The 54,238-nt window shown below is 56.1% G+C and carries 61 protein-coding genes (2 of these 61 only partly in view); 29 read left to right on the top strand and 32 right to left on the bottom strand.

Annotated elements, in window-relative coordinates; genetic code table 11:
* From recG to Q1B27_RS01630, 3 genes are all read left to right on the top strand, one after another.
* Positions 1–590 carry the final stretch of an ATP-dependent DNA helicase RecG gene (recG, locus tag Q1B27_RS01620; protein ID WP_299842638.1) on the top strand. Its footprint begins 1,501 nt before the window's first position, so 590 of the gene's 2,091 nt are visible here — the last part of the coding sequence; its start codon lies off the left edge, out of view; the stop codon is at positions 588–590.
* A gap of 185 nt (positions 591–775) precedes the next feature.
* Entirely contained in the window at positions 776–898 is a 123-nt protein-coding gene (locus tag Q1B27_RS01625) for a hypothetical protein (RefSeq protein ID WP_299842641.1), read from the top strand.
* Between the two features lie 273 nt (positions 899–1,171).
* Positions 1,172–2,044, top strand: coding sequence for a cation diffusion facilitator family transporter (locus Q1B27_RS01630; protein WP_299842644.1), 873 nt, complete (start codon positions 1,172–1,174; stop codon positions 2,042–2,044).
* A gap of 6 nt (positions 2,045–2,050) precedes the next feature.
* Here Q1B27_RS01630 and Q1B27_RS01635 read toward each other — a convergent pair whose 3' ends face one another.
* Complete coding sequence (locus tag Q1B27_RS01635) at positions 2,051–2,242, bottom strand: hypothetical protein (protein WP_299842647.1); 192 nt, start codon at positions 2,240–2,242, stop codon at positions 2,051–2,053.
* 8 nt (positions 2,243–2,250) lie between these two features.
* Positions 2,251–2,706, bottom strand: coding sequence for an iron-sulfur cluster assembly scaffold protein (locus Q1B27_RS01640; RefSeq protein ID WP_299842650.1), 456 nt, complete (start codon positions 2,704–2,706; stop codon positions 2,251–2,253).
* Between the two features lie 67 nt (positions 2,707–2,773).
* Between Q1B27_RS01640 and hisI the strand changes: the two genes are divergently transcribed.
* Positions 2,774–3,136 carry a phosphoribosyl-AMP cyclohydrolase gene (gene hisI / locus Q1B27_RS01645; RefSeq protein ID WP_299842652.1) on the top strand — a complete coding sequence of 121 codons (363 nt, stop codon included), beginning with the start codon at positions 2,774–2,776 and terminating at the stop codon, positions 3,134–3,136.
* Positions 3,137–3,169: 33 nt separating this feature from the next.
* On the opposite strand, the gene gluQRS is transcribed toward hisI, so the two are convergent.
* From gluQRS to Q1B27_RS01665, 4 genes are all read right to left on the bottom strand, one after another.
* Positions 3,170–4,012, bottom strand: coding sequence for a tRNA glutamyl-Q(34) synthetase GluQRS (gene gluQRS / locus Q1B27_RS01650; protein WP_299842655.1), 843 nt, complete (start codon positions 4,010–4,012; stop codon positions 3,170–3,172).
* Entirely contained in the window at positions 4,009–4,623 is a 615-nt protein-coding gene (locus tag Q1B27_RS01655; RefSeq protein ID WP_299842658.1) for a methyltransferase domain-containing protein, read from the bottom strand. The genes gluQRS and Q1B27_RS01655 overlap by 4 nt, the downstream gene beginning before the upstream one ends.
* Positions 4,624–4,636: 13 nt before the next feature.
* Positions 4,637–6,001, bottom strand: a complete 1,365-nt coding sequence (trmFO, locus tag Q1B27_RS01660; protein WP_299842661.1) for a methylenetetrahydrofolate--tRNA-(uracil(54)-C(5))-methyltransferase (FADH(2)-oxidizing) TrmFO — start codon at positions 5,999–6,001, stop codon at positions 4,637–4,639.
* 476 nt (positions 6,002–6,477) lie between these two features.
* Complete coding sequence (locus Q1B27_RS01665) at positions 6,478–7,266, bottom strand: enoyl-CoA hydratase (RefSeq protein WP_299842664.1); 789 nt, start codon at positions 7,264–7,266, stop codon at positions 6,478–6,480.
* Between the two features lie 58 nt (positions 7,267–7,324).
* On the opposite strand from Q1B27_RS01665, the gene Q1B27_RS01670 reads away from it, so the two are divergent.
* Entirely contained in the window at positions 7,325–7,747 is a 423-nt protein-coding gene (locus Q1B27_RS01670) for a PaaI family thioesterase (RefSeq protein WP_299842667.1), read from the top strand.
* On the opposite strand, the gene Q1B27_RS01675 is transcribed toward Q1B27_RS01670, so the two are convergent.
* On the bottom strand, positions 7,728–8,285 hold the full coding sequence (locus Q1B27_RS01675) for a GNAT family N-acetyltransferase (protein ID WP_299842670.1): 558 nt from the start codon (positions 8,283–8,285) through the stop codon (positions 7,728–7,730). The genes Q1B27_RS01670 and Q1B27_RS01675 overlap by 20 nt on opposite strands.
* A gap of 93 nt (positions 8,286–8,378) precedes the next feature.
* Positions 8,379–8,609, bottom strand: coding sequence for a DUF1127 domain-containing protein (locus Q1B27_RS01680; protein ID WP_299842673.1), 231 nt, complete (start codon positions 8,607–8,609; stop codon positions 8,379–8,381).
* Positions 8,610–8,701: 92 nt separating this feature from the next.
* On the opposite strand from Q1B27_RS01680, the gene Q1B27_RS01685 reads away from it, so the two are divergent.
* The 4 genes from Q1B27_RS01685 to Q1B27_RS01700 all read left to right on the top strand — a co-directional run bounded on the left by Q1B27_RS01685 (position 8,702) and on the right by Q1B27_RS01700 (position 13,313).
* Positions 8,702–10,078, top strand: coding sequence for a PLP-dependent aminotransferase family protein (locus tag Q1B27_RS01685; protein WP_299842676.1), 1,377 nt, complete (start codon positions 8,702–8,704; stop codon positions 10,076–10,078).
* A 162-nt stretch (positions 10,079–10,240) separates the two neighbouring features.
* Positions 10,241–10,705: a 50S ribosomal protein L13 gene (rplM, locus tag Q1B27_RS01690; protein WP_299842679.1), complete on the top strand. Its 465-nt coding sequence runs from the start codon at positions 10,241–10,243 to the stop codon at positions 10,703–10,705.
* A complete protein-coding gene (rpsI, locus tag Q1B27_RS01695; RefSeq protein ID WP_299842682.1) occupies positions 10,705–11,199 on the top strand; it encodes a 30S ribosomal protein S9 in 495 nt (164 codons plus the stop codon). Before rplM ends, rpsI begins: the two co-directional genes overlap by 1 nt.
* Positions 11,200–11,321: 122 nt before the next feature.
* The gene (locus Q1B27_RS01700) at positions 11,322–13,313 is read left to right on the top strand and encodes an acyltransferase family protein (RefSeq protein WP_299842685.1); all 1,992 of its coding nucleotides are present in this window, start codon (positions 11,322–11,324) and stop codon (positions 13,311–13,313) included.
* A gap of 3 nt (positions 13,314–13,316) precedes the next feature.
* Here the strand turns inward: Q1B27_RS01700 and Q1B27_RS01705 are convergent, their stop codons facing one another.
* Genes Q1B27_RS01705 through metA form a run of 4 tightly spaced genes read right to left on the bottom strand, consistent with a single transcriptional unit; the run spans position 13,317 to position 16,773 of the window.
* Positions 13,317–13,934: a TetR/AcrR family transcriptional regulator gene (locus tag Q1B27_RS01705; RefSeq protein ID WP_299842688.1), complete on the bottom strand. Its 618-nt coding sequence runs from the start codon at positions 13,932–13,934 to the stop codon at positions 13,317–13,319.
* Complete coding sequence (gene ppk2 / locus Q1B27_RS01710; RefSeq protein ID WP_299842691.1) at positions 13,927–14,796, bottom strand: polyphosphate kinase 2; 870 nt, start codon at positions 14,794–14,796, stop codon at positions 13,927–13,929. Before ppk2 ends, Q1B27_RS01705 begins: the two co-directional genes overlap by 8 nt.
* A 51-nt stretch (positions 14,797–14,847) precedes the next feature.
* Entirely contained in the window at positions 14,848–15,825 is a 978-nt protein-coding gene (locus tag Q1B27_RS01715) for an alpha/beta hydrolase (RefSeq protein ID WP_299842694.1), read from the bottom strand.
* Positions 15,826–15,828: 3 nt separating this feature from the next.
* Positions 15,829–16,773 (bottom strand): homoserine O-succinyltransferase, encoded by a 945-nt coding sequence (gene metA, locus Q1B27_RS01720; RefSeq protein ID WP_299842697.1) that lies wholly within the window; start codon positions 16,771–16,773, stop codon positions 15,829–15,831.
* A 139-nt stretch (positions 16,774–16,912) separates the two neighbouring features.
* Here metA and Q1B27_RS01725 point away from each other — a divergent pair, with 139 nt between their 5' ends.
* Together Q1B27_RS01725 and Q1B27_RS01730 are read left to right on the top strand one after the other, a co-directional pair.
* Positions 16,913–17,968 (top strand): hypothetical protein, encoded by a 1,056-nt coding sequence (locus tag Q1B27_RS01725; RefSeq protein WP_299842700.1) that lies wholly within the window; start codon positions 16,913–16,915, stop codon positions 17,966–17,968.
* A gap of 24 nt (positions 17,969–17,992) precedes the next feature.
* Positions 17,993–18,379, top strand: a complete 387-nt coding sequence (locus Q1B27_RS01730; protein ID WP_299842703.1) for a hypothetical protein — start codon at positions 17,993–17,995, stop codon at positions 18,377–18,379.
* Between the two features lie 4 nt (positions 18,380–18,383).
* Here the strand turns inward: Q1B27_RS01730 and Q1B27_RS01735 are convergent, their stop codons facing one another.
* The 4 genes from Q1B27_RS01735 to guaA form a co-directional block, all read right to left on the bottom strand.
* Positions 18,384–19,241, bottom strand: coding sequence for an ATPase (locus Q1B27_RS01735; protein ID WP_299842706.1), 858 nt, complete (start codon positions 19,239–19,241; stop codon positions 18,384–18,386).
* Between the two features lie 121 nt (positions 19,242–19,362).
* A complete protein-coding gene (locus Q1B27_RS01740) occupies positions 19,363–20,433 on the bottom strand; it encodes an outer membrane protein transport protein (protein WP_299842709.1) in 1,071 nt (356 codons plus the stop codon).
* A gap of 143 nt (positions 20,434–20,576) precedes the next feature.
* A complete protein-coding gene (locus tag Q1B27_RS01745) occupies positions 20,577–21,458 on the bottom strand; it encodes a DMT family transporter (protein WP_299842712.1) in 882 nt (293 codons plus the stop codon).
* Positions 21,449–23,020: a glutamine-hydrolyzing GMP synthase gene (gene guaA, locus Q1B27_RS01750; protein ID WP_299842715.1), complete on the bottom strand. Its 1,572-nt coding sequence runs from the start codon at positions 23,018–23,020 to the stop codon at positions 21,449–21,451. The genes Q1B27_RS01745 and guaA overlap by 10 nt, the downstream gene beginning before the upstream one ends.
* Before the next feature lie 194 nt (positions 23,021–23,214).
* Between guaA and Q1B27_RS01755 the strand changes: the two genes are divergently transcribed.
* Positions 23,215–24,759 (top strand): trimethylamine methyltransferase family protein, encoded by a 1,545-nt coding sequence (locus Q1B27_RS01755; RefSeq protein ID WP_299842718.1) that lies wholly within the window; start codon positions 23,215–23,217, stop codon positions 24,757–24,759.
* Here Q1B27_RS01755 and Q1B27_RS01760 read toward each other — a convergent pair.
* Complete coding sequence (locus Q1B27_RS01760; protein ID WP_299842721.1) at positions 24,752–25,069, bottom strand: DUF6477 family protein; 318 nt, start codon at positions 25,067–25,069, stop codon at positions 24,752–24,754. The two genes, Q1B27_RS01755 and Q1B27_RS01760, sit on opposite strands and share 8 nt — an antisense overlap.
* A 498-nt stretch (positions 25,070–25,567) precedes the next feature.
* Between Q1B27_RS01760 and Q1B27_RS01765 the strand changes: the two genes are divergently transcribed.
* Positions 25,568–26,431 carry a DUF6456 domain-containing protein gene (locus Q1B27_RS01765; protein WP_367181317.1) on the top strand — a complete coding sequence of 288 codons (864 nt, stop codon included), beginning with the start codon at positions 25,568–25,570 and terminating at the stop codon, positions 26,429–26,431.
* Positions 26,432–26,449: 18 nt separating this feature from the next.
* On the opposite strand, the gene Q1B27_RS01770 is transcribed toward Q1B27_RS01765, so the two are convergent.
* Positions 26,450–27,175 (bottom strand): VIT1/CCC1 transporter family protein, encoded by a 726-nt coding sequence (locus Q1B27_RS01770; RefSeq protein WP_299842724.1) that lies wholly within the window; start codon positions 27,173–27,175, stop codon positions 26,450–26,452.
* Between the two features lie 290 nt (positions 27,176–27,465).
* On the opposite strand from Q1B27_RS01770, the gene lipA reads away from it, so the two are divergent.
* Entirely contained in the window at positions 27,466–28,413 is a 948-nt protein-coding gene (gene lipA / locus Q1B27_RS01775) for a lipoyl synthase (RefSeq protein WP_299842727.1), read from the top strand.
* Between the two features lie 138 nt (positions 28,414–28,551).
* Here the strand turns inward: lipA and Q1B27_RS01780 are convergent, their stop codons facing one another.
* Positions 28,552–29,121, bottom strand: a complete 570-nt coding sequence (locus Q1B27_RS01780; protein ID WP_299842730.1) for a DUF882 domain-containing protein — start codon at positions 29,119–29,121, stop codon at positions 28,552–28,554.
* A 373-nt stretch (positions 29,122–29,494) separates the two neighbouring features.
* On the opposite strand from Q1B27_RS01780, the gene Q1B27_RS01785 reads away from it, so the two are divergent.
* From Q1B27_RS01785 to Q1B27_RS01800, 4 genes are read left to right on the top strand one after another with little or no spacing between them, the layout of a single operon-like run.
* Entirely contained in the window at positions 29,495–31,060 is a 1,566-nt protein-coding gene (locus tag Q1B27_RS01785; RefSeq protein ID WP_299844827.1) for a L,D-transpeptidase family protein, read from the top strand.
* Positions 31,061–31,086: 26 nt separating this feature from the next.
* Complete coding sequence (gene lpxD / locus Q1B27_RS01790) at positions 31,087–32,178, top strand: UDP-3-O-(3-hydroxymyristoyl)glucosamine N-acyltransferase (RefSeq protein ID WP_299842732.1); 1,092 nt, start codon at positions 31,087–31,089, stop codon at positions 32,176–32,178.
* A gap of 33 nt (positions 32,179–32,211) precedes the next feature.
* On the top strand, positions 32,212–32,469 hold the full coding sequence (locus Q1B27_RS01795) for an acyl carrier protein (RefSeq protein ID WP_299842735.1): 258 nt from the start codon (positions 32,212–32,214) through the stop codon (positions 32,467–32,469).
* Complete coding sequence (locus Q1B27_RS01800) at positions 32,466–33,677, top strand: beta-ketoacyl synthase (protein WP_299842738.1); 1,212 nt, start codon at positions 32,466–32,468, stop codon at positions 33,675–33,677. Before Q1B27_RS01795 ends, Q1B27_RS01800 begins: the two co-directional genes overlap by 4 nt.
* Positions 33,678–33,769: 92 nt before the next feature.
* Here Q1B27_RS01800 and Q1B27_RS01805 read toward each other — a convergent pair whose 3' ends face one another.
* A complete protein-coding gene (locus Q1B27_RS01805) occupies positions 33,770–34,435 on the bottom strand; it encodes an invasion associated locus B family protein (RefSeq protein ID WP_299842741.1) in 666 nt (221 codons plus the stop codon).
* Between the two features lie 410 nt (positions 34,436–34,845).
* Here Q1B27_RS01805 and Q1B27_RS01810 point away from each other — a divergent pair, with 410 nt between their 5' ends.
* Positions 34,846–36,405 (top strand): helicase HerA-like domain-containing protein, encoded by a 1,560-nt coding sequence (locus tag Q1B27_RS01810; protein ID WP_299842743.1) that lies wholly within the window; start codon positions 34,846–34,848, stop codon positions 36,403–36,405.
* On the opposite strand, the gene Q1B27_RS01815 is transcribed toward Q1B27_RS01810, so the two are convergent.
* Positions 36,402–37,373, bottom strand: coding sequence for a phosphotransferase (locus tag Q1B27_RS01815; protein ID WP_299842746.1), 972 nt, complete (start codon positions 37,371–37,373; stop codon positions 36,402–36,404). The genes Q1B27_RS01810 and Q1B27_RS01815 overlap by 4 nt on opposite strands.
* A gap of 102 nt (positions 37,374–37,475) precedes the next feature.
* On the opposite strand from Q1B27_RS01815, the gene Q1B27_RS01820 reads away from it, so the two are divergent.
* The 3 genes from Q1B27_RS01820 to dxs are packed head-to-tail and all read left to right on the top strand — an operon-like array spanning position 37,476 to position 40,541.
* On the top strand, positions 37,476–37,718 hold the full coding sequence (locus tag Q1B27_RS01820; RefSeq protein WP_299842749.1) for an exodeoxyribonuclease VII small subunit: 243 nt from the start codon (positions 37,476–37,478) through the stop codon (positions 37,716–37,718).
* A gap of 6 nt (positions 37,719–37,724) precedes the next feature.
* Positions 37,725–38,591, top strand: coding sequence for a polyprenyl synthetase family protein (locus Q1B27_RS01825; protein ID WP_299842752.1), 867 nt, complete (start codon positions 37,725–37,727; stop codon positions 38,589–38,591).
* Positions 38,592–38,612: 21 nt separating this feature from the next.
* Complete coding sequence (dxs, locus tag Q1B27_RS01830) at positions 38,613–40,541, top strand: 1-deoxy-D-xylulose-5-phosphate synthase (RefSeq protein WP_299842755.1); 1,929 nt, start codon at positions 38,613–38,615, stop codon at positions 40,539–40,541.
* Between the two features lie 25 nt (positions 40,542–40,566).
* Here the strand turns inward: dxs and Q1B27_RS01835 are convergent, their stop codons facing one another.
* Positions 40,567–40,965, bottom strand: coding sequence for a hypothetical protein (locus Q1B27_RS01835; RefSeq protein WP_299842758.1), 399 nt, complete (start codon positions 40,963–40,965; stop codon positions 40,567–40,569).
* A gap of 144 nt (positions 40,966–41,109) precedes the next feature.
* On the opposite strand from Q1B27_RS01835, the gene Q1B27_RS01840 reads away from it, so the two are divergent.
* Positions 41,110–42,216 carry a PQQ-dependent sugar dehydrogenase gene (locus tag Q1B27_RS01840; protein ID WP_299842761.1) on the top strand — a complete coding sequence of 369 codons (1,107 nt, stop codon included), beginning with the start codon at positions 41,110–41,112 and terminating at the stop codon, positions 42,214–42,216.
* Between the two features lie 2 nt (positions 42,217–42,218).
* Here the strand turns inward: Q1B27_RS01840 and Q1B27_RS01845 are convergent, their stop codons facing one another.
* Complete coding sequence (locus Q1B27_RS01845; RefSeq protein WP_299842764.1) at positions 42,219–43,220, bottom strand: GlxA family transcriptional regulator; 1,002 nt, start codon at positions 43,218–43,220, stop codon at positions 42,219–42,221.
* 169 nt (positions 43,221–43,389) lie between these two features.
* On the opposite strand from Q1B27_RS01845, the gene Q1B27_RS01850 reads away from it, so the two are divergent.
* Positions 43,390–44,760 (top strand): class II 3-deoxy-7-phosphoheptulonate synthase, encoded by a 1,371-nt coding sequence (locus Q1B27_RS01850; protein WP_299842767.1) that lies wholly within the window; start codon positions 43,390–43,392, stop codon positions 44,758–44,760.
* Positions 44,761–44,800: 40 nt separating this feature from the next.
* Here the strand turns inward: Q1B27_RS01850 and Q1B27_RS01855 are convergent, their stop codons facing one another.
* Entirely contained in the window at positions 44,801–45,487 is a 687-nt protein-coding gene (locus Q1B27_RS01855; protein ID WP_299842770.1) for a PAS domain-containing protein, read from the bottom strand.
* A gap of 222 nt (positions 45,488–45,709) precedes the next feature.
* On the opposite strand from Q1B27_RS01855, the gene Q1B27_RS01860 reads away from it, so the two are divergent.
* From Q1B27_RS01860 to Q1B27_RS01870, 3 genes are read left to right on the top strand one after another with little or no spacing between them, the layout of a single operon-like run.
* Positions 45,710–46,588, top strand: coding sequence for a YicC/YloC family endoribonuclease (locus Q1B27_RS01860; RefSeq protein ID WP_299844830.1), 879 nt, complete (start codon positions 45,710–45,712; stop codon positions 46,586–46,588).
* A 9-nt stretch (positions 46,589–46,597) separates the two neighbouring features.
* Positions 46,598–47,239, top strand: coding sequence for a guanylate kinase (gmk, locus tag Q1B27_RS01865; protein ID WP_299842771.1), 642 nt, complete (start codon positions 46,598–46,600; stop codon positions 47,237–47,239).
* The gene (locus tag Q1B27_RS01870) at positions 47,236–47,763 is read left to right on the top strand and encodes a gamma carbonic anhydrase family protein (protein WP_299842774.1); all 528 of its coding nucleotides are present in this window, start codon (positions 47,236–47,238) and stop codon (positions 47,761–47,763) included. The genes gmk and Q1B27_RS01870 overlap by 4 nt, the downstream gene beginning before the upstream one ends.
* On the opposite strand, the gene Q1B27_RS01875 is transcribed toward Q1B27_RS01870, so the two are convergent.
* The 4 genes from Q1B27_RS01875 to hpt form a co-directional block, all read right to left on the bottom strand.
* On the bottom strand, positions 47,760–48,095 hold the full coding sequence (locus tag Q1B27_RS01875; protein ID WP_299842776.1) for a GMC oxidoreductase: 336 nt from the start codon (positions 48,093–48,095) through the stop codon (positions 47,760–47,762). The genes Q1B27_RS01870 and Q1B27_RS01875 overlap by 4 nt on opposite strands.
* A 70-nt stretch (positions 48,096–48,165) precedes the next feature.
* A complete protein-coding gene (locus Q1B27_RS01880; RefSeq protein WP_299842779.1) occupies positions 48,166–48,291 on the bottom strand; it encodes an NAD(P)-binding protein in 126 nt (41 codons plus the stop codon).
* Positions 48,279–48,458 carry a hypothetical protein gene (locus Q1B27_RS01885; protein ID WP_299842781.1) on the bottom strand — a complete coding sequence of 60 codons (180 nt, stop codon included), beginning with the start codon at positions 48,456–48,458 and terminating at the stop codon, positions 48,279–48,281. The genes Q1B27_RS01880 and Q1B27_RS01885 overlap by 13 nt, the downstream gene beginning before the upstream one ends.
* Positions 48,455–48,997 (bottom strand): hypoxanthine phosphoribosyltransferase, encoded by a 543-nt coding sequence (hpt, locus tag Q1B27_RS01890; RefSeq protein ID WP_299842783.1) that lies wholly within the window; start codon positions 48,995–48,997, stop codon positions 48,455–48,457. Before hpt ends, Q1B27_RS01885 begins: the two co-directional genes overlap by 4 nt.
* An 89-nt stretch (positions 48,998–49,086) precedes the next feature.
* On the opposite strand from hpt, the gene Q1B27_RS01895 reads away from it, so the two are divergent.
* Together Q1B27_RS01895 and Q1B27_RS01900 are read left to right on the top strand one after the other, a co-directional pair.
* Positions 49,087–49,548 (top strand): type II toxin-antitoxin system RatA family toxin, encoded by a 462-nt coding sequence (locus tag Q1B27_RS01895; RefSeq protein ID WP_299842786.1) that lies wholly within the window; start codon positions 49,087–49,089, stop codon positions 49,546–49,548.
* Positions 49,549–49,565: 17 nt separating this feature from the next.
* The gene (locus tag Q1B27_RS01900) at positions 49,566–50,855 is read left to right on the top strand and encodes an MmgE/PrpD family protein (RefSeq protein ID WP_367181318.1); all 1,290 of its coding nucleotides are present in this window, start codon (positions 49,566–49,568) and stop codon (positions 50,853–50,855) included.
* A 48-nt stretch (positions 50,856–50,903) separates the two neighbouring features.
* Here Q1B27_RS01900 and Q1B27_RS01905 read toward each other — a convergent pair whose 3' ends face one another.
* From Q1B27_RS01905 to Q1B27_RS01920, 4 genes are all read right to left on the bottom strand, one after another.
* Positions 50,904–52,082: an ammonium transporter gene (locus Q1B27_RS01905; protein WP_299842789.1), complete on the bottom strand. Its 1,179-nt coding sequence runs from the start codon at positions 52,080–52,082 to the stop codon at positions 50,904–50,906.
* Between the two features lie 161 nt (positions 52,083–52,243).
* Entirely contained in the window at positions 52,244–52,714 is a 471-nt protein-coding gene (locus Q1B27_RS01910) for a CinA family protein (RefSeq protein ID WP_299842792.1), read from the bottom strand.
* The gene (locus tag Q1B27_RS01915) at positions 52,711–53,211 is read right to left on the bottom strand and encodes a phosphatidylglycerophosphatase A (RefSeq protein ID WP_299842794.1); all 501 of its coding nucleotides are present in this window, start codon (positions 53,209–53,211) and stop codon (positions 52,711–52,713) included. The genes Q1B27_RS01910 and Q1B27_RS01915 overlap by 4 nt, the downstream gene beginning before the upstream one ends.
* Positions 53,208–54,238, bottom strand: partial view of a bifunctional 2-C-methyl-D-erythritol 4-phosphate cytidylyltransferase/2-C-methyl-D-erythritol 2,4-cyclodiphosphate synthase gene (locus Q1B27_RS01920; protein WP_299842797.1) — the 3' portion only. Its footprint extends 100 nt past the window's final position; only the last 1,031 of its 1,131 coding nucleotides appear in the window; its start codon lies beyond the right edge, outside the window — the gene reads right to left on this strand; the stop codon is at positions 53,208–53,210. The genes Q1B27_RS01915 and Q1B27_RS01920 overlap by 4 nt, the downstream gene beginning before the upstream one ends.

Raw genomic sequence — 54,238 nt, forward strand, 5'->3', positions numbered from 1 at the left:
GGTTCAAACGGCTGCGTGCGGCGCTTGGCGAGGGGGTTGTCGGGCTGGTCCACGGACAGATGCCGCCCGACCAGAAAGACGCGGCGATGAAGGCATTCCAATGCGGCGAAACCAACGTGTTGGTGGCCACCACGGTAATCGAGGTTGGGGTGGATGTGCCCAACGCGTCGATCATGGTGATTGAACGCGCCGAAAGTTTCGGGCTGGCACAGTTGCATCAGCTGCGCGGACGCGTTGGCCGGGGCGAGGCGCAATCGACCTGTCTGATGATGTATCAGGCACCGCTGAGCGAAGGGGGCGAGCGGCGGTTGACCACGATGCGCGATACTGAAGACGGGTTCAAAATCTCGGAGGTTGATCTGGAAATGCGCGGTGCGGGGGATTTGATCGGCACAGCACAATCCGGTCTGCCAAAATTCCGCGTGGCGGATATGGAGGCTCAGGCGGCGCTGATGGCAGTGGCGCAGACTGACGCGCGCAAACTATTGCATGATGATCCAGACCTGACGGGCGCGCGCGGGCAGGCGACCCGGGTGCTTTTGTGGCTGATGGAACAGGATCAGGCGATTCGGCTGATCGGTGTCGGCTGATCCGGCCAGTTACGACCGTTGGCCTGTTAACTTGAGGCTTCAGTGAGGCATTGATGTTCCATCGGTTTTTCAAGGGCTTATCCATTGAATTTACCATTTGTTCACCAATGTTCTTAAAAAGTTCTTTACAAACCATTTCCAAAATGAGAACAAAGAGGCAACAAGAAGACAAGTAGGAGCCCGCCATGATCCGCCAACTCAAGACCGCTGCCATCCGTTCCAGCAACACTCTGCTCGGTGATGCGATGGGGGCCGCGGCGTTGATGGTGATGCTGGTCGGCGCGCTCTACCTGCCTGGATTGACCTGATTAACAAGTTTCTGCCTGCGACGTTCCGTTCCTGACCAACCCGCCGCATCTACCTGTCCCCAACAACGATGCGATGCGACTGACAAACTGCCTGTCCTCATGTCCCCCGGGGCTTACCTCATCCCCCCGATGGTGTGTCAGGACCACCGGAACCCGCATTCCCTAGCCGCCGCCGTTCTTGCCGGAACGTGCGGCGGTTTTTTTGTTGCGACAGAGTTGAAGAGCCTCTGAAAAACCTTTCTTGTGAAGAGCAGGCCAGGGAGGTTTCGCGCGATGCATGATCACGATCATTCCGAAGCTGGGCATTCACATATCCCGAAGAACGAGCGTGCCATCGCGATTGCGGCGATACTGACGGGCACATTCATGTTTGCCGAAGTGGTCGGTGGGGTGATCTCGGGCTCATTGGCGCTGATCGCCGATGCCGGGCACATGCTGACGGATTTTGCCTCGCTCCTGTTGGCATGGTTTGCCTTTCGGTTGGCGCGACGGCCAGCGGACTGGAAACGGACCTATGGGTATGACCGGTTTTCCGTGCTGGCGGCCTTTGTGAACGGTTTGTCGCTGTTCGTGATTGCGGTCTGGATCATGTTTGAAGCGGTCGAGCGACTGACGGATCCGGTCGAGGTGTTGGGCGGGTTGATGCTGTGGGTCGCCCTTGGCGGGCTGTTGGTCAACATTTTGGCGTTTTGGGTGCTGACGCGTGCCGAAAGCGAGAACCTGAACGTGCGCGCCGCGGCATTGCATGTGGCGGGTGATCTGCTGGGATCGGTGGCGGCGATTGCAGCATCGCTGGTGATCATATTCACCGGCTGGACCCCGATCGACCCTATCCTATCGGTTTTTGTCGTGCTGATCATCCTGCGTTCCGCGTGGCAGGTGGTGCGCGAAAGTGGCCATATTCTGCTGGAAGGTGCGCCCAAATCCTTTGACCGGCGCGAGGTAACCGAGGTACTGACCCGCGACGTTCCCGGTGTTGCAGGCGTCGATCACATCCACGCCTGGCAGGTGACGCAGGAACGGCCCATGGTAACGATGGAGATTGTCGTGGTGGATGGGCACGCCCCTGCCAAGGTGAAGAATGCCGTCAAGGCGATGTTGCACGATCGGTTCGGGATCGACCACGCGACAGTTGAGGTGACCTGAGCGCCGTTAGTCCCGCTTGCCCGGGCGGTGTATCCAGACCGGAATGAGGAAGACGATACAGGCGATCAGAAAAGCCAGGCTGGCGATGACGCCGATGATGTCCCCGGCCTTCCATGTGCCCCAGAGGAAAAACAGGGCTGAGACGGTAAAAAGGATCCAGCCGGTGAAATTGAAGCTCCAGACGGTACGGGGTGACATGTCTTGGCTCAGGCGCAAGAGGATTTCTTGCCAATCTGCTCAAGCGCCTCGACCGAGGCTTCTAGCGTGAGCAGGATCGAGGCATGGCGATTTTTGTAATCCTTGGCGGGTTGCAGAACTTCGAGCCCGTCGAACGGCGCAACGGGCACCGGCCCATCGTTCTTGAGCATTTCCTTGAGCTGATCGCGGGCAGCGACGACCTGTGTACTGTCACAGCCGACAATATGAGCGCCCACCACGCTGGCGGCGGCCTGCCCCAAGGCACAGGCCTTGACCTCGGCAGCATAGTCGGTGATCCGGCCGGCATCTGCCTTGATGTCCACTGTTACGGTCGAACCACAAAGCGGGGCGCGGCGTTTGACCTCTGCATCGGGGTCCTCAAGCCGGCCATGACGCGGAATATCGGCGGCCAGCGCAAGGATGCGCGATGAGTAGAGCTTGATCAGGTCGGTTTCCGTGCTCATGGCTTTTCCTTTTGGTGCTGACCCCATAGATAGAGGCAGCAAGAAGCGTTGAAAAGGGTGTCTGAGCATGGCGTTTGATCCGGCGACATTGATCTATAACGAAGCGGGGCTGATCCCGGCAATCGCGCAGGATGCCGAAAGCGGTGACGTCCTGATGATGGCCTGGATGAATGAAAAGGCCATCATTCAAACGCTTGAAACCCGGCGCGTGACCTATTGGAGCCGGTCGCGTCAGGCGTTCTGGATCAAGGGTGAAACCAGCGGGCATGTGCAGGAACTGGTGGATTTTCGCGTGGATTGTGATCGCGATTGCCTGTTGCTGTCGATCCGCCAGACCGGACCTGCGTGCCACACCAACCGGCGCAGTTGCTTTTACACGGCTGTACGGGATGGCGCCGAAATTGAGATAATGGCGCCAGAGGCGGGCTGAGCCCCGTTTTGAGTATTTCTCCAAGAAGAAAAGCTATGTGAGGCCCACGAGGGCCCGGATATCCTGCGGCGTTGCGCCGTCATCGCGGAATTTGGCGATTGCGCGGGCGTCGTCGCGCTTGGCCAGACGCTTGCCCTGATCATCTCGGATCAGCCGGTGATGGTGATACACGGGCGTGGGCAGATCGAGCAGGCGTTGCAGCAACACTTGCAGGAAGGTAATTTGGTATAAGTCCTCGCCGCGCACGACATGGGTGATGCCTTGGGCTGCCTCGTCCACGACCGAGGCCAGAACGTAGGAAACGGTCTCGATTTCCTTGCGGCCCAGCACCGCATCGCCGATTTCAGTGATCAGGCGCTGCGGATCAAGCAGGTGGTGCCCGGCATGTTTCGATCCGGTTTCGGAGAAATATGCGCCGTTGAGATGCTGCACTGCACGGGCCATGTTCAGGCGTAGCGCGTCACCGGGCTGACGACTGGACATGTCGCGATGGCGGCAGGTGCTGGGGTAGGTATCGACCCCCATTGCAGCACCTTCCTGCGGGGCAGACAGGGCGTTGCGGATGTCGCTGCGGCTGCAGGAGCAGGGATAGATCAACCCGCGCGCGGCAAGCTGCACCAGCTTTTCATTGTAGAGATCCAAATGCTCGGATTGGCGCAGCACTGGCATTTCCCAATGAAGGCCGAGCCAGGAGAGGTCCTCATAAATCAGTGCCTCCCATTCAGGGCGGGCGCGGTCGATATCGGTGTCTTCGATCCTGAGCAGGAAACGGCCCATTTGGGCCTGCGCCATGTCATGCGCGAGCAATGCTGAATAAGCATGACCCAGATGAAGGGGGCCGGTTGGGGATGGTGCAAAGCGGGTAGTGAATGTCACGCTTTTTCAAGGATATAAACGTAGGATTTAATGTTCTGTTTTGGCAGATGCGGTCCGTATTTTCGGTGCTTGAGCCGCGCCGCGCCGCAATCGAGCCACTGGTTGAGCCGGGCGGGATACTGCGGGTCTGCTACGGCGTGATCATTGAGGCTGAAGGCCAGTACGCCACCGGGATTGAGCGCATTCATCAGTAAATCCAGCGTTGTCGCCGGTGCGGCGCCGGTTCCGATGACGCCGATGGCGGTAATCACCGGGTAGCTGCCCTGCGTGATGGGTGTTTCGTCGTCGATATCCATCTGCGTGAGGTTTCGATAAACGTCCTTGCCACGCGCCTGTTCCAGCATTTCGGCGTTTGGGTCCATTCCGTCAATCGTTTTGAAGCCTACGAGCCCAAGAGCGAGGCCAGACAGACCTGTGCCGCAGCCGAAATCCAGTATGGGGGCGGCGGGATCGTTCAGATATTTATCCAGGGCCTTGGCTACGCGTCCCGGTGTGGCATAGCCGTTATCAGCCACTTCTGCGTCATAGCTTGCGGCCCAGTCGTCATAAAGCGCCTGAGTGTCCTCAGGGGTCTCTAAGTTGTAGGCCTTGTCCAGAAATGTGTCTCCCATGACTGATAGAAGATCACACCGATTGTGTTTCGTCCAGTGCAGCCTGAGAGAGCCATTCGTTCCAGGCAGCTTTGGCACGGTCGGTATAGGCCTTGTAGCGATCTTTGCGGCCCCGACGCCCGCCCTTAAGCCCATCGACAGGGCGGAAGAGGCCGAAGTTGACGTTCATTGGTTGGAATGTCTTGGCCTCGGCCCCGCCAGTGATGTGGTGCACAAGTGCGCCCATTGCAGTGTCCTGTGGCGGGCCCTGCAACGGTCGACCCAGCATGTCTGCGGCAGCCAGGCGACCGGCCAGGAGGCCCATCGCAGCAGATTCGACATAACCTTCGACACCGGTAATCTGCCCCGCAAAGCGGATATGAGGACGCGAACGCAGGCACATCCGGTTGTCCAGCAACGTCGGTGAGTTCAGGAATGTGTTGCGATGGATGCCGCCCAAACGCGCGAATTGGGCATTCTCTAACCCGGGAATTGTTTTGAAAACATCAGTTTGTGCGCCGTACTTCATCTTGGTTTGAAAGCCTACGATGTTGTAGAGCGTCCCAAGCGCATTGTCCCGGCGTAATTGGACCACGGCCCAGGGTTTGACGTCGGGCTGATGCGGGTTGGTAAGGCCAACGGGCTTCATCGGGCCGTGGCGAAGAGTTTCGCGGCCCCGTTCGGCCATCACCTCGATCGGAAGGCACCCGTCAAAATACTTAGCCGTCTCGCCTTCGTGGAATTCAGTTTTGTCAGCGGCCAGGAGGGCGTCGATAAAGGTCTCGTACTGGTCGCGATCCATCGGGCAGTTGAGATAGGCGGCGCGTTCTTCCTCGGTCTCGCCCTTGTCATAGCGTGACTGCATCCAAGCGCGGCCCATGTCGATGCTGTCGTGATAGACGATAGGGGCGATGGCATCGAAAAAAGCCAGCGCGTCACTGCCAGTCTCGGTCGCGATGGCGCTGCCCAGACCTTCGGAAGTGAGGGGGCCAGTGGCGATGATCCAGTGGCCATCAGTTGGTAGCTGGGTGATTTCGCCATGTTCGACACTGACCAACGGATGTTTTTTGAGCGCGGCGGTGACCGATGCGGCAAAGGGATCGCGGTCGACGGCAAGTGCCCCACCGGCAGGCAAGCGGTGGCGGTCGGCCGTGGCCATGATGAGCCCGTTTGCGGCGCGCATTTCCCAATGCAGCAAGCCGACGGCGTTTTGTTCATCATCATCCGAGCGGAAGGAGTTGGAGCATACCATCTCGGCCAGGTCCCCGGTGCGATGAGCAAAGGTTTCGACCTTGGGGCGCATCTCATGGATGATCACGGGCACGCCCATATTCGCGGCCTGCCACGCGGCCTCGGACCCGGCCATGCCACCACCGATTATGTGAAGTGTCTCTGTCATGTGCTGCGATTTAGGGCATCAGCACAGGATTGGAAAGGGTGGCGTTGGTTGCGTTGGAGGGAGGTCGAGTGGGTCACCGGATTTGGAAAGCGGGCGGCCAGTGAGAGGCTGGCTTGGAGGGACCCTGAAATGCTGGTGACCCACACTCGAAGCGCATAAATGCGTATTCAGCCCCTGTTTAATCGCTGAATTGCGGCAGGAAAATGGCAAATGAGGAAATTATGTGGCGCGGAATGCGAAACAATTGAGATGTATTTGCAAGTCTTTGATTTTTCAACATTTCGTAGAGCTGACGTGGTTGCCGTGGGACCTTGACCGTAGAGAAAAGAGTTAATGATGAAAAAGCAACCACGCCAGTTCTACCCAGATCATGGCAAAAAAGTGGCGAAGCTGAAAAGTAAAAGGTTGGAAACTTTCTGTAAGAAAGCTGGAAACGATTCGACAAGGGTTTGTTTTTACGCCGGATTTAAGTTCATTCAGGGCTGATCCCATTCGGGCGGGCGCTTTTCGATGAAGGCATTAATGCCCTCGGTGGTGTCACGATCCAGCATGTTTTCAACCATGACTTGTCCGGTGTAGTCATAGGCTTGGTCTAGGGGCATTTCGATCTGGTTGTAAAACGCCTCTTTTCCGATTTTGACGGCGGTGCCGAGCTTCGCAGCGACCGTTTCGGCCAATGTGTTGGTGGCGCTTTCAAGCTCGTCTTGAGGAACAGCGCGATTGATCAGTCCCACAGAAAGCGCGCGATCCGTGTCGATGAATTCACCGGTGGTCAGCATTTCGAACGCCTGTTTGCGCGGTATGTTGCGCGAAAGTGCCACCATCGGTGTAGAGCAGAAAAGGCCGATATTAACGCCGTTGACCCCAAAGCGCGTGCCCTGCGCCGCCACGGCCATGTCGCAGGTGGCAACCAACTGGCATCCTGCGGCGGTGGCAATGCCGTGAGGTTGAGCGATGACCGGTTGGGGCAGGGCACGGATGGATAGCATGATCCGGGCGCAGCGGGAAAAGAGGTCGGCGAAATAGGCACGGCCGCCATCCTCGGATTGGCGGCCTTGGGTCATCTCCTTGAGGTCGTGACCGGCGCAAAACGCCTTGCCGCTGCCGGCGATGATCACGGCGCGGATGTGGGACTGTTCACGCAGGCGGTCGAACTCTTCTTGCAAGGCGGCAAGCATGGCATCGGAGAGTGCGTTCAGTTTTTCGGGCGCGTTGAGCGTAAGCCGGGCAACGGCGCCGGTATCTGTACGGTTGAGAATTGCCATCTTGTGTCTCCGGGTTGGTTGGGGTCATTGTTACTGCCGAATGCAGAGGGAGGGAAGCATGGCTTTGCAGATGAATGCAGAAGAGTTGATGGGTTTTCTGGATCGTGAATTCCCTCAGGTCACAGGTGAATTTACCATCGAAGATCTGGGCGAGATGCGAATCCGCACACGCATGAACGTGGGCGAGCGGCACTTGCGCCCTGGCGGCACCGTGTCGGGCCCGTCGATCTTTTCGTTGGCGGATGTGTCCGTCTATCTGGCGGTGCTGGCGATGATCGGGCCGGTGGGGTTGGCGGTAACAACCAATTGTTCGATTGATTTCATGCGCAAACCCGCAGCTGGTGCCGATCTGATCGCGGAGTGCCGGTTGCTGAAACTTGGCCGGGTGCTGGCGGTGGGCGAGGTGCTGATCTTTTCCGAAGGTATGGAAAAACCCGTGGCCCGCGCCAGCATGACCTATTCTATCCCGCCGCAGAGCTAGTGCTGGGGCAGGTGGCCCAGACCAGGCCGTGCCAGTTTTCGACATGTTGATCCGAGATTGTGAAATCGCGTGTCGGATCGCGGCGAAACCGTAGCCGGGCGATGACCGCCTGTGAGCTTGAATTGTCGGATTGCGTATAGGCCAGCACCTCAGTCAGCCCGCACTGATCGAACACGTGCGACAGAGCTGATCGGGCGGCCTCGGTCGCATATCCCTGTCCCCAGAACTGGGGCAGGAACCGCCAGCCGATGTCGCCATGCGCCCCCAGCGGATGATCGGCACCATTGGGATAGATGCCGACATATCCCAGAAATTCATCCGCTTTTGTGGACACGCGCCAGCGGATGAACCCGTGGCGTTCATATTGCAGACGGTAATCATCCAGTTTTTGTTGGCTGTCTGCGGTGCTTAGCGTGGTCTTGTAGTCCCGCATGGCCCGATCATCTGCGTGTAGCCGCGCGAAATCATCCAGGTCATCCCCGCGCCAGGACCGCAGGATCAGGCGGTCGGTTTCAATCCGTGTCTCCGGCATGGTCATGTCGGCCCCTTCTGTCCCTGCGCCGCTATGAGGGACCAAAAAAGGGCCGGAGACAAGCTCCGACCCTCAGGACATTCCGGCAATCAGGGATGGTTAGTGCCAGAATGGGCGACGGGCCTCCGTACAAGCCACGTCGCGTTCGATGCCGATGTCGCGCAGCATATGATCGTCCAGCCGCGCAAGCTGTTTTCGGGTGCGATAATTTATGTCCCACTGCGTGACAATCACTGCGAACTGGACCGCTGCACGTGCCAGCAGGGGCAGGGGGTAACCGCCTGTTGTTTTCAGGCTGTCGGGAAGTTTGATCGCGAGTGAATGTGTCATAGCAGTCTCCAATATTGTATTGACACAATGTAAGCTTATTCCGTATATATGAGATACAATTTATGTAATATGACGTCGAGAAAAAGATTGTAATGGATACAATGTGGCGGCCGGACCTGTCTAAGGCAGGTAAATCCAAGTATCAGGCGCTTGCGGACGCCTTGCGCAAGGCCATTGCCGCCGGGGTGTTGGAAAAGGGTGGCAAGCTGCCCCCTGTGCGCGAGTTGGCCTACCGCACCTCGGTTACGCCAGGAACTGTCGCACGCGCCTATTCTTTGTTGATTGACGAGGGTTTGCTTGAGGCGGGTGTTGGTCGGGGTACCTTTGTGGCTGACCGGCAAGTGGCCGCCCAAGAGCCGCGTGATTGGCCCGAAACCGTATCTTTCCGCAGTCCGTATTTGCCAGATGTAGGGCAATCGGAATTATTACGTGATGCGATGAGGAGTGTCGCTGATAAAGGCACCTCGCTGAGCATGATGCGCTATCCGAATAGCCGCGATGACAGGCTCTTGCGCGATACAATGCGGGGTCATCTGGTCGATCTGCCCGTCGGAAACTTCACAACTGATGACATTGTATTGGCACATGGGGCGCAGAATGCGATGCTGGCGGTCTTGCAAACCGTGCTTGAGGGCCCTGAGCCGGTGGTACTGGTCGAGCAGCATGCCTATGCCGGGTTTCGTCGCGCGGCAGAGCTGTGTCGGGCACGTGTCGTGGCCATTGAATGCGACGATGAGGGCCCGCGCCCCGATCTGCTGCAAGAAGCGGTGCGCCGCCACAGAGCGCAGATGTTTCTGACGTCGGCAGAGGTAAATAATCCGACGCTGAGGACCACCACACCGCAGCGGCGGCGCGAGATTGCGTCGGTCGCACGACGCTACGGCATGCATGTGCTGGATGATGATTGTTATAAGCTGACCCCGGCCAGTGGTGAAAGTTACAGGGCGCTTTTGCCCGATCTGGGCTGGTATGTCTCCTCGCTGTCGAAATCGCTGACGCCTTCGCTGCGCGTCGGATGGGCGATTGGCCCAAGGGAGCGGGCAAAAGATCTGGCGCGTACGGTTTCTTTCGGCAGTTTCGGGCTGGCGCGTCCTTTGACCGATATTACTCAGGCCGTGTTGAGTGACCCACGCTTGCCCGACGTATTGAACAAGACGCGTGAGGCGTTGGCCGCACGGGTGCGTCTGGCGGTCAATCATTTGGGGGGGCATGACGTGACATGGCATGAGGACGTACCGCTATTGTGGATTTCCCTGCCGGGTGGGTGGCGGGCTAGCCGCTTTGTGCGTGCAGCACAGGAGCAGGGTGTGTTGTTGAAATCATCCGAGGATTTCGTTTTGCGCGACAATCGCGCGCCGCATTCGGTGCGCATGGCGATCAACGCGCAGATTGCCACGGGTTGCTTTGAGCGGGCCGTCGACAAGATACGGGATTTGCTGGACAATCCGCAGGAAGATATCACTGTCTGAATATGGGGTATTATGATACCTATTTTTCAAGTATTTGTTTTTGAATGAAAAATTAGAATATGTGGTGCTTGACGTGAGAATTGCACCCTATATAACCCGCCCATCAATTCGGGGATAGGCAATCCGCCTGTGCCGGCACGTCAAACGATAGGGTTTCACCTTATGAAAACATTCTCTGCAACACCGGCAGATATCGACAAGAAATGGATCCTGATCGACGCCGAAGGCGTTGTTCTGGGCCGTCTGGCGTCGATTATCGCCATGCGCCTGCGCGGCAAGCACAAGGCGTCGTTCACACCGAACATGGACATGGGCGACAATGTCATCGTCATCAATGCCGACAAGGTCCAGCTGACCGGCAACAAACGTGAAAAGCCGAATTACTGGCACACCGGCCATCCGGGTGGCATCAAGTCTCGCACCACAGGCCAGATCCTGGAAGGCGCGCATCCTGAGCGCGTCGTCATGCAAGCGGTCAAACGCATGCTGCCGGGCAACCGCCTGGCGCGCCAGCAGATGACCAATCTGCGCGTCTACGCTGGTACCAAGCATCCGCATGAGGCGCAAAGCCCAGAAGTGCTGGATGTGAAATCCATGAATTCCAAGAATACGCGGGTAGCAATCTGATGGCTGAAGAAATCAAATCTCTCGAAGGTCTGGAAGCGGTTGCCGAAGGTGTCACCGCTGAGGCCGTAGTCGAAACTCTTGAACCGCGCGAGCCTGTTCGTGACGATCTGGGCCGGTCCTATGCAACGGGCAAACGGAAAGATGCGGTAGCTCGCGTCTGGATCAAGCCGGGCTCTGGCAAGGTCGAAGTCAACGGCAAGGCAATGAACGCCTATTTCGCACGTCCGGTTTTGCAGATGATCCTGCGTCAGCCGTTTTCGGTTGCCGGTGTCGAAGATCAGTTTGATGTGATGGCAACCGTCAAGGGTGGTGGTCTGAGTGGTCAGGCTGGCGCGGTCAAGCACGGCATTTCGAAAGCGTTACAGCTTTATGATCCGAGCTTGCGCGGTGCGCTCAAGGCGGCAGGCTTCCTGACCCGCGATAGTCGTGTCGTCGAGCGGAAGAAATACGGTAAGCGCAAGGCGCGCCGGAGCTTCCAGTTCTCGAAGCGTTAAGACGCTTCGTTGCGCAAGTGACAGTTAAAAGGCGCGGTGGTTTGTCCTCGGCGCCTTTTTTTCTTCTCTGGTTCAGCGGTGGTCGGGGGATCATCCGACCAGTTTTGATACTGAGATTTTAAATGAAGTACCGCCCAGAAATAGATGGTTTACGCTCGGTCGCTGTTTTGCCGGTCATACTGTTTCACGCCGGTTTTTCGTTTTTTAGCGGCGGTTATGTGGGTGTTGACGTCTTTTTTGTCATCAGCGGCTACCTGATCACTACGATCCTTATCAGCGAACGTGAGGCGGGCACCTATTCGCTGCTGGGCTTTTATGAACGCCGGGCAAGGCGGATCTTGCCTGCGCTGTTTTTCGTCCTGCTCTGCACGATACCCTTTGCCTGGCGCTGGATTCCACCAGATCCGTTCGAAGACTTTTCAAGAAGTCTCTCCTATGCAGCGATGTTCATTTCGAACATCCATTTTCTTGAGAAATCATCCTATTTTGACATCGGCGCTGAATTCCGCCCGCTATTGCACACCTGGAGTCTGGCGGTGGAAGAGCAGTATTATCTGCTGTTCCCGCTGGTTTTGTGGGCTTTGGGGGCTTTCGTGCGGCGCAAGTTTCTGTTGGTTTTCCTGATCCTGTCAGCGGTATCGCTGGGGATTGCCGAGTGGGGGTGGCGGAATTACCCGTCCGAGAACTTCTTTTTCTCGCCCTCGCGGTTGTGGGAGTTGTTGGCCGGGTCGATCTGCGCCGCGATCCTCTATGGCCGGGCGCAACTGCGCAATGAGTTCGGTGCACTGGCGGGGCTTCTGCTAATCCTGGGAAGTGTCGTGTTTTTTACCGACAACATCCCGTTTCCATCAGTCTACACGGCGGTACCGGTTCTGGGCACCGTGCTGATCATTCTATACGCGGAAAAGGGCACAATTGTCGCGCGCCTTCTGTCGCTGCCAGTATTGGTCGGGATCGGGCTAATCAGCTACAGCGCCTATCTCTGGCATCAACCGCTTTTCGTCTTTGCGCGCATCAACAGCCTTGCAGAGCCTTCGCCCATATTGATGAGCGGTATGGCGATGGCGTCTTTGATACTGGCCTATCTGACCTGGCGTTTTGTCGAAAGCCCATTCCGGCGCCGCAACCTGTTGCCACGGCGCACAGGGTTGTTGACCGCCAGCGCTGTGGGCATCGTCCTATTTGCCGGTTTCGGTGTCGTGGGAGAAGTGAGCGAAGGATTTCCCGCGCGGCACGAGTCAAAAGAATCTCCAATGCTGACGACGTGGCGTCTGCAACTCAATAGGGATAGGTCGCATGACAGGTGCCTTGATAAACAGTCAGAAGCCGAAGGCAGCTTGTGCGAGGTTTACGTGCCGGAGACCTCAAAGGGCAAAATAGCACTGCTGGGCGATAGCCACGCAAGAGCCATTCTGCCCGCTTTCGAAGAAGTCTCGAATGCCCATGGCGTGGCGGTCTTGGCTGGCATCCGTGCTGCCTGCCCACCGCTTTTGGGCGTCTATTTGGCAGGTGGTGGGGCCGAAGCTGTGGTATGTAGCAATATTGCGCTACATCATGCCAACCAGATTATTCTGTCGCAGATCGATACTGTCTTTATTGCCGCGCGTTGGAGCCTTTATGCGACCGGGGGCTATGCAGATGAAGAGGGAGATTTTGCGCTGACCCAGACGGCAGGCAGCCGGGTCAAAAGCGCGGAAGAACGCTTGGAGAATTTCGAAGCAGGGCTTGAAAGAACAGTAAGCTTTTATCGCCGGGCGGGCATCCGCGTCGTCCTGATTGAACAGGTGCCGCAGCAATGGGTTCTTCCTGAGAATGCGTTGCTGCAAGCCGTGTTGCAGGGACTTGGGCCGAAACATGCGCGTGAAAAATTCAAATCAAGTTTCGTCCGGCGCTCGAACCACGACGATCTGGTTCGTGACGCGTCGGATGTGCTGGGCCGTGTCGCCGAAGAATACGGTGCCGAAGTGCTGTCTTTGACCGAGTTTTTTATCGCCGGTGACCGCTATGCCTGGTTCCTGGATGACACGGTGCTTTATCGTGATGCCGACCACCTGTCGACGATTGGGGCGTTAAAAGTGGCGCCGCTGATCGTCGACCATTACGCGCCAAACTAGACCCTAGTCGTCCGCGGGAAGCAGGCCCAGACCTCGCAGATAGATCCCAATGCCACTTTCCAGCAAATCCTCGGGCGGGAAGGGGCTTTGGGTGCCGGGGGAGTTGCGCGCGAACAGCTCGACAACACCGTGGGAAAGCGCCCAGACATGGGCGGAGAACATCGCCGGGGGAGGGCGTTTTTCTGGAGGGATGTGTTGGCTGAGTTCTTCTGCGGCACGTTCGAGTACCTTGCGTGCACGTCCCGAAATGGCGGCTAGTTCAGGCGTGCGATTAACAGAAATGCCGCTTTCGAACATAGCGATATAATGGCCGGGATATTTGCGGGCGAAGGCAAGGTAGGCGCGCCCCGTCGCCTCAAAGCTGGCAAGTGCCGATGGCTGACCTTTGTCATAGGCAAATTGCATCACATCGGCAAAAATTTCGTAACCCTGACGCGCGGCTTCGGCGATCAGGTCTTCACGACCCTCAAAGTGGCGATAGACGGCAGCCGGAGTAACACCGGCCTGTTTTGCCGCCTCCGACAGGGTAAAGCCGGTGGGGCCTTTGGCCTCGATCAACTGTAAGGCGGCTTCGACCAAAGCCTGGCGCAGATTGCCGTGATGATAGCCACGCTTAGGCATCCCAGATCTCGGGACCGGCGCAGATAGACGTATCGATCGTGCCGATGGCACTGCTGTCTTTGTGAGCATAATCAATGGAATGCAATGCGTGGCGGATCGCGGACAGTCGCGCACGGCGTTTGTCGTCCGATCGGATAACCGTCCAGGGTGCGATCTCCGTATGGCTGCGGTCCAGTGTCTCACGGATGGCTGCGCTGTAGCTATCCCATTTCTTTAAGCCTTCGACGTCGATCCAGCTGAGCTTCCACTGCTTCAAGGGGTCGTTTTCGCGCTTGAGGAAGCGCCGGAGCTGTTCTGCACGACCCACATTGAGCCAGAACTTGATCACGTGGATGCCTTCACCCACCAGAATCTTTTCGAATTCGGGCACTTGATGAAAGAATTTCTCACGCTGTTCATCGGTGCAAAAGCCAAAGACCTTTTCCACCACGCCGCGATTATACCAGCTGCGATCATAAAACACGATTTCACCGCCTGACGGGAGGTGATCAATGTAGCGCTGGAAATACCATTGGGTGGCTTCGGCATCGGTAGGTTTTGACAAGGCAACGACGCGGGCACCGCGTGGGTTAAGATTTTCGCGAAAGCGTTTAATCGTGCCCCCTTTGCCGGCGGCATCGCGCCCCTCAAACACCATGGCAATGCGCGCACCGGTCTCTTTGGTCCAGGCCTGCATCTTCACCAGTTCGATCTGCAGGCGGGCAATATCCTGCTCGTAGGCCTTGCGTGGCATCCGTTCAGAATGAGGGTAGCCTGAATCAAGAATATCGCCTTTTTCCGCACGGCGAATCGCGTTGCGGACAGGCTCGGGCGCGTCGTTTTCGAAATAGGCGCTGATCGCACCGTCAAAGGGCAACTGCATGGGCCTCTCCTGCTTTCTGGGTACTATGGCGGGTCAGGGCCCGGGGTGCAATCAGGGGCGCACACCAGCGCGAGTGGCCGCGCGATCAATCGCAGCCAGCACCTCGCTGGCATTGGCGTGTTGCGGCATGTGACCGACGCCTTTAAGTCGCGCGAGGCGTGCGCCAGCGACCTGCGTTATCAGTTTTTCAGCATGAACGTTGATCGGAACGGTCGTATCGGCGGTGCCATGCACGATCTCGATCGGCATGGTCAGCGTATCCGCATAGCGTTTTTCCATTTTCACGATATGCGGGCGCAAACTGTTTACCTGCTGGCCATTGGCACGCAGAGCGCCCCGGCGAAGGCTGAGATCCGTGCCGATGTAATCAATGTAACCCTCGGGAGGGTTTTGCGGACTAAAGATCGAGGCCAACGCATTCTCAATACGCGCTTCGGGCGCGAACGCAGTGATCAGAGGCACAACGGTGGCACCGCCAATGGCGGAACTTGTCACGGTGTAAAGCCTGTCCAGATCGCCGGGCCAGGGGTTTGATACGCCGCCAAGTGTAACCAAGGCAGCGGTATCTTCAGGCCGGTTCAAACCCCAGGCCAACGTGACCGCACCGCCATAGGAGTGGCCTACGACGACGGGGCGTTTGACGCCCAGAATGTCAGCTGCCTTTTGCAGCAACGCTGCTTGTTCCAGGGGGCTTTCACCTTTGGTATTGCCCAGCCCACCATAACCGGGCAACCGATCTGTCCAACCATGACCGGGGCGATCAAAGGCAAAGACGCGATATCGGTCTGTCAGTTGCTCTGCCAACGCAAAGGTGAAATCGCGCAGGTTGCCGCCGGCCCCGTGGATCAAGACCAGGTCAGGTCCGGTTCCTTTGACCCAAACGTGTACGCGGGTGCCATCCACGTCAACGAATTGCCCGATCGGTGGATAGGTCTTGCGTGCCGAGGTTTCGCGTTTTTCAGCCAACACAGAACATCCTGCGATCAGGGCGACCAGCAGGAGGAGGGAGGCTTTCAGCACGAGGCTCATGTCTCAGGCTCGCAAGTCAGTGCGTTCCAACCCGATTCTGGAAATGTCGAAGGGCGTTGTTTCGTAAATCTCGGAAATCCAGTTGCCATAGAGGAGATGGGCATGGCTGCGCCAACGGTTCTGTGGCGGCTGGTTGGGATCGTCGCCAGGGTAATAGTTACAGGGCACATTAATCGGAGTGCCGTTTTCAACATCACGGTCATACTCTTGTTTTAGTGTGTCGCTGTCATATTCAAGGTGGTTGAAGATATAAAGTGCCCGGTGACGGGGATCTTCGACCAGGCATGGGCCCACTTCATCACTGAAAAGAAGCGTGTTCAGACCGTTGGCAGCGTCGATCTCGGGCTGACGCATCTCGGTCCACCGACTGACAGGTATAACGCAATCGTCGGAAAACCCTCGCAGATAGGGCGAAGACGATTCCATGTTGCGATGGCGGAAGCAGCCAAAGGCTTTGTGCGGCAGCATGTGTTTCTTGACGCCGTGGAAGTGGTTGATCATGCCCATGCCGCCCCAGCAAACGCCAAAGGTGGAATGCACATGCGTCTGGGTCCAGTCAAAGACCTGGCGCAACTCGTTCCAATAGGTGACTTTGTTGAATTCCAGATGTTCTATCGGAGCGCCCGTAATCAGCAGCCCATCGAATTTCTCATTACTCTCAATCACTTCCGAGAAGGGGCGGTAGAAGCTTGCCATATGCGCGGCCGCAGTGTTGCGAGTGCGGTGTTCACTCATCCGGATGAGGCTAAGCTCGATTTGCAAGGGTGTCGCCCCGATCAGCCGGGCGAACTGGTTTTCGGTCTGAATCTTCTTGGGCATCAGGTTCAGCAACCCGATGCGTAGCGGGCGAATATCCTGCCGATCAGCCTGGTCTTCGTCCATTACCATGACACCTTCGCGCGTCAGCACATCGTAGGCGGGAAGGTTGGCAGGGATCTTGATGGGCATTGGATATCGTCCTGAACGGTTGAGCCGCACAAATAGGTCGTTTTTTTCTGAAATTCCAGCGGGATTGCGGCGGGTCCAAAAATCTGCCGGTAGCAAGGTCGAAAGGCCCCCGGGAGAAATGTGACTTTTCGCCGGAACAATGTTATTTTTCTATCTATACTGGTTAATTTTTTTGAGGAGACAATTAATGGTAAAGCTTGGGCTTTCCGTATCTCTCATCGGAATTTTGTTGATGGGGTGCAGTACAAACAAAGTCACCCCTGATATTGCGGCATTCGGCGGTGCGGTGGAAACCATTGCAAAAAAGGACCGTAAGGCGGCCCGAAAACGTGGCCTTCCGGAAAGGGTCGCGGCAGCGCGGCGGGTTGATCTTGCTGCGGTCAACGCAGTCTATACAACCAACAATCCCGAAGCGTGTTCCTATACCTACCCGTCGCTGGCCACTGCCCCTCCACGTTTCAAAGCGGCGTGCAAGCTGGTGCCGAAAAATGAAAAGGGTCAAGTCGTTGCAACGATGTTTGACCCGCTTGCAAAGCAAGAAGCAGCAGATATCGTGGCACCCACACGTAACAAGGCTTTGTTACGGGAACATCTGACGCTCAAGATTGTTCGGGATCTCGAGCAATATGCGTCCGGATTGAAAACACTGGCAGAAAGCACTTTGCCAGGGGAAATCGGTAAATCCACCTCCAAGGCGTTTAGCGCCGCAGCGGGGTTGAGTGATACTGTGCGTGCTGTGGCTGCGGCGGAGGGTACAGCGGCCCCAAAACGGACTGTTGTTGGGTCTTTGCTGTCGATCGGTGCACGAGAAACAGCAGAGGCAGCGCGCTATCGACGCCTGCGAAATATTGTCGAATATGCCGATCCATTTGTCCAAAAAGCGACGGTGCAACTGGCGACATTGACGTTTCAGCGCGAAAAAGGAGCGTTGGGACCATTGGCGGATGAATTTCAGGAAGGTCTTAGCGACTTCGATGGCGGTACCGAGGCCGGGCTTGCCCGAATTGACAAGGCCTATGCTGCTTTGGCCGATGCTGACAAATCGGCCCATTTCAGAATTTATTCAGATATCGGGCTAGGTCACCGTGCGATTGTTGAAAGCCTGAGTACGCGGGCGTCTATCAAGGAACTGACGCGTGCGAATGACCGCATTGATGAACTGTCAAAAGCGGTTAAAGCATTGGCATCAAATTAGAATTTTTATTTTAGGAGGAATGAAATGGCGACAAGGGAGTTTGACCGTGAATTTGAGCGTTTGATGCAGACCGTGAGGGTGCTGCGCGGACATTTTTCAAAAATCTATGGAGAGATTGAGGCCGATTTGATCAGGCTGCGGTTCAAGCGTGATCGCGCGGGGCATACCAAGCTGAACAATGTGCGCCGAAAAATGCGTGAGGATTACGACAAAGCGCTTGAACTGATTGCCAACCAGATCACGAGTGTCGAAGAACTGAAGCGTACCAGAAGTGTATTGAGGTCGGCGGCAGATCAGGCATTCAAATTTGTCGACGAGATGCGCCGGGTAAAGAAAACGATTGATCAGTTTGCAAAAGCAGCGGGCTTTCTTTCCGATTTATTGGGTGCCCTTAAAAAAATACTGCGATAACACGCTAAAGCGCGTCGATGGCCGACGCGATCAGTGTTTCAAACGCCTCTGCGGATTGAATTTGCGCAACCGCATCGGCGGTTACGCTGACGCCCCAAGGGACCATAGCCTCGTACCGGGGTTTGCGATGGGCAAGCGCGCGCGCATAGGTCCAGCGGATGAAGGAATTCGGGTCTACTTTATCCGCAGGACATTTGTTTTCGTGAAGATATTCCTGCCACGATGCCTCCAGAAATTCGGGTTGATATGCCATCGGTTTGGGTGCTTTGTCGAAACGGCGGATAAGCTCCTGGGTGTGCTCTTCGCTGCCTTCGATACGGATCAGCAAACAGTGTTGTGACAGTTCGTTGAGCAGATCGTCATCCGGATCATTTCCATCCACCCATTCGCAGATCGACCCACCGGTATCGCAAATGAAATTCGGATACCCATAGAGTGATTGCGCGCGGTCGATGAAATGGGCGGTGTCGCGCAAAGCGGCAATTTCAGCCGAGCGGAACTGTTCCTGACGATGTTGGTAGTCGGCAATCGGCAATCCACCTTTCGCCGGATCGCCCGGCTTGCCCAAATAGGTCGAGACAGGGGCGAGGTTGTTGAAGGTGATATTTGAGCCGATATAGATCGAATCTGTCAGCAAGAGTTCACGCAGAAATGGCACTTGCATGGCGTGGGACTTGGCATTATCCGCTATCAGTTCGCCCATGTAGCGGGTACCGATGCGATAGTCGATCGAATAGTGAAACCACGAACCTTGTGCCCGCAACATGTTCGAAAGATGAGTCTTGCCCAGACCAGACATGCCATAGAACAGCACACGCTTGTGCGGTGACTTCAGCCAATCCTCAGCACTTTTGTAAATCATCGCCTGTCCCCTTTGGCTGTTGGTACAAAGCGGGGCGTTGCGGGTCAAACCATAAGGTCATACAGAAAAGAAAAAACCCGCCCTGCGAGGGACGGGTTTTTGCAGAATCGTCAAACGATAATCAGAAGCGGAAGCCAACCTTGACGCCCGCAGCAATTGCATCGTTGTCGGTGAAGTTTGCGCCAATGCTTGTGCGCGCGCCGCCGATGTCAAAATATTTGATGCCGGTGGTCACTTCCCAAGATTCGGTTTCGTATTTCATCGCGATGCCATAGCTGGTGAAGCCGTCCTTACCCGAGAGGTTGCCAACGGTATCGCCCTGATCTTCTTCGTAACCAAGAGTCAACGCGCCCGACCAGTTCTCGGAGAAGCGGCGGCCAACGCCAACCTCATAGGTCCAGATGTCCGATGGTTCGCTGGCAATGGCTACAGCGCCACCCAGGAAATCCAGCGGTCTGATTTGGAACTCGGTCCATTCCTGCCAACGCACCGAACCAAAGAGCAGTGTGTCTTTGGCGATGCCGCTTTGGGCGTGAAGGGTAAAGGCCTGTGGAATCGCTACATCGAACGGCGTGCCGTTGTTGTCGATAAAGCTATGTTCAATTTCGGATTCGTAGGTCAGCGCAATTTTCATCGCTATTTCCGGAATCTGGTAGGCGGCACCCAGAACGTACCCGGTGCGCCAGTCCTGATCGACGTTCAGGCTGTATGTGGCGGGCAGGGGCAGGCCAACGGTTAGGATGTTCAGGCTGCCTGTAAGGCTCTGCACGCGCAGGCCACCATAGGCGCTGAAACGCTCCGAGAAATTGTATTTTACAAGGCCCGTGATCGCCAGCGAGTCGACCTCGGCGTTAGAGCCGGAAAACGGGTAAGGGGTACCAGCCGTATAGGATACGTCGGCACCAACGGGATCATTGGCGATAAGGGCAAAGCTGAGCTTGTCGTTATACTGGTGCTTATATCCCAACGCGTAGTTCTGATACGTCTTCTGGATATTGCCAGATCCCAATCTGCCACCCAGCAACGAGCCGCTGACATTGGGGTTAACCGTTGCCGCGCTAAATTCCAGATAGTTCTTGCCCTCTTCGAACAAGATCTGCGAGCGATCCCCATCTCGCATGATACCGCCGGCGTGGGCGACGCCAGTTGCGGCGATGGTCAGCGCGGTGGCTGCCAGTGCGTGTTTCCTCATGTTCCCTCTCCTCCAAAAACATATGAGGGATCGTTATAGGCTATCACGAAATCGTCAAATACTAACGCCGCGTCACATTTAAGACGATTTTTTCAGGTGCTTTCAGCGCCACACTTTTAACGGGAATTTTTGTTGAACGTGGCCTATTTTCGTGTTTCTGACCAGATATTAAGATAGTTCGCACCAAAGATGACCACTGCCCCTAAAATGACCAACGTATCAATTGGTTCGTTGTAAAAGACAAAACCGATGACCGCGATCACAGGCAGACGGGCGAAATCGACCGGCGTGACGACGGTGGCAGGCGCAATAGAAAGCGCCTTGGTGATACAGAAATGCGCCATCAAGCCGCCACAGCCGATGATTATCAGCCAGGGCAGCGAAACGAGTGAGGGTAGAGTGATATCACCGTCAATACCGGCGCAGATCAGGCCGAACACCGCCTGTGTTACGGTCATGTAGAACAGAATACTGGCTAGGGTTGTTAAACGCGTAAGCTTTTTCGTGAACATGATCGCGCCGGCAAATCCGATGGCGGCAGTTGCGGCTGCCAACGTGCCGGCATTGACAGTATCAGGGCTGGGGCGCGCCACGATCAGGATACCGATAAATCCCAATATGGCAGATAGCGAACGGATGCGCGTAAGCCTCTCGCCCAAAACCAGCGGCGAGAGGACAAGCACCCAAAGAGGTGACGTGAATTCAAGCGCGAAGACCTGTGCCAGTGGAATGGCCGCAAGGGCATAAAACCACAGGTTTTGCCCGGCGAAATGGCAGACGTTTCGAATAAGGTGCAATCCCGTATGCGCCCGTTCGACCTGATGCCATTTTGCGGTAAGTGAAAGCAACGCGGTTATGATCAAAACGCCAACCAGGCTACGATACATCATGATCTCGAACGTATCGAGTTCGAAACTGATCGCCCGCCCAGCAATAGCCATCAGCGTGAACGAGACAATTGCCCCGATCATCCAGATCGCGGCCCGCAGAATATTGGCGCTTTCAGTTTGCGGGACTACTCCCACTCGATTGTGCCAGGCGGTTTCGACGTGATGTCGTAAGTCACGCGATTGATGCCTTTGACTTCGTTGATGATCCGGGTTGCCGTTTCGCCAAGGAAGTCATGGCTGAACGGATAGTAGTCAGCGGTCATGCCATCGACCGAGGTTACCGCGCGTAGTGCACAGGCGAAATCATATGTGCGCCCATCGCCCATCACGCCCACGGTACGTACAGGAAGAATGGCGACGAAGGCCTGCCAGATTTCATCGTAAAGACCGTGTTTGCGGATCTGGTCTATGTAAACGGCATCAGCTTTGCGCAGAATCTCAAGCTTTTCACGCGTGATCTCACCTGGGCAACGGATCGCCAGACCGGGGCCGGGGAAGGGATGGCGCCCAATGAAGCTCTCGGGAAGACCGAGTTCACGGCCAAGAGCGCGAACTTCATCCTTGAACAACTCGCGAAGAGGTTCGACCAGCTTCAACCCCATCTTTTCCGGCAACCCACCGACATTGTGATGGGATTTGATGGTCACTGACGGTCCACCGGAAAAACTGACGGATTCGATGACGTCGGGATACAAGGTTCCCTGCGCCAGAAATTCTGCGCCATCAATCGAATTGGCATGTTTTTGGAAGACGTCGATAAAAAGCTTGCCAATGATTTTTCTTTTGGTTTCCGGGTCGCTTACACCGTCAAGTTCACCTAAAAACAGATCGGATTCATCGGCATGAATCAAAGGGATGTTATAGTGGTCGCGGAACATGCCAATGACCTCATCCGCTTCGTTTTGGCGCAAAAGCCCGTGGTCCACGAAAACGCAGGTCAACTGATCGCCGATGGCCTCGTGTATCAGAACGGCCGCGACCGAACTGTCGACCCCGCCTGACAGTCCGCAGATGACCTGTTTGTCGCCGACCTGTTCGCGAATTTTGCGGATCGCTTCTTCGCGGTATGCACCCATTGTCCAATCACCAGAAAACCCGGCGGCGCGTACGAAGTTTTCGTAAAGCGTCTTGCCGTTAGGCGTGTGATGCACCTCAGGGTGGAATTGTACCGCATAAAATCTTCTGGATGCATCGCCGGTGATGGCAAAAGGCGCGCCGGGGGAAGTGCCATAAACCTCAAACCCCGGGGCAATTTCACTGACGTGATCGCCGTGGCTCATCCAGACTTGTTCACGGCCCGTGCCATCTAAAAACCAGCCGTTCAGTAAGCCAGTTTGCGATGCCGAGGGGGTAACATATGCGCGGCCAAATTCTGCGGTAGCATTTTCACCAACCTCAACCTTGCCACCCAAATCATGCATCATCACTTGCTGACCGTAGCAGATACCAAGAATCGGCATGCCCATCTCATAGGCGCTGCGGGGTGGACGCGGGCTGCCGTCGCGCATGACCGAGTCGGGGCCGCCTGAAAAGATGATGGCCTTTGGTGCAAAATCCTTCAGGAAATCGTCGGTGACGTTTTGGTAGGGATGGATTTCGCAGTAGACATTCAGTTCTCGCAGGCGACGGGCTATCAGCTGTGTCACCTGACTACCGAAATCAACGATCAAAAGGCGGTCATGGGATATCTTGCTCATGCCTCGCCTCGTAGGACAAGGGCAGGGTTTACGCAAGACTTCGCATGCACTTGTGCAAAATCATATGCAACGGTGCGCAATGTCGTTTTCCCGTCTGAGAGGGCGCAATTCTTCTGCGATATCTCCCGAGGCTGAGATAAAAATACATAAATCCGCGCCCGATGTGGGTGCTTTGCAAGACAAGGGTAAGACATATGGCCGAAGCATCAGCCCGCAGACGTGGACGTGGTGGAGGCGGCGCCGCCCGCCGGGCGGAACGGACCGCCGTCACGATCGAGACTGCGAAATATATCGAGCGCAACATCCCGAACTTCGAGGTTCTGAATGAAGAAGCGCTTGAGATCATTGAGGCGAATGCGGAGACGATCCTGGCAGAAGTCGGTGTCAATTTCGTCGACAACCCCGCCGCATTAGAGCGTTGGCGCAATGCCGGAGCCGATGTGGACGGTGAGCGCGTGCGCCTCCCGCGTGGATTGGCACGAAAGTTGTGTTCGACAGCACCGTCAGAGTTCACGCAGCAGGCCCGCGATCCCGAAAAATCGGTGGTGATCGGAGGAAAAAACCTGGTATTGGCGCCGGTTTATGGACCGCCCTTCGTTCGTGATGCGCAAGGCGGCCGCCGCTATGCGACCATGGATGATTTCAACAAGTTCGTGAAACTGGCCTACATGTCGAAATGGCTTCACCATTCCGGCGGTACAGTGTGTGAACCAACCGATATCCCGGTGAATAAACGCCATCTCGACATGCTTCTATCGCATATGACGCTCAGCGATAAACCGTTCATGGGGTCGGTGACTGACCCCAGTCGGGCGCAGGACAGTGTTGACATGTGCGGTATCCTTTTCGGTGAGGAGTTCGTGCAGCAGAATACCGTTATGACGTCGCTTACGAACATCAACTCGCCGATGACCTTCGACGACGTGATGATGGGGGCGTTGGAAGTGTATGCCCAAAACAATCAGGCTTGCATCATCTCTCCCTTTATTGTTGGAGGCGCGATGGCACCTGTTTCGGTCGCCGGAACGCTGACGCAGGTCTTGGCAGAGGTTATGGCCGGTATCGCCTATAACCAGTTGGTACGTCCGGGCGCGCCGGCAATTTTTGGAGCTTTTGTAAGTTCGATTGACATGGGATCAGGGGCGCCAACATTCGGTACGCCCGAAGCATCGCTGGTCACCTACGGTGCCGGGCAATTGGCGCGGCGGCTAAACCTACCATTCCGGTCCGCGGGATCTTTCTGTGGCTCGAAATTGCCGGATGCGCAAGCAGCCTATGAGACCGCAAACAGCCTGAATATGGGATTGATGGCTGGCGTGAACTTTATGCTGCATTCCTGCGGCTGGCTGGAAGGTGGTCTGGTGGCAGATTTTGAAAAATTCGTCATGGACGCTGACCAGCTCGGCGTTTTGCATCACTTGGCAAAAGGCATTCAGGTGGACGAAAACGGGCAGGCGATGGATGCGATCCGGGAAGTAGGGCCGGGGGGCCATTATCTCGGGTGCGCCCACACCCAGGAAAACTTCAAGTCAGCGTTCTGGAAATCAAACCTGTTTGACTACAAACCCTTTGAAACATGGGCGGACGAAGGCGAACGCGATACCTACAAACTGGCGACCAATCGGGTCGAATTTCTGCTGAATAACTATCAGCAGCCTGCGCTTGATCCGGCGACCGCCGAAGCGCTGAACGCCTATGTGGCTGAGAAGAAATCCTCAATGCCGGATGCGTTTACCTGACGTATTTCCGCAATGGGGCGATGTTGGTGTGCGCGGCACGCATGATGCGAGCCTCGCCCATCATCGCGATCAAAAGATCAACATGTTTGACGGATGAATAACCAGCGTCGCGTTCGCGCCGTTGTTCATTAAGACCTGATTCAATCTCGACCAGCCGGGCCAGAGCGGCGCCGCTACGTGGCAGCGGCCCCTGACCCAGATGCCGTCGCAGATGGACGTCGCGGCGATATTCAGCCATGCCTATACGGGCAGCACGGATCAGAAGGCGCGGGCGCTTCAGCGTATCGAGTTTCATCAGTAAGTCATTCATTGTGGCTCTCCCCAATTTGAGTCGAAACATTGTTCGCACAACCAAAGCGGGTGTTGCGTTCGGCGTAAATCCGCCGTTCGTAGCTATTCACAATTGTTCACACCCTGGAAACAATGCTTGGAAAGTTCGCAACAATTAACGAACCGGTAATAATTACTCGCCTAGGTTGTGTAAAACTGTGGATACACGGTGGAAAAGTTGGGTTTCGCATTGGGTAGAGGGCAGGAATTGGGGCAGGATTTACGGTCGACGGATAGCTTGGATGAGCTGCCTGCATGGCTGCCTGAGTCTGCATTCCATTACCTTTTGCACACTGAAACCGGGGCTTCCATTCGTGCTCTGGCTCGCGATGCGGGGTGTCACGCCTCAACTATCCTGCGTCAGATCCGTAGTTTTGAAACACGCCGCGATGATTTGTTGGTCGACCAGGCGTTACGTCGATTGGGCCGCAAGTATTATAGGGTGAAGAACACCGGTTCTCCCTTCATGGAGAGCAAGATGAACGCTGTACAAAAGATCGAGATCGAAGAAGAAACCCTTTCGGACGCACGTCTGAAAGAGGAAAGTAGGCGCATCTTGCGCAACTTATGTGAGACCGGGGCTGTGTTGGCCGTCGCTGCCGAGATGGACAAGGCGGTTGTTGTGCGCGAGGCCGACGCCGGGCAGTCGGTAAGAACGGGTATTGTCGACCGCGAGGTGGCAGAGGCGATGGCGCTGAAGGAATGGATTTCCTGCGATGCGCCGGGACGTATTGCACGCTATCACATCACTCGATCAGGTCGGTCGGCGCTGAACATGATGTTGGCAGAAGCTGAAAACAAGGCTCTGGGATTTGCTGACGCGCAAGCGCCCTTTGAAGGGCCAGACGCGGACAGAGATGCGGTCGAGGCCGCTGAAGAAGTTATCGATCGTTCAAAACGCGTGCGCTATAACATGGCAGAAACGCCGCTTTCTGCTCTTGCCCGCCGCAAGGATCGCGATGGGCAGCCGTTTTTGTCAAATGATCTGGTACGGGCAGGAGAGCGCTTGCGCGAGGATTTCGAGTTGGCCCAGATGGGTCCTCGAAAAGAAAGCAACTGGGATAAATTTCTGACCAACACTGAACGTGCGGTTGCGCCGCTTGACGGCTCCGCCCGAGGTGCAGAAGCCGCGCGTATACGTGTCACCGGTGCATTACGCGATCTGGGCCCTGGGCTGGGCGATGTGGCCTTGCGTTGCTGCTGCTACCTGGAAGGTTTGGAGCGTGCTGAAAAGCGTATGGGCTGGTCGGCAAGGTCGGGCAAGATCGTGTTGCGTATCGCGTTGCAAAGGCTGAAGCGGCATTATGATGAATTGGGTGATGCTGGCGGGCTGATTGGCTGATCCGGTATCATAAGCAAACTAGCCACCCACGATCCATCCGACGAAATATGCAACAGCGGCGCAAACCGTGCCCACCAGTACGGTTTCGCCCACGGTGCGTATCAGCTTTTCTCCGGTAGCGTTCCAGCGAAGCAGCCCTAACGCCACGAGCGCCATGAATGTTGTCGCTAGCGACAGGGCGAAGGTCCTGTCGGTAGGCTCATAAATGAAATAGGGCATCAACGGAACGGCTCCAAAAAGTACGAAGGACCCGAAAGTGAAGAAACCGTTGAGGACCGGGCTTTCTTCATCCGGATCTTGCATTCCAAATTCATACGTCATCATCAGATCGGCCATGATTTCGGGGTGACGGGCCAGAATGGCGGCTGTCGTATCGGCCTCTCCCGCAGGCAGGCCGCGCTGGCGCAGGATTTCAAACAATTCCATCTGCTCTTGCTGTGGGTTGCGAATGATCTCGTTCAACTCACTTTCGCGTCTTGTGCGATAGAGATCATGTTGTGAACGCAAGGAAAGAAACTCGCCTAAACCCATGCTGATAGCGTCGGCAAAAAGATTGGCCAGGCCAAAGACCAATACCGCAAGACCGCCAATTTGCGCTACACCATCAGCTGCTGCACCGGCAAATCCGGCGACGATTGCGAATGTCGTGACGATCCCATCATTTCCGCCATAGACGATCTGCTTCAGGAATTCCTGAGTACGCCCTAGGGCGTGCGCCTCGCGGCGGTGCGCCTGCCAATCCATCGTATTTCGGGCCTTTCATGTTGACCTGCGGAATTAGAATAAGGCGCTCTCAACTTTGTTGAAAGCACAGATATGAAGCTAGAATTTTAGGTATTTTTAGACGCTCAACAAAAAAAACGGCCCGCGCCCCCCATGAGACACGAGCCGTACGAACAACAGCGCACTCTTTAAGTGGTGGGCACTGGTTAATAATCTGCTTGGCCTGCATGGCAGCTTTGCAGAACTGGTACTTCCCACCACCGTTAAGTATAGATAGGAGGTGTTACCAAACCATTCGCGGGGAAAAATTCGTGCGTGATCTCAAAGTACCTGAACAGCGTCATCCGGAAAAAGCCCACCGTCCTGATAATGCGCAACCGCGCAAGCCGGATTGGATCAGGGTAAAGGCACCGACAAGCAAAGAGTATTTTGAGACCCGTAACATCATGCGTGAACACAAGTTGGTCACCGTATGCGAAGAGGCGGGCTGCCCGAATGTGGGCGAATGCTGGAGCCAGGGTCATGCGACGATGATGATCATGGGTGAGGTTTGTACCCGTGCCTGCACGTTCTGTAACATCGCCACCGGAAAGCCGCCCGAGGCACTTGATGCCTTCGAACCCGGTCGGGTGGCGGACGCTGTCCAAAAGCTTGGGTTGAACCATGTGGTTGTGACAAGTGTGGATCGTGATGATGTCAAGGACGGTGGCGCCGAGCATTTCGCCCAGACAATTCGGGCCATCCGGCATCGCAGCCCGAAAACCACGATCGAAATTCTGACCCCGGATTTCCTGAACTGCGACCCGAAGGTTTTGGAGGTTGTGGTCGACGCCAAGCCGGATGTGTTCAATCACAATCTAGAGACAGTGCCGGGCCTCTATCCCGAGGTGCGTCCTGGCGCGCGGTATTTCCATTCACTCAGACTGCTGCAAAGGGTCAAGGAACTGGACCCAACGACGTTCACCAAATCCGGCATCATGGTGGGTCTGGGCGAAGACCGACAGTCGGTGCACCAGGTCATGGATGACATGCGAGCCGCCGGGATCGATTTTCTGACAATCGGTCAATATTTGCAGCCAACCCCTAAACATCACCGCGTTGACCGTTTCGTCACGCCCGAGGAATTTGCCGCCTACGAGAAAGCAGCATACGGCAAAGGGTTTTTGATGGTATCGGCGTCGCCGCTGACGCGGTCTTCCTACCATGCGGGTGATGATTTCGCCCGTCTCCAGGCTGCCCGAAATGCCAAATTCGCCTGATTGAGACAGGGCTTGCTGCCTTACATTCTGAGGCAGCGAGCCTGATCCTGAAGGGGATTACGGGGGAGGAACACAAAAACACCGCCTGCTGTCGCGACCGGTGTCTTCTTGACGTTCAGATAGTTGGTGAAGCTGCGTTCAACCGCCCCAGCTGCGTACCGGGCCGCAATCCATGTGCACAAAATTACTGCGCGAATATTTGCCAACACCGCCTGCGTGGCAGGAGACAGCCGCGCGGAACATCTGGCTGACAGAGCGTGAAGACAACCTTAGGTCTGCCGCTTCGCCCTTCATGTGACGTGAATTCTTAGCAACACCACGCGAGCGACTGCGCAGCATCGAATTTGTCTTTGGGCTGCGATATCCGGAAAGGAGCATGTAGGGCTCACTAACATCCAGCAAGTTGTGGCTGGCGGCAAGAATATCAATGGTTCGGATGTCGATGTGTTTGATGTCATTGGTGCGCCAGTCACGCATGAACATCGAAATCTCTTTGACCGCGTCTTTGATATAATCACCTTCAATCCAGTAGATTGTGTCAAGACGTTCGCCGGTTCTGGGAGACATCATGCGAATACGGCGTATATCGCCACCACCGCGTAGAAATCCCGCTGCGTTCGAATAGGTTGGGGCTGCTACAATTGCTGTTGCTGCAAATGCACCAAGCACACCACGTCGGGTCATGCCCGTTGTGTTACTTTCCGTCATATAGTTAGCGCCTGTCCCGTCGCTTACCTGTTTACCTGCCGTTCAGCAGGCCTGCCATCTCATCCCCAGATGCGCGAGTTTTATGACATAAACGGAATCACCAACCAAGGGCTGATTTGTGGAAGATTGTAACTATCAAGTAGTTTCGGCGAATTCTTGCGCAAATACCCGTAAATGTGTTTATTTTGTGTAAATTCCGATGCGATTTGGCCGCAATTCAGAGCGGAATTAACCCGCTGATAAAGATTTGAATGGACTTAATTTGACAATCCAAAGGATAGACAAGCAAGTTTACTCTGCGCGTGAGCAATTCAAGGGGAAAAGTATGATTTTGGCGATGCAAAAACATTTTGCACGAAGCGTTGTGTTTTCGATGGCGGTCGTTTTCGCGGCGCTCATTGGTTCATCTGGTGCCGAGGCGCAGGTTACAGGCTTCAAACAGGCCGTGGCCGAGGCCGCAGCAAAAGACCGTGATCTTGCGGCGTTTTATCAGTCCAACGGGTATCAGGGCATCTGGACTGGAAATAGTGGCAAGGACCGTCGGCGTCGGCAGGAATTGTTCAAAGCGATCGAGGCTGCCGATATGCACGGCCTGCCGGTCGCAAGGTATGATGCTAACGGGCTGAAGACTCAGATGAAGGCAGCACGTTCTGCGCGCGAGCGGGGACTGGTGGAGGTCGCGCTAAGTAAGACTTTCGTTCAGTTGGCGCGAGATATGCAGACTGGTGCTTTGGTGCCGTCACGTATCGACGACGGGATTAAAAGGAAGGTTCCCTATCGTAATCGAACCAGCTATCTGACCGCCTTTTCCAAAAGCAGCCCGCGCAACTTCTTTCGTGCCTTGCCGCCTCAGACAAACGAATACGCGCGCTTGATGAAAGAGAAGATTCGTCTGGAAAAACTACTTGGACAAGGTGGTTGGGGGCAAAAAGTACCCGCGAAATCTCTGAAGCCCGGCGCCAGCGGCAACGCGGTGGTTGTTCTGCGAAATCGTTTGATTTCGATGGGATACATGCGGCGTTCTTCCAGTCAGAGCTACGATGCTAACATGCAAAAGGCGATCCAGCAGTTCCAGCTTGATCACGGCCTCAATCCCGATGGTGTGGCCGGAGCCGGCACCATGACCGAGATTAATCGGCCTGTTCAGGCACGGTTACAATCTGTGATCGTGGCGATGGAGCGTGAGCGCTGGCTTAACCGGTCACGAGGTGAACGGCACGTTTTGGTCAACCTGACCGATTTCAGTGCCCGCATCATTGACGGAGACAAGGTAACATTTCAGACCCGCGCCGTTGTAGGCAAGAATGTCAGCGATCGCCGCAGCCCCGAATTTTCCGATGTGATGGAGTTCTTGGTTATCAACCCAACCTGGAACGTACCGCGTTCGATCGCTGTGAAAGAATACCTGCCGATGATGAAGCGGAACCCAAACGCGGCGGGCCATCTTCAGCTTTATGATGGTCGCGGACGCAAGGTCAGCCGCTCGGCTGTCAATTTCGCAGCCTTCAATGCAAGAAACTTCCCGTTTGACATCAAGCAACCACCGTCGCGTCGCAATGCGCTTGGGTTGGTGAAATTCATGTTCCCCAACAAATACAACATCTACCTGCACGACACGCCGCAGAAGAAGCTGTTCGCACGCGAAAAGCGGGATTTCAGTCACGGGTGCATCCGTCTGCACCAACCGTTCGAATTCGCTTACGAGATGTTGTCGAAGCAGGAGCGTGACCCGAAAAACTTCTTTCATGCCAAGCTGGATACCGGTCGGGAAACTGTAGTGCAGCTGGAAAAACCAGTTCCGGTGCACATCACGTACCGCACCGCGTTTACCCAAGCCAAAGGCCGCACGCAGTTTCGCGGCGACGTTTATGGGCGGGACGCGAAAATTTGGAGTGCGCTGTCCAAGGCAGGGGTTTCACTGCGCGGAGTTCAGGGATAAACCACTCTCCGAAATAGGAGAGTGTCATGGCCTACACGATAGAACAGATTGCGTCGGCGCTTGGGGCTAAAGCCTTTGGCGCCGTCGATATGCAGATTGACGGTTTGGCCGAGCCCGCGGATGCGACGGCGCGTGATCTTGCCTTGGCCATGAAGCCCGAATACGCCGACAGCCTGCCAAAAGGTTCTGCCCGCGCCGCCATGGTCTGGGATGGCGCGGATTGGCAATCTCTTGGGCTTGAGGCTGCGATCATCTCTCCCAGACCGCGCTACGCCATGTCCGGCTTGACCACGATGATGGATCCTGGCCAGGGATGGTCGGATGGCATTCATCCATCTGCGGTTGTGGATGAAAGCGCTGAACTTGGGTCAGGTGTTTCGATCGGACCCTTGGCCGTGATTGGTGCCGGTGCTAAAATTGGGGCAGGGACGGTGATCGGCCCACAGTGCTTTGTCGGGACGGATGCGCAAATCGGCACGATGGGCTTTTTGCGCGAGGGTGTGCGGATTGGTGCGCGTGTCGTTATTGGCGAGCGGTTCATCGCCCAACCCGGCTCCGTGGTTGGCGGAGATGGTTTTTCTTACGTCACGCCGGAAAAATCCTCGGTCGAACAGGCCCGCAAGACGCTTGGTGATCAGGGCGATACCCGATCGCAAGCCTGGACCCGGATTCACAGTTTGGGGGCTGTCAGCATCGGTGACGATGTGGAGCTTGGATCGAATTGCACCATTGACCGGGGCACGATCCGCGACACACGCATTGGCAATGGCACAAAGATCGACAACTTGGTGATGATTGGCCACAACGTCGAAATAGGAAATGATTGTCTGCTCTGTGGTCATGTCGGTATCGCCGGATCGACACGCATTGGCAACAATGTGGTTCTGGCCGGGCAAACAGGTGTCAGTGACAATATTTTCATTGGCGACAACGTGATCACGGGTGGTGGTACGATCGTTTTGTCAAATATTCCTGAAGGTCGTGTGATGTTGGGGTATCCGGCTATGAAAATGGACACAACAATGGAAGTGTTCAAAGGTATGCGCCGCCTCAAAAGGCTTTTTACCGATGTCGCAGAATTGAAGAAAACGGTTTCAAACTCGCACCCGAGTGACTAAATCAGTCGCGACCATAGCTGGAAGGCGACAGGAATGAGTATCAAGGATCGTGTCATCGGAATTATCGCCGAGCAGGCGGTGCTGGAAACCACCGATGTAACCGTGGACAGCACGCTTGAGGACCTTGGAATAGATAGCCTAGGTCTGGTTGAGAGCATTTTTGCGATCGAAGAGGAATTCGATATCTCGATCCCGTTCAACGCTAATGCCCCTCAGGAAAGCGACTTCGATATTTCGACGGTGTCGTCGATCATCAAGGGCATCGAAAAACTGGTGAAAGAGCAATCGTGAAACGGGTTGTCATTACCGGGGCCGGTACAATCAATGCCCTTGGGCACACTGTGCCCGAAACCCTTGAGGCGATGCGCGAGGGACACTGTGGCATCGGTGACTTGCAGTTTCGCGACGTCGAACGTCTGTCAATTCGGATCGGAGGGCAGGTACGGCGTTATGAAGCTGAAACACGGTTTAACCGACAGCAATTGGCGCTTTATGACCGGTTTACCCAGTTCACACTGATTGCCGCTCAGGAAGCCATTGCCCAGTCCGGGCTGGAGTTTTCGGGCGAATTGGCAGCCAGATCGGGCGTCGTTCTGGGCAATTCCGGTGGTGGCATGACGACGCTCGATGAAAACTATCGTTCGGTGTACGAGGATGGCAAGAACCGTGTACATCCGTTCGTTGTGCCCAAGCTGATGAATAATGCCGCAGCAGGGCATGTGTCGATGGAATTCAACCTCAAGGGCCCCAGTTTTACCGTTTCGACCGCTTGCGCGTCCTCCAATCACGCGATGGCGCAGGCCTTTCAGATGGTGCATGGCGGTATGACCCCGGTGATGATCACGGGCGGATCGGAATCCATGCTGTGCTTTGGGGGCGTCAAGGCGTGGGAAGGGTTGCGCGTGATGTCCAAGGACGGGTGCCGTCCGTTTTCGGCCAATCGCAACGGTATGGTCCAGGGCGAAGGTGCGGGGGTTTTCGTATTCGAAGAATATGAACATGCTCGCAAACGGGGCGCCGAAATTCTTGCAGAAGTCGCCGGTTTCGCCATGACATCTGATGCGTCCGATATTGTCATGCCATCAAAGCAGGGGGCGGCACGGGCGATGCGCGGCGCGTTGAGCGATGCCCGGATCAACCTTGAGGAAGTTGGATATATCAATGCCCATGGCACGGGTACTGCAGCCAATGACAAGACCGAATGTGCCGCGGTCGCAGATGTTTTCGGCCCTCACGCTGATAATCTGATGATATCTTCGACCAAATCAATGCATGGTCATTGCATCGGCGGCACCGGCGCTGTCGAACTGCTGGCCTGCATTATGGCGTTGCGCGATGGTGTGATTGCACCCACGATTGGCTATCAAGAGCCCGATCCCGAATGTGCGCTGGACGTTGTGCCGAATGAGGCGCGCGAGGCCAGGATCAATGTAGCGCTTTCGAACGCTTTTGCCTTTGGTGGCTTGAATGCCGTGCTGGCGCTGAAGCGTTTTGCCTAGCGGCTGTCAAAAACCGATAGACTGGCAGATAAGCCGAAACAAAAAACACCGCCCCGAAAGGCGGTGTTGTCGTATTTTCAGTCCGGATCTGATCAGTTTTGAACGGTTGAGACGTTTTCAAAGGCGGCTGTAAAACCGTTAAGCGACACATTGATGTTGACCTTTTGATCTGGCGCCTGAGCGGGCACGATCTGAAGGTTTGCTTTTGCGCCGCGTTTGAACGCGTCAAGGTCGGGGGTTGTAAGGCCGATACGGGCAAAGCAGCCAACCATGCTACAAAAGGAATAGGCAAAGCTCTTTGCTTTACCGCCGTCAATTGACACCAACAACTCCTTGGTTAGGAGTGTACCCAGCGGAACGACGATTGTCGCACCAGCCGCTGCCTGCGCGTTTTCAGGCAGTTTGAAGAGGCTGAATTCGGCAACCGGGTTACCCGCATCTTCTGTCAGTAATTGGTACATCTGACACAGATCTTCCTGACCTTCACTGCGGAAGCACTTGAGCTGCCAATCGCCATATGTTTCTTTGATATAGGTTGGATCTTCGACAACTTCCTGACCCATATCAAGCTCTTCCGCTTCGGATGATTCAGGCTGAGTAGTTTCGTTTTCGGCCGATTCAGGAGCAGTTTCAGTTTCTGCCTGAGCGGGTGCTTCGGCCTCGGCTTCCGGTTCTGCCGTCTCTGTTTCCTGAGCGTGAAGCGCGGCCCCTAGGGTCAGCGCCGCAATCAATGGCAGTGCATTCAATAGTCTGGGCATCGTTTCCCCATCTGATGGTTACTACATATTCGCTGCGCTCTAGCATGATGCAGCCGGGGTGTCAGGTCAAAATCACATTCGCGGGATTGGGGTGACGCGTGATTATTGCGATTGTAATGCCCCAAAAACCGAAAAGAGGCCGCATGGCCTCTTCTCTAAAGTATCTCCCTGCCGGACTGGCCGGCTTATTGTGTTTTGGACGCTAGGGCAGATAACTGCATCGGTCAACAGCTAAGATGTAAAAATCTATGACAAAAAAAGGCCGTACCCGAAGGCACGGCCAGTCTGACAGGGAGGAAGTCACTCGAAGCCAAGAGGACATAAGGCCCCGAGTCGCGATTCATACTGGCAGTAAAGTGTTAACCGAGTATGTTCAGACCGTGAAAAAAGTAAGACAGGGGGTGAGAGTCGTGGAAAATCAGATATTTATAGGTGGTGGCGGCGAGGGATATGGCGAGGCACAGGGCCTGAATCTGGGCTATGCCAACCGTCACGGCCTTATTGCCGGGGCTACCGGGACCGGCAAAACGGTCACGCTGCAAATCCTTGCAGAGGGGTTTTCTGCGGCTGGCGTGCCGGTTTTCCTTTCTGACGTGAAGGGTGATCTTTCAGGGTTGGCGGCAACTGGCAGTGCTGATTTCAAACTCCATGAAGCCTTTACGAAACGTGCAACAACCATTGGTCTTGCGGATTACAGCTACAATAGCTTTCCGGTGACGTTCTGGGATCTTTTTGGAGAGCAGGGGCATCCAGTGCGCACGACAGTGGCCGAGATGGGGCCACTGCTTTTGTCGCGTCTGTTGGAATTGAGCGAGGCACAGGAAGGTGTGATGAATATCGCCTTTCGTGTCGCCGATGAACAGGGAATGCCGTTGCTTGATCTGAAGGATTTACAGGCGCTTCTAGTCTGGGTCGGTCAGAATGGGGCGGAGCTTTCCCTTAGATACGGCAATGTCTCGAAACAGTCTGTCGGCGCGATCCAACGACAATTGCTGGTGCTTGAAAACCAGGGTGGCACCAAGTTCTTCGGAGAGCCCGCGCTTGAACTGAAAGATCTGATGCGCACAGATACGGACGGTCGAGGGCGGATCAATATTCTGTCATCAGACAAGTTGATGGGCGCTCCACGCCTCTACGCGACCTTTCTGCTTTGGTTGCTGAGTGAGCTTTTCGAAACTCTGCCCGAGCTGGGTGATCCCGACAAACCCAAACTTGTCTTCTTTTTCGACGAGGCACATTTGCTGTTTGAAGATGCGCCCAAGGCCCTGGTCGACAAGGTCGAACAAGTCGCGCGCCTGATCCGGTCCAAGGGGGTTGGTGTCTATTTCATCACCCAGAATCCGGATGATGTTCCCGAGGATATTCTGGGACAGCTCGGCAATCGCTTTCAGCATGCGCTGCGCGCTTTTACGGCGCGCGATCAGAAAGCACTGGTGCGCGCCGCCGAAACCTATCGTCCGAACGCTCGATTTGAGACCGCTGAGGCCATCCGCGATGTGGGCGTGGGGGAGGCGGTGACATCCATGCTGCAGAAGAAGGGCGTGCCGGGGATCGTTGAACGCACATTGATCCGTCCGCCATCCTCCAAGCTTGGGCCTATTGATGCGACGACACGGGCGGCGGTCATGGCAGCTTCGCCCGTTGCTGGAAAGTATGATGCAACCGTTGACCGAAAATCTGCCTATGAAATCCTCGCCGCCCGTGCTGAGGAAGCCGCAAAAGAGGCGGAAGAGGCCGAAGTGAAGGCCGAAGAGCAATCTGCTGCCGAGCGCGAATTCAATGCAGGGCGTCGGTACACTGGTATAAAAGTGTCTCGCTCTTCATCGCGCAGTCGTAATAGCAAGCGGGACGCCGGAATTGGTGAAAGCTTTGGCGAGGCAGTGACAAATGTGGTTCTGAAAGAGCTGAAAGGCACAACTGGAAGGCGCATCGTCAGGGGGATTTTGGGCGGGTTGTTCAAGGGGCGCTAAAGGCGAGATACCTGCCTCAAATCGTCCAGCATGGCTTCGGACATTGCCAACGCCTTCTTGACGCGGGCGGGTGACAGAGATTTTGCCTCGACCCGGATCAGCGTTTCGATTCCGATCATAAAGGGCAAGATCATGCTTTCTTCGGTATCTGTCAGGTCGAATGCATGTGCAAAAGCTATGATACCTTGCTGATCGACGCCAAATCGTATCTCGTCTGAGAGATACATATCGCGGCGCGCCAGATGCACCAAAAACCGCGCCATGTCCTTGTAAATAGGCAGTTTAGATGAACCACCCGTGTCAACAGCAGTGAGTTGGGCACCATCTATGAGCAGATTGTTGGGATGATAGTCGCCGTGGCAGATGGCCGTTCGCCAATCACTGCCCTCAAACAATGCGCCGATACGTTTGATCTCCAGAAGGATCGCTGCTTCAACTGACCGCAGTTCTGGAAAGGGTTGAGAGGTTGCCGCGCGTTCCGCCCGTGTCAGCCAGCCGGAATGCCCTTCTGTCCGCCAGGTTTCGGTGCTCTCGATGGCATGGCGCAGCCACGCTGCGATAGGTGGCCAAATCGCGAGACGATCAGAAGGAGCGCAAGTATTGAGGTGCTCCATCAACGGGGTGCCGCTTGCGTGCTCAACTACCATGAGGTGGTTCTCTGACGACAGATGCAGAGGTTCAGCTACGCGATATCGGCTGGATTGCATGAGCGGCCAAAGGCGCTGCATCTCATCCCATTCCCGCGCGATCATGTCGCTGGATGGATCAAGGCAAAGGCGAAACACGGCAGGGCGCCCCTGAAATCGACCTTCGACAACGGCCCGTTTACCGGCGACAAGGCGCAGCAATTCGCCCACTTGCGCCTCTTTCAGCATTGGATCCATTGCGCGGGCAGTTTCCAATTGCTGGGTCACCTGCATCATTGCTGACAGATCGGGAAATCTGGGGATTTTATCGGTATCTGACATGGGCTTACCTTCCCGCAGCGCAATTGGGGCGTCAACCGAATTGAACCCGGATGCGGGCAAGGTTATGGTGCGCGGGAAATCTGCGAGTGACAGGAATTGAGAATGACCGATACGCCCATCTCCGAGATGTCTTTCGAAGTCGCGATGCGCGAACTTGAACAAGTCGTGGGCAAGTTGGAGCGGGGTGATGTGGCGTTGGAAGACTCGATTACACTTTATGAACGTGGAGCTGAGCTAAAAAAACGATGCGAGGCCAAACTGCTAGAAGCAGAAGAAAAGGTCGCCGCGATTACACTGGATGCGGAGGGCCAGCCCACTGGCACGACGCCTGTTGACAGCCAGTAAAGCGAGATGCAGGACCGACGTGCCGATGTCGCCTCGCGGATAAAAACGCATTTGGAAATGGTGCTTTCGCCTTTTGGGGGCGGGAACGTGGCACAGGGTATGCGATACGCCACTTTGGGTGGAAAACGCGTGCGCGCGATGCTTGTTATGGAAAGCGCGCGGTTGCATGGTGTCAGTGACGACAGATCCATCTGGCCCGCGACAGGGATTGAAGCGATGCACGCCTACAGCCTTGTGCATGATGATCTGCCCTGCATGGATGACGACGACATGCGCCGGGGGCAGCCAACCGTGCATGTGAAATGGGATCAGGCAACGGCGGTTCTGGTTGGTGACGCATTGCAGTCTCTGGCATTTGAGCTGGTTGCTCATCCTGACGGTGCTGCAACACCCGAAGCGCGAGCGGAGCTGGTCTTGAAGCTCGCACGCGCGGCGGGTGGACAGGGGATGGTTCTGGGGCAGGCTCTTGATATCGCGGCGGAAACTGCGGATGTGCCATTGACGCTTGAAGAGATTACGATGTTGCAGTCGGGAAAGACCGGTGCCCTGATCGAATGGTCAGCCACTAGTGGTGCGGTCATGGCTGGCGCAGATATTACCCCGATGCAAATTTATGCACGCGCACTTGGTCTGGCGTTTCAGATACAGGATGACGTCATAGATGTCACCGGGTCGGCGGAAGCTGCTGGAAAGGCTGTCGGCAAAGATGCAGCCGCCGGAAAAGCCACTTTTGTCTCGCTTCTTGGTCTGGATGCGGCAAAAACCCGCGCTGCCCACCTTGTTGACCAGGCCTGTGACGCCTTATCTGTCTATGATAAAGATGCCGATACCTTGCGGCAGATCGCGCGCTTCGTTATTGCGCGAAAGACGTGAATAAACCTGGGTGAGCCCTTTATGCCAAACCGCCCCGAAACTCCGTTATTGGATCAGGTAGACAGCCCCGCTGACCTGAAGCGGCTCACGGATGCCGAATTGACCCGTCTGGCCCATGAGCTGCGGACTGAAACGATCAGCGCAGTGTCTGAAACCGGCGGACATCTGGGGGCTGGCCTTGGGGTGGTTGAGTTGACTGTTGCCCTGCATGCCGTTTTTGATGCGCCGCGCGACAAGATCATCTGGGATGTTAGCCATCAATGCTACCCGCACAAGATTCTGACCGGACGGCGTGATCGCATACGCACATTACGTCAAAAGGACGGGCTGAGCGGGTTCACCAAGAGGTCCGAGTCGCCCTACGACCCGTTTGGTGCGGCCCATAGCTCTACCTCCATCAGTGCAGCGCTTGGATTTGCCGTGGCTCGAGATCTGGGTGGTGTGTGCGAAACCGGGCACGGGGATGCGATTGCCGTGATTGGCGATGGCGCGATGAGTGCTGGCATGGCTTTTGAGGCGATGAACAATGCGGGCCATCTGAAACGCCGCCTGATCGTGATCCTGAACGACAATGAAATGTCGATTGCACCGCCCGTTGGCGCGCTGTCGAGCTATCTGTCGCGGCTCTACGCTGGAGAGCCGTTTCAGGAAATCAAAGCAGCCGCCAAAGGCGCGGTATCATTGTTGCCTGAACCGTTTCAGGAAGGTGCACGACGAGCCAAGGAAATGCTCAAGGGTATGGCTGTCGGCGGGACACTGTTCGAGGAATTGGGGTTTTCCTATGTCGGTCCGATCGACGGGCATGATATGGAACAGCTTCTGCCGGTGTTGCGCACGGTTCAGCAACGGGCGACAGGTCCGATCCTGATCCATGTGACAACCAAGAAGGGCAAGGGCTATGCGCCGGCCGAGGCCGCGCGCGACGGTGGTCATGCGACGGCAAAATTCGATCTGGCGACCGGTGAACAAAAGAAAGCGCCCTCGAACGCACCAAGCTACACCAAGGTTTTTGCAAAAGCTCTGTTGGATCATGCGGCGAAGGATGAAAGGATTTGTGCAATCACGGCGGCGATGCCGGATGGCACGGGCTTGGATTTGTTCGCCGAACGCTACCCCTCGCGCTGTTTTGACGTGGGCATCGCTGAACAACACGCCGTGACCTTCTCTGCCGGTCTAGCCGCAGGCGGTATGAAACCATTCTGCGCGCTTTATTCGACCTTCCTCCAACGCGGATACGATCAGGTTGTGCATGACGTGGCCATTCAGCGTCTGCCGGTGCGGTTCGCCATCGACAGGGCCGGTCTGGTAGGGGCCGACGGCGCTACACATGCTGGCAGCTATGACATTGCATATCTGGCCAACTTGCCGGGTTTCGTAGTGATGGCCGCGGCAGACGAAGCAGAATTGGTTCATATGGTTGCGACCGCAGCGGCACATGATAGTGGGCCGATAGCATTTCGCTATCCGCGCGGCGAGGGGCAGGGTGTCGAGATGCCCGAAAATGGCGAGGTTCTTAAGATCGGCAAAGGCCGAATTATCGCCAAGGGTGCGCGTGTCGCGCTTTTGTCATTCGGCACCCGTCTGGGCGAGGTGCAGAAAGCCGCCGAAGCGTTAAGCGCTCGCGGGTTAACCCCAACAATTGCCGATGCGCGTTTTGCCAAGCCGCTGGATGAAGAGATGATCCTGACACTTGCTGCGGAGCACGATGCATTGATCACCATCGAGGAAGGTGCGATTGGAGGGTTTGGCAGCCACGTGGCGCAATTGTTCGCGGAAAACGGCGTTTTCGATGCAGGTTTCAAATTCCGGTCGATGGTGCTGCCGGATATTTTCATTGATCAGGCCAGTCCCGAAGCCATGTATCAAACCGCCGGGTTGGACGCGAAAGAGATCGAGGCGAAGGTGCTTGAAGTGCTCGATATTGCTCAGATAGGTGACCGGCGCGCCTGAGTGTTTCCCGCTTGCATGACCTTTCCTAGAAAAGTTTCAGGTCCAGGCAATCAAGCGAAATTTCAATTTTTCTCTCGGGGTTTTGGGAGAGTATATGCGTCCAAACGGCGCTTTTAACACCGAGTGTGACGACATCTTTCGGACCCTTTTTGGCCTGGCCAATTACAAAGCCGCTGCATGCAACGATTTGTTCTCCGCTAGGGACCGTGATGAAAACGGGCATGCAATTGCTACCAAAATGCCGAAACTTCAGCTTTAGTTTAGCGCCTTGAGATAGCCGTACCTTCTTGTTTTCTAAATTGATTGCAATATCGGAATTCTTGACACTGCATTCCGCAATTCGATCAACAATTGCTTCTGCTGGGGTGGCCACCAAAGCCGTCAGAACTAGCAAAAAGCAACCATTTATCTTTCTCAATACCATTCGAAAGCTGTCTTTTAACAATTTTGCCCATCCATTGCTGCCCGCATGTGCTCAACCTACATTAAATGCTAGCGACGCTCGCAACACACTAGAATGTTGGTCGCATCGATAATGCTCTGGTTGCTTCCTAAAGGTTTTGAACCGATGACACTGCGAAAACTTAGAATTTTCTTGCTGAGTACATTTGCGTTGGTTGGCGTTGTCCCTGCGCTTGCGTTCGAGAGCAGTCAGGGTGATCTCAGCATCACCAAGATGGCGGAAGGATTTGATGAGCCCTGGAGTTTTGGTTTCCTGCCGGACGGCACCGTTCTGATCACAGAACGCTGGGGCACGCTTTGGCGGCATACAACCAGCGGGCAACATCAAGTGAGGGGAGTGCCAGAAGTCGTGTCGTCGGGGCAGGGCGGGCTGCTTGATGTTATGATCCCGCGTGATTTTGCTACGACGCGTCAAGTATTCCTGACCTATTCCAAGGCGCAGGACAGTGGGTCTGGCACTGCGCTGGCCGTCGCGCGGTTGTCGGAGAACGGGCAGAGATTGTTGGATTGGCAGGATCTGTTCGAAATGACAGAGGGATCATCAGGCGGCAGGCATTTTGGTAGCCGGATCGTTGAAGCGCCCGACGGGAAACTGTTCGTGACAATAGGCGAGCGAGGGGATCGCCCCTCTGCTCAGGACCTTGCGCGTGAAAATGGCTCGGTCATTCGGATCAACCGGGATGGCAGCGTTCCATCAGATAACCCATTTGTCGGCGTAGAGGATGCACAGCCGGAAATCTGGTCTTATGGGCACCGTAATCCGCAGGGGGCTACGCTTGATCAGGATGGCATGCTGTGGGTCAACGAGCATGGCGCCCGCGGAGGAGACGAGGTGAATCTTGTCCGCAAAGGAGCCAATTATGGTTGGCCAGTGATCTCTTACGGACGGCACTACACCGGCGGCAAGATCGGTGAGGGCACGACGAAACAGGGTATGGAGCAACCGCAATATTACTGGGATCCGTCAATCGCACCTTCTGGAATGATGATCTATTCCGGTAGGCTTTGGTCTGAATGGAAGGGGGACATTTTTGTCGGGTCACTCAAGTTCGACTACATCGCCCGATTGGAGGGTCAACCGCTTGATGAGGTCGAGCAGTTAAAATCTAATGAAACGGCGCGGGTGCGTGATATTCGTGAGGCGCCCGATGGTTCAATTTGGTTCCTTAGTGTCGGGCAAGGCGCACTATTCCGCATGTCGCCAAAGCCCTGAAATCAGACTGAAAGCCGCGCGGATTGGGCACCACGTTCGCGATAGGGCGTCGTATTGTAATGCGCGCGGTAGCATTTTGAAAAATGCGAGGGTGAGGCAAAACCGCAGGCCAAGGCGACGTTGATGACTGTCATATCCGTTTGCATCAGCAGGTTCCGCGCTTTTTGCAGGCGCAATTCCATGTAGTAGCGCTTGGGGCTGCGGTTCAGATAACGCCGGAACAGTCGTTCAAGCTGACGCGTGGACATGCCGACATCCTTGGCCAGCACCGAGGGGCTGATAGGCTCCTCGATATTGCTTTCCATCATCTGGATGACCTGGCTCAGTTTGGGGTGACGCACGCCAATGCGAGTGGGCACGCTAAGCCGCTGAGTATCCTGATCCGTGCGGATCGACGAATAGATCAACTGATCCGCAACGGAATTGGCCAGCTTTTCACCATGATCATCGGCAATGATCTTCAGCATCAAGTCAATCGAAGAAGTGCCACCGGCTGTCGTCATTCGATTGCCATCGACGACAAAAACCGATTTCGTTAGCTCGACATCTTCGAATTCCTCAAGGAAACTGTCGTGATTTTCCCAATGTATCGTCGCGCGCTTACCATCCAGCAAACCGGCTTTGGCCACCGTGTAGGCCGCCGTGCAAAGCCCGGCTACCTTGAGGCCGCGCCGTGCCTCGCGCCGAAGCCAGTTAAGAACTTTCTTGGTGGTTGCCGCTTGAACGTTGATGCCGCCGCAAATCATGACAACATCATCGCGCCGCAATTCATTCAGATCTATGTCCAACTTGAATTCTGCCCCGGCCGAACATGATATCGTCTCACCGCCTTCGCCGGCCAGAACCCATTCATACAGCGTTTCATCCGCCATTCTGTTGGCAATCCGCAGGCTTTCAACAGCGGCCGAGAAGCAAAGCAATGTAAAGTTGTCTAACAGCACAAAAACGAAGCGACGGGGCGCTTTGGCGGTCCTTTCGGTTGTCTTGGCTGTTTCCGGCTGCATTGCGTCCGAATCCCTATTTTCTGGCTTCCAGTTTGGCCTCATTTATCAATCTGTTGCAAATGACAAGAACTGGGATGGAAAATTGCGAAAATTCGTTAACTGACTATATGGCGTCTTGGGGGTCTGTTTAGTATAGACGGGTCTCGAAGTCTGAAAGCGGAGAAAGACGATGACTGAGTGGCAAAAATCTGATTGGCGCGCGAAACCGCGGGTTCAGATGCCCGAGTATACCAACGGTGCAGCCCTGAACAGGGTGGAATCCAAGCTTTCGCAATATCCTCCGCTGGTATTTGCAGGCGAAGCGCGACGGCTGAAAGCACAGCTTGGTGCGGCATCCCGTGGTGAGGCGTTTTTGTTGCAAGGCGGCGATTGTGCCGAAAGCTTTGAACAATTCAGTGCCGACGCAATCCGCGATACATTCAAGGTCATGCTGCAAATGGCTATGGTGCTGACCTATGGCGCCAAAGTACCGGTTGTGAAAGTTGGTCGGATGGCGGGACAATTCGCCAAACCGCGCAGCGCGCCCACAGAAGTGGTGAATGGTGTCGAACTGCCCAGCTACCGTGGTGACATCATCAATGAACTGGCCTTCACGCCCGAAGCACGTAGCCCGGACCCCGAAAAAATGTTGCAGGCCTATACCCAGGCTGCTGCGACGCTGAACTTGTTGCGGGCGTTTTCTACTGGTGGCTATGCGGATGTGCATCAGGTCCATTCCTGGACACTAGGCTTCACGGAAAGTGAAAAAGCTTCCCGCTACCGCGAGATGGCGAACAATATCAGCAACGCGCTTGATTTCATGAAAGCGGCGGGTGTGGACAGTGACCGCGCCCATACGTTGCAGACGGTTGACTTCTACACCAGTCACGAAAGCCTGCTGCTGGAATACGAAGAAGCGCTGACGCGGCTCGATTCCACATCGGGCAAATGGCTTGCAGGGTCCGGTCACATGATCTGGATCGGTGACCGAACGCGACAGCCTGATGGCGCGCATGTGGAATTCTGCCGCGGTGTTCAGAATCCGATCGGGCTTAAATGCGGGCCGTCGATGACATCTGATGATCTGAAGCAGTTGATGACCAAGCTGAACCCGCAAAATGAAGCCGGGAGGCTGACCCTTATTGCGCGGTTTGGCGCAGGCAATGTGGCTGAACATCTGCCGCGTCTGGTCAAGACCGTGCAAGAAGAGGGCGCAAACGTGGTTTGGGTTTGTGATGCAATGCACGGCAACACGATCAAGTCGTCTTCGGGGTACAAAACCCGACCGTTCGAGAGCGTTCTGCGCGAGGTTCGGGAATTCTTTGGTGTTCACAAAGCCGAAGGGACGATCCCGGGCGGTGTCCATTTCGAAATGACCGGACAGGACGTGACCGAATGTACCGGTGGCGTGCGCGCTGTCAGTGATGAAAACCTGTCAGATCGGTATCATACGGCGTGTGATCCGCGTCTGAACGCCAGCCAGTCGCTTGAATTGGCGTTCCTTGTGGCTGAGGAGTTATCGGCGCTGCGCCATGCTCGTGCCGAAGCGCAGGCCATCTGATAGAACAAAACACGGCATCTTAATAAGGTGCCGCGTTTGATTATTCTTCTTCGCCGGGTGGTACGAGCCGTAGATATGGCCGCTCACTTGGGTGCTGTGGCGGCACCGCCTGAAATGGCATTCCCGACTCGGCAAACCCATTTTCTGGCACCTCTTTTTCAGACTTCTGCACGGCTTCATGCTTACGCCCGGCGGCAACCTCAACACTATGGCCCGTGATATTGAAGCGCCTTGGTGTTCGACCAATCAGGCCATCAGTCAGAAAACAGCCCAAAGCGCGCGAAGTATCACCCAAGTCACTGCGCAGCGGCAAAAGCAGCAAAGTGCCTTTCAGTTTCCGACGGCCGACGCCTGCGGGTGAAACAAGGTTGATCTTCACGATTGCCGGACGGTCGAACACTTCAACCAGAAGTTCAGCCAGTTCATCCCGTTGCTCAGGGGCTATCAACGCGCTGATCGGCATGCCGCGCACTTCCATCCCCATCAGATCGCTAAGGTGGGTACCCGCAATGCGCAAGCGCGCCAGTCCCGGTGCGATCTTTTCAGCGATGAAGGCGTTTTCAAGCAGCGCTTCGATGCCACGCGGGTCGATATCGGTGCGGCGCGGCACATCGTGGCCTTTCCGCATGCTGGACCAATAGGCGACAAAAGCGGCAAGGCTCTTCTCTTTACCTCGGGTGCCGCTGTGCATCAGCGCTGCCTTACCGTAATTGATTTCGTCTTGCATATGTCACCCGATGATCCAAAGTTCACTACTGAATTGTAGCCGCTCGAGCCCGACTTGTCCGCGACTAAGACAATTATGACTCATTTTTATCATTTTTGCTCATAAAAAATCTGTACTTGGTTAACCGTGGGGACGCTTGCTTAGGGTAGCGATGCTTGCCTCTGTTCAGGTGAATGGCTAGGACGGTGCGGCATCTATGAGGAGAGCAGCGTGTTATACTCAATGACGGCTTTCGCATCCGGTAAAGGAGCGTTCGAAGCTTATTCCTGGGCCTGGGAATTGCGGAGCGTCAACGGCAAGGGGCTGGATCTTCGATTACGCGTCCCGGAATGGATCGAAGGGCTTGAAGTCGCCATTCGTGGTCGCTTGGGCAAGGCCGTATCGCGCGGCAATCTCGCACTGTCTTTAAGGATTCAATCCGAGGATCAAGCGGGCAGCCTGTCGGTCAATACCGGACAGCTTGATGACGTTCTAGGCGCAATGGCAGAGGTCGAGGCACAGGCAATGGACAGGGGGCTGTCGCTGGCACCTGCAAATGCGGCGGATGTACTGGCCGTCCGTGGCGTGCTTGAGGTTGGCAATGCCGATCAGGATACAAGCGGGCTGTGCAAGGCGCTGCTGGTGGATTTGGAACCCCTTCTTGAAAATTTCCTGAACATGCGTGCGGCAGAAGGTTCGGCGCTTGAGGCCGTTCTGGATGAACAGTTGCAGTCGATTGCCCGGCTGACGTCGGATGCCGCCGCCGCCGCTGATGCGCGAAAAGCTGAGATGGCAGATAATCTGCGCGCGCAATTGGTGCGGGTGCTGGAAAATAGTGACGGAGCAGACGAAACCCGTGTGGCACAGGAACTGGCGATGCTGTCGGTCAAGGCGGATGTCACGGAAGAGATTGACCGCCTGTCGGCTCATGTCAAAGCCGCGCGCGATTTGCTTGCGGCGGGGTCTCCGATTGGGCGAAAACTCGATTTTCTCAGCCAGGAATTCAACCGCGAAGCCAATACGATATGTTCAAAGGCGCAATCCGTCGCACTGACAACGATAGGGCTTGAGCTGAAAACGGTGATCGACCAGATGCGCGAACAAGTGCAGAATGTGGAATAGGGGACACTTATGACCAATCGACGCGGCTTGCTGATCATTCTGTCATCGCCGTCGGGTGCTGGCAAATCCACCCTGTCGCGGCGGTTGCGCGATTGGGATCCGACCGTCGAGTTTTCGGTCTCGGCCACCACGCGCACCCCGCGTGAGGGAGAAGTGGATGGGTATGATTACCATTTCTTAACTGAACAGACTTTTCAACGTGACGTGGCAGATGGCGGGATGCTGGAACATGCCCATGTCTTCGGCAATTTTTATGGCTCCCCCCGTGGCCCGGTGCAGGAGGCAATCGACAAGGGGCGTGATGTCCTCTTTGACATCGACTGGCAGGGCGCGCAGCAAATCCAGAACTCTGTTCTGGGCCAGCATACGTTGTCGATCTTCATACTGCCCCCCTCGATCAAGGAGTTGCATCGCCGACTGGAAAGTCGCGGACAGGATAGCGCCGAGGTGATTGCCAAACGTATGCGCAAAAGTTGGGATGAGATCAGCCATTGGGCGGAGTACGATTATGTGCTGATCAACGATGATCTTGATGAAACCGATGCAAAGCTGAAAAGCATCGTCACAGCGGCGCGGCTGAAGCGCATCCAACAACCGGGCCTCAACGCGCATGTAAAGAGACTTCATAGCGAATTTGAGGGCATGCAATGACGCTTTACGCACTGGACGGTCATCACCCGCAGACACCCGAGGATCAGGATTTCTGGGTCGCCCCCGGCGCCCATGTGATCGGCAAGGTAGTCTTGGAATCGGCAACCTCTGTCTGGTTTGGCAGCACGCTGCGTGGCGACAACGAGGTCATTACCATCGGCGCAGGCACCAACGTGCAGGAAAATACGGTCATGCACACCGATATGGGCTACCCGCTGACCATCGGTGCGGGCTGCACCATTGGCCACAAGGCGATGCTGCATGGCTGTATTCTGGGCGATAACACCCTGATCGGCATGGGGGCCACGGTGCTGAACGGCGCCCGAATCGGCAGTAACTGCCTGATCGGTGCAGGTGCGCTGATCACCGAGGGCAAGCAGATCCCCGATGGTTCGCTGGTGATGGGCGTGCCCGGCAAAGTGGTTCGGGAACTGGATGCGCAAGCCATCGAGGGGCTGAAGAAAAGCGCGCTGCACTACCAGCAGCGGATGCGCAGATTTCGCGAGGGGATCAAGGCGCTCTAACCCTGCGGATCAAAGGGCCACAACTGTGGCGTGCCCAGGATATAATCCGCGGCCCGCGCGGCGATCATCATGACCGGGGCGTTGAGGTTGGCACTGGTAATCTCGGGCAGCACCGATGCATCAACAACTCGCAGCCCGTCCAGGCCGTGAAGTTTCAACTCCGTATCCACGACCGACATGTCGTCATGCCGCATCTTGCAGGTGCAGGAGGGATGAAAGGCAGTCTCGACCCGGGCGCGCAGCAGGGTGTCGATCTCGCTATCCGATGTCAGGTCGCCTCCCGGCGACATCTCATCTTCGCGAAACGCATAAAAGGCTGGTTGCGCCACCATTCGCGCGCGTGATGAACGCCCTCTGTCATCTCTGCGATGTTGCGCCGGTCACTGAGGTAACCAAAGAACATCAGCGGGGCGCTTTGCGGTCTGCGGGCGCGGCCTCAAGCAGCAATACCTCGTGCCGCCCATACCGGCTCAGCGCTTCTGCCATCACGCAGCCTGCCGATCCGGCGCCGTCATTCAGGGTTTCCAACGCCTTCCCAACGGCTCACTAGTCATGAAATCCGGCCAGCCGATGAAGCGCTCGGCCAAATAGAGAAGGATGCAAAGCAGTATGATCCCCAGCACCAGTTTCACGCGACCTTCGCTTGGCGGGTTTTGCACCAACCGCTTCATCCGCAGAATCCAGCGGTAGCTCATGTATCGGTGAACCGCACCTTGCCGATACAGGGCAGATTCCGGTTTCTCTGGGCATAGTCGATCCCGTAACCGACCACGAATTCATCGGGTATCTCAAAACCCGTCCAATCGGCTTTGATATCTGCCTCGCGCCTCGATGGCTTGTCCAGCAGCGCGATGGTGCGCAGCTTGCGCGGATGACGGCTTTGTAACAGGTGCAGCACATGCGCCAGCGTATGGCCGGTATCCACGATGTCCTCGACAACCAGCACGTCGCGACCCTCGATCTCGCCTCGGATATCTTTGAGAATACGCACCTCGCGGCTGCTTTCCATGGCGTTGCCGTAGGATGAGGTTTCCAGAAAATCGACTTCGACATTCATGTCCAGTTCGCGCACCAGATCGGCGATGAACACGAAAGAGCCGCGCAACAGCCCAACCACCACCAATTGGTCGCAATCCGAGAAGTCGGCTTTGATCTCATCCGCCAGCGCCTCGATCCGCGCCGCGATTGATTTGGCCGAGATCATCTGGTCGATCACATATGGACGATCCGGCATGACACACCCCTTGCACTTTTGCTGCCAGTCTATGAAATAGCGCGCTACTGTCACGCCAAAAATTCGCAATCCCAAAGTTCACAAGTCCCATGCCCACCCATTCCGAGACACGCCACTTACCGTTTGAAGCCCGGCAGATGTATGATCTGGTGGCGGATGTTGCGCGCTACCCTGAATTCCTGCCCTGGACAGCCGCCGCCAGGGTGCGATCGGTGACCCCGCAGGATGACGGATCACAGGTGATGGATGCCGATCTGGTGATCAGTTTCAAACTCTTCCGCGAGCGATTTCGCAGCCGGGTGGTGCTGTGGCCTGATGATCTCAAAATCGACACGGAATATCTGGACGGGCCGTTCAAATACATGAAATCGAACTGGGCATTTGCCGAGGCCGAAAATGGTTGCGACATATCGTTCTTTGTTGATTTCGAGTTTCGCAATCGCCTGCTGCAAAAAGCAGCGGGGCTTTTCTTTTACGAGGCGATGCAGCGTATCGTGCGTGCCTTCGAGGACCGGGCACGGCAATTGCACGGACCGCACGCATCGGCCTGAACGAAGGGGTTTCATTGTTGATCGCGCAACGACTGGCAGAGTTTTCGGCCATCCAAAGCCTGCCCCGACCGGCGATGGATGTGATGCGCCTGTCGCTGCTGGATTGGTGTGCGGTCGGGGTGGCTGGCCGTGATGAACCCGTGGCAAAAATTCTGCGGGATCAGGCGGTTGAGGAAGGCGGCGCGCCCCAGGCTGCGCTGATCGGAAGCAATGTGCGCATTCCGGCCCGCGCCGCGGCACTGGTCAATGGCGCAACAAGCCATGCGCTCGATTACGACGACACCCATTTTGCCCATATCGGCCACCCATCGGTTGCCGTGCTCCCAGCTGCTCTGGCGACCGCGCAGCTTTGCAACGCGTCGGGGCAAGCGTTGCAGGAGGCGGCTCTGATTGGTGCCGAAGCCTCGATCCGGGTGGGCCTGTGGTTGGGGCGCGCGCATTATCAGGCCGGATTTCACCAAACCGCGACCGCCGGGGCCTTCGGGGCCTGCCTGTCTGCCTGTCGTTTGCTAGGCTTGGATCTGGCACAGACCGTCTTGGCGCTTGGTCTGGTTTCGACCCGTGCGTCTGGGCTCAAATCGCAATTCGGGACGATGGGCAAGCCGATGAACGCCGGCATCGCCGCTGCCAACGGGGTTGAGGCCGCGTTGCTGGCGCAGCGCGGTTTTGTCAGCAGGGACGATGCGCTTGACGGCCTGCAAGGGTTTGGCCCGACACATCACGGCGAAGGCAGCGAAAGCGCCTGGGACGGGCTGGGACAAAGCTGGCTCTTTGAAACCGTTAGCCACAAGTTTCACGCCTGTTGCCACGGGCTGCATGCGATGCTTGAGGCGCTGACGCCACAAATCGGCATTCCTGTTCATGACATCGATCGTGTTGAAATCATGACCCATTCCCGATGGCTGTCTGTCTGTAACATCGAGGTTCCGAAAACCGGTCTGGAGGCCAAGTTCAGCTATCGGCTGACCGCCGCGATGCGCCTGGCGGGGTATGACACCAGCTTGCCGGACAGCTTCAATGACCGCCTTTGCCGGGATGAGTCGCTGGTTGCGCTGCGCGACAGGGTTAGGGTGTCGGCGCAGGAAACGCTCAGTGAAATGCAGGCGCATGTGGTTCTGCACACCATTCATGGGACGAAACACGAACTGACGCACGATCTGGATGCGCCGCTGCCCTATGCTGATCGCGAGGTGCGTTTACGGGCCAAAGCCACTGCGCTGATCGGGCTGGACAGGGCCGAAAAGCTCTGGCGAATGATCTCTGACGCCGCCCCGCCCGATACGATTGCAAGTGCTATATCCAACTGAAAACGGGTCCGTGATCGGACCCGCCGCTTGCCGATGCATCGCGATTGTTCAGCTTGTCATGTCATATGCCCGTTCGCCGTGAACTTCGAGGTCCAGACCGTTGGTTTCCGTCTCGAGATCCACCCGCAGAGGCGTCAGAAGACCGACCAATTTGACCAGCACAATCGTGACGATGCAGGTGAAAACCCCAACGATTACAAGCGATCCCAGCTGCGCCGCCCAGTTTCCGGCGCCGAATGCCGCGATCATGATCGTGCCGAAGATACCGCCGACACCGTGAACGGCAAAGACATCCAGCGTGTCGTCGATCTGTAGCTTTTCGCGGATCGTGATGACGGCCTCCTGGCACAGGATACCGGCGACCGCGCCAATAATCAGCGCTTCAACCGGGCCGACAAAGCCACTGGCGGGTGTGATTGACGCCAGCCCCGCGATGGTGCCCGTCACCATGCCCACAAGGGACGCCTTGCCAAACTTGATCCGTTCCCACAGCGCCCAGGAAAGCGAGGCGGTGGCGGCCGAGATATGCGTGACGGTCAGCGCCATCGCAGCACCACCATCCGCAGCCAGTTGCGAGCCACCGTTGAAGCCGAACCACCCCACCCAGAGCATCGCTGCGCCAATCATCACGAAGCCGGGGCTGTGCGGCGGCGTTGTGCGGTTTTTGCGAGGGCCGAGGAAGACGGCGATGATCAACGCCGCAAGGCCCGCGGTCTCATGCACAACGATGCCGCCCGCGAAATCCCGGACACCGGTTTCGCCAAAGATGCCGCCATCTGCTAGAAAGCCGCCGCCCCAGATCCAATGGGTGACGGGCGCATAGCACAGCAGCATCCAAAGCCCTGAAAACATAAGAACAAACCCAAAACCAATACGCTCGACATAGGCCCCCACTATCAGCGCAGGCGTGATGATCGCAAAGGTCATCTGGAACGCAAAGAACAGAACCTCGGGCAAGCTGCCGGACAGCGTGTCGGCAGTAATGCCGGACAGGAACGCCTTGCCTAGACCGCCCCAGACCGCGCCGCCATCGCCGAAGGCAATCGAATAGCCAAAGGCAAACCATAGGACGCTCATCAGACAGGCAATCGCGTAACACTGCATGAAAACGCTGAGCACGTTTCGGGCGCGCACGAGGCCACCGTAGAAAAGTGCCAGGCCGGGGAGGGTCATGAATAAGACAAGTGCCGTGGCGACGATGATCCAGGCTGTGTCTGCTCCGTTCATATCTCTTTCCTCTGTGCTGAGATTTTGGACATTTCGCGGGTGAGAAAGCCAAATTTCAGAGCGTTAGAAAGAAATCAGGGGTAATTTGCCGGCAAAGAGGTCAGAAATACCGGAAAATGCACCGGAATTAGGCGGATTTGATGTGGATGCCTAATTTTGCGTCAGAGTTGGTCTGTCGCCTCTGCCAGCAATTTCAGCGCATGTTCGGTGCTGGCGTCGCGGACCCTGCTGCGGCCAAGGGCGCCGAATTCGACAGTATGTGCCGTGGCGCTGGTTTTGGTGGCAATACCGAAACAGACACGGCCCTCGGGTTTGAATTCCGATCCGCCGGGTCCGGCGATGCCGGTAATGGAAACGGCGATGTCCACGGCGGCATTTTTCAATGCGCCCCGGGCCATTTCAAAGGCGGTTTCCTCGGCCACCGCGCCATGGGTTTCTAGCGTTGTGGGGGATACGCCCAGCATGTGAATTTTTGCGTTATTTGAATAGGTTACGAAGCCACATTCAACCACGTCCGATGATCCCGGAATATCGGTCAGAGCGGCCGCGACCATGCCACCGGTGCAGCTTTCGGCCGTGGCAAATCTCAGCCCCTTTTCGCGAGCTTTTTGCAGCAGGTCAGCGATGTTCATATCGCCAGTATCCCATGTGCCGCGCCGGCCAGAAGGGCGACGCCGATGGCGGCGAAAACACCGGCGATGATGTCGTCGAGCATGACGCCCAAGGCATCGCCACGGCGGTCGGCCCAGCCGATGGGGCCGGGCTTGAGAATGTCGAAGAGACGGAAGAGCAGGAAGGCAGAAATCCAACCGGGCCAAAGACTTAGGATATCTGCATCGACATGGGAGGCGCCAAGCGACAGGGGCAGGATGGCGATCCACTGGCCCGCAACCTCATCAATCACGATCTCGGACGGGTCGTGATCTCCTTTTCCCTTTGTTTCCAGAGAGGTAGCCCACCAACCTGATGCAAACGCCACCAGAATGCCGATGATCAACAGGGGCGTGCCCCCGATCATATGCAGCAGCCAGCCCACCGGTAACGCCGCAAGGGAGCCCCAGGTGCCAGGGGCCGGGCGCAAGTGGCCGACCCAGAAAAACGTTGCAATCGAATGGGTTAGCATGCTCATGATCGCACCAGCGTGGCGATGGCCTGGGCCGCGATCCCTTCGCCCCGACCGGTGAAGCCGAGTCGCTCGGACGTGGTGGCCTTGACCGAGATGCGATCAATTTCCACGGATGTGATGTCTGAAAGGGTCTGCCGCATGGCATCGGCATGGTGCCCGATCTTGGGGTGTTCGCAGATCAGGGTGACGTCCATGCTGCTGATTTTAAACCCTTTTTCCGTCGCCAGATCAGAGGCGTGCCGCAGGAAAATATGGCTTTCGGCACCTTTCCACTGGGGATCGGACGGGGGGAAATGCCGCCCGATATCACCCGCTGCCATTGCACCATATATGGCGTCGGTGAGCGCGTGCATGCCAACATCTGCATCTGAATGTCCTTGAAGCCCGCGATCATGGGGCAGTTTCACGCCGCAGAGAACCACGTGGTCCCCGGGGCCGAAACGGTGGACATCGTAACCTGAGCCTGTGCGTATATCCATTTGACCTTGCAATATTTTTTCGGCCCGTACGAAATCCTCGGGCGTGGTGATCTTGAGGTTATTCTCGTCGCCGTCAATGATCGTCACCTCGATCCCGGCGGCACGGGCGACCTCGACATCATCGGCGGCATCGCCCTGGTAGGCGCGGTGGGCCGCAAGAATATCTTTGAAAACAAAGCCTTGCGGTGTTTGCGCACGATAAAGACCGGTGCGGTCCTGGGTGCCGCTGACCGTGCCATCCGCGCCATGCCAGAGCGCGTCGGTGACCGGCAGGGCCGGAGCGACGGCGGTGCGGGTTTCCAGAGTTGCAACAGTGTAAACAATGTACGCGGATTGTGTACACATTCGCGCGACGTCGTGGATCAGCACATGAGTCACGTCGGACCCGTCGAGAAACTCCAGCCCGCTCAGCACCGAGGCGACCCGGGTGGCACCGCCTGTCGTAACCTCGACCCGGTCGGTTGGCGCGAAACGGTCGAGATCGTCGGGATGCAGGACCACCACGATACTGTCGATCCCGGCGGCGTTCAGGAAGGCATCGACCGTCCAGT

The sequence above is a fragment of the uncultured Roseovarius sp. genome (genome assembly GCF_947489715.1).
GTDB lineage: Bacteria > Pseudomonadota > Alphaproteobacteria > Rhodobacterales > Rhodobacteraceae > Roseovarius.

What these genes read in the sequence shown, in the direction of transcription:
- Q1B27_RS01625 (WP_299842641.1), top strand. Translation starts at nt 776, where the DNA reads ATGATCCGCCAACTCAAGACCGCTGCCATCCGTTCCAGCAACACTCTG.
- Q1B27_RS01630 (WP_299842644.1), top strand. Translation starts at nt 1,172, where the DNA reads ATGCATGATCACGATCATTCCGAAGCTGGGCATTCACATATCCCGAAG.
- Q1B27_RS01635 (WP_299842647.1), bottom strand. Translation starts at nt 2,242, where the DNA reads ATGTCACCCCGTACCGTCTGGAGCTTCAATTTCACCGGCTGGATCCTT.
- Q1B27_RS01640 (WP_299842650.1), bottom strand. Translation starts at nt 2,706, where the DNA reads ATGAGCACGGAAACCGACCTGATCAAGCTCTACTCATCGCGCATCCTT.
- hisI (WP_299842652.1), top strand. Translation starts at nt 2,774, where the DNA reads ATGGCGTTTGATCCGGCGACATTGATCTATAACGAAGCGGGGCTGATC.
- Q1B27_RS01655 (WP_299842658.1), bottom strand. Translation starts at nt 4,623, where the DNA reads ATGGGAGACACATTTCTGGACAAGGCCTACAACTTAGAGACCCCTGAG.
- trmFO (WP_299842661.1), bottom strand. Translation starts at nt 6,001, where the DNA reads ATGACAGAGACACTTCACATAATCGGTGGTGGCATGGCCGGGTCCGAG.
- Q1B27_RS01665 (WP_299842664.1), bottom strand. Translation starts at nt 7,266, where the DNA reads ATGGCAATTCTCAACCGTACAGATACCGGCGCCGTTGCCCGGCTTACG.
- Q1B27_RS01670 (WP_299842667.1), top strand. Translation starts at nt 7,325, where the DNA reads ATGGCTTTGCAGATGAATGCAGAAGAGTTGATGGGTTTTCTGGATCGT.
- Q1B27_RS01675 (WP_299842670.1), bottom strand. Translation starts at nt 8,285, where the DNA reads ATGACCATGCCGGAGACACGGATTGAAACCGACCGCCTGATCCTGCGG.
- Q1B27_RS01680 (WP_299842673.1), bottom strand. Translation starts at nt 8,609, where the DNA reads ATGACACATTCACTCGCGATCAAACTTCCCGACAGCCTGAAAACAACA.
- Q1B27_RS01685 (WP_299842676.1), top strand. Translation starts at nt 8,702, where the DNA reads ATGGATACAATGTGGCGGCCGGACCTGTCTAAGGCAGGTAAATCCAAG.
- rplM (WP_299842679.1), top strand. Translation starts at nt 10,241, where the DNA reads ATGAAAACATTCTCTGCAACACCGGCAGATATCGACAAGAAATGGATC.
- rpsI (WP_299842682.1), top strand. Translation starts at nt 10,705, where the DNA reads ATGGCTGAAGAAATCAAATCTCTCGAAGGTCTGGAAGCGGTTGCCGAA.
- Q1B27_RS01700 (WP_299842685.1), top strand. Translation starts at nt 11,322, where the DNA reads ATGAAGTACCGCCCAGAAATAGATGGTTTACGCTCGGTCGCTGTTTTG.
- Q1B27_RS01705 (WP_299842688.1), bottom strand. Translation starts at nt 13,934, where the DNA reads ATGCCTAAGCGTGGCTATCATCACGGCAATCTGCGCCAGGCTTTGGTC.
- ppk2 (WP_299842691.1), bottom strand. Translation starts at nt 14,796, where the DNA reads ATGCAGTTGCCCTTTGACGGTGCGATCAGCGCCTATTTCGAAAACGAC.
- Q1B27_RS01715 (WP_299842694.1), bottom strand. Translation starts at nt 15,825, where the DNA reads ATGAGCCTCGTGCTGAAAGCCTCCCTCCTCCTGCTGGTCGCCCTGATC.
- metA (WP_299842697.1), bottom strand. Translation starts at nt 16,773, where the DNA reads ATGCCCATCAAGATCCCTGCCAACCTTCCCGCCTACGATGTGCTGACG.
- Q1B27_RS01725 (WP_299842700.1), top strand. Translation starts at nt 16,913, where the DNA reads ATGTTATTTTTCTATCTATACTGGTTAATTTTTTTGAGGAGACAATTA.
- Q1B27_RS01730 (WP_299842703.1), top strand. Translation starts at nt 17,993, where the DNA reads ATGGCGACAAGGGAGTTTGACCGTGAATTTGAGCGTTTGATGCAGACC.
- Q1B27_RS01735 (WP_299842706.1), bottom strand. Translation starts at nt 19,241, where the DNA reads ATGATTTACAAAAGTGCTGAGGATTGGCTGAAGTCACCGCACAAGCGT.
- Q1B27_RS01740 (WP_299842709.1), bottom strand. Translation starts at nt 20,433, where the DNA reads ATGAGGAAACACGCACTGGCAGCCACCGCGCTGACCATCGCCGCAACT.
- guaA (WP_299842715.1), bottom strand. Translation starts at nt 23,020, where the DNA reads ATGAGCAAGATATCCCATGACCGCCTTTTGATCGTTGATTTCGGTAGT.
- Q1B27_RS01755 (WP_299842718.1), top strand. Translation starts at nt 23,215, where the DNA reads ATGGCCGAAGCATCAGCCCGCAGACGTGGACGTGGTGGAGGCGGCGCC.
- Q1B27_RS01760 (WP_299842721.1), bottom strand. Translation starts at nt 25,069, where the DNA reads ATGAATGACTTACTGATGAAACTCGATACGCTGAAGCGCCCGCGCCTT.
- Q1B27_RS01765 (WP_367181317.1), top strand. Translation starts at nt 25,568, where the DNA reads ATGAACGCTGTACAAAAGATCGAGATCGAAGAAGAAACCCTTTCGGAC.
- Q1B27_RS01770 (WP_299842724.1), bottom strand. Translation starts at nt 27,175, where the DNA reads ATGGATTGGCAGGCGCACCGCCGCGAGGCGCACGCCCTAGGGCGTACT.
- Q1B27_RS01780 (WP_299842730.1), bottom strand. Translation starts at nt 29,121, where the DNA reads ATGACGGAAAGTAACACAACGGGCATGACCCGACGTGGTGTGCTTGGT.
- Q1B27_RS01785 (WP_299844827.1), top strand. Translation starts at nt 29,495, where the DNA reads ATGGCGGTCGTTTTCGCGGCGCTCATTGGTTCATCTGGTGCCGAGGCG.
- lpxD (WP_299842732.1), top strand. Translation starts at nt 31,087, where the DNA reads ATGGCCTACACGATAGAACAGATTGCGTCGGCGCTTGGGGCTAAAGCC.
- Q1B27_RS01795 (WP_299842735.1), top strand. Translation starts at nt 32,212, where the DNA reads ATGAGTATCAAGGATCGTGTCATCGGAATTATCGCCGAGCAGGCGGTG.
- Q1B27_RS01805 (WP_299842741.1), bottom strand. Translation starts at nt 34,435, where the DNA reads ATGCCCAGACTATTGAATGCACTGCCATTGATTGCGGCGCTGACCCTA.
- Q1B27_RS01815 (WP_299842746.1), bottom strand. Translation starts at nt 37,373, where the DNA reads ATGTCAGATACCGATAAAATCCCCAGATTTCCCGATCTGTCAGCAATG.
- Q1B27_RS01820 (WP_299842749.1), top strand. Translation starts at nt 37,476, where the DNA reads ATGACCGATACGCCCATCTCCGAGATGTCTTTCGAAGTCGCGATGCGC.
- Q1B27_RS01825 (WP_299842752.1), top strand. Translation starts at nt 37,725, where the DNA reads ATGCAGGACCGACGTGCCGATGTCGCCTCGCGGATAAAAACGCATTTG.
- dxs (WP_299842755.1), top strand. Translation starts at nt 38,613, where the DNA reads ATGCCAAACCGCCCCGAAACTCCGTTATTGGATCAGGTAGACAGCCCC.
- Q1B27_RS01835 (WP_299842758.1), bottom strand. Translation starts at nt 40,965, where the DNA reads ATGGTATTGAGAAAGATAAATGGTTGCTTTTTGCTAGTTCTGACGGCT.
- Q1B27_RS01840 (WP_299842761.1), top strand. Translation starts at nt 41,110, where the DNA reads ATGACACTGCGAAAACTTAGAATTTTCTTGCTGAGTACATTTGCGTTG.
- Q1B27_RS01845 (WP_299842764.1), bottom strand. Translation starts at nt 43,220, where the DNA reads ATGCAGCCGGAAACAGCCAAGACAACCGAAAGGACCGCCAAAGCGCCC.
- Q1B27_RS01850 (WP_299842767.1), top strand. Translation starts at nt 43,390, where the DNA reads ATGACTGAGTGGCAAAAATCTGATTGGCGCGCGAAACCGCGGGTTCAG.
- Q1B27_RS01855 (WP_299842770.1), bottom strand. Translation starts at nt 45,487, where the DNA reads ATGCAAGACGAAATCAATTACGGTAAGGCAGCGCTGATGCACAGCGGC.
- Q1B27_RS01860 (WP_299844830.1), top strand. Translation starts at nt 45,710, where the DNA reads ATGACGGCTTTCGCATCCGGTAAAGGAGCGTTCGAAGCTTATTCCTGG.
- gmk (WP_299842771.1), top strand. Translation starts at nt 46,598, where the DNA reads ATGACCAATCGACGCGGCTTGCTGATCATTCTGTCATCGCCGTCGGGT.
- Q1B27_RS01870 (WP_299842774.1), top strand. Translation starts at nt 47,236, where the DNA reads ATGACGCTTTACGCACTGGACGGTCATCACCCGCAGACACCCGAGGAT.
- Q1B27_RS01875 (WP_299842776.1), bottom strand. Translation starts at nt 48,095, where the DNA reads ATGGTGGCGCAACCAGCCTTTTATGCGTTTCGCGAAGATGAGATGTCG.
- Q1B27_RS01885 (WP_299842781.1), bottom strand. Translation starts at nt 48,458, where the DNA reads ATGAGCTACCGCTGGATTCTGCGGATGAAGCGGTTGGTGCAAAACCCG.
- hpt (WP_299842783.1), bottom strand. Translation starts at nt 48,997, where the DNA reads ATGCCGGATCGTCCATATGTGATCGACCAGATGATCTCGGCCAAATCA.
- Q1B27_RS01895 (WP_299842786.1), top strand. Translation starts at nt 49,087, where the DNA reads ATGCCCACCCATTCCGAGACACGCCACTTACCGTTTGAAGCCCGGCAG.
- Q1B27_RS01905 (WP_299842789.1), bottom strand. Translation starts at nt 52,082, where the DNA reads ATGAACGGAGCAGACACAGCCTGGATCATCGTCGCCACGGCACTTGTC.
- Q1B27_RS01910 (WP_299842792.1), bottom strand. Translation starts at nt 52,714, where the DNA reads ATGAACATCGCTGACCTGCTGCAAAAAGCTCGCGAAAAGGGGCTGAGA.
- Q1B27_RS01915 (WP_299842794.1), bottom strand. Translation starts at nt 53,211, where the DNA reads ATGAGCATGCTAACCCATTCGATTGCAACGTTTTTCTGGGTCGGCCAC.